58 protein-coding genes (2 of these 58 only partly in view) are annotated in these 56,401 nt (G+C 61.8%); 20 read left to right on the top strand and 38 right to left on the bottom strand.

Features of this window, described 5'->3' with window-relative positions:
• From EEB12_RS18230 to EEB12_RS18215, 4 genes are all read right to left on the bottom strand, one after another.
• Positions 1 to 532, bottom strand: the 5' end (the start) of a protein-coding gene (locus EEB12_RS18230) for an alkane 1-monooxygenase (protein ID WP_141488264.1). It extends 635 nt beyond the left edge of the window; 532 of the gene's 1,167 nt are visible here — the first part of the coding sequence; its start codon is at positions 530 to 532; its stop codon lies off the left edge, out of view.
• Positions 533 to 952: 420 nt separating this feature from the next.
• A complete protein-coding gene (locus EEB12_RS18225; protein ID WP_141488263.1) occupies positions 953 to 1,936 on the bottom strand; it encodes an ABC transporter substrate-binding protein in 984 nt (327 codons plus the stop codon).
• Between the two features lie 95 nt (positions 1,937 to 2,031).
• Positions 2,032 to 2,889 (bottom strand): helix-turn-helix transcriptional regulator, encoded by an 858-nt coding sequence (locus EEB12_RS18220; protein ID WP_019745673.1) that lies wholly within the window; start codon positions 2,887 to 2,889, stop codon positions 2,032 to 2,034.
• Positions 2,886 to 3,830, bottom strand: a complete 945-nt coding sequence (locus tag EEB12_RS18215; RefSeq protein ID WP_141488262.1) for a D-cysteine desulfhydrase family protein — start codon at positions 3,828 to 3,830, stop codon at positions 2,886 to 2,888. Before EEB12_RS18215 ends, EEB12_RS18220 begins: the two co-directional genes overlap by 4 nt.
• 73 nt (positions 3,831 to 3,903) lie before the next feature.
• Between EEB12_RS18215 and EEB12_RS18210 the strand changes: the two genes are divergently transcribed.
• Entirely contained in the window at positions 3,904 to 4,590 is a 687-nt protein-coding gene (locus tag EEB12_RS18210; protein WP_069145454.1) for a dienelactone hydrolase family protein, read from the top strand.
• Between the two features lie 13 nt (positions 4,591 to 4,603).
• Here the strand turns inward: EEB12_RS18210 and EEB12_RS18205 are convergent, their stop codons facing one another.
• The 3 genes from EEB12_RS18205 to kynB are packed head-to-tail and all read right to left on the bottom strand — an operon-like array spanning position 4,604 to position 8,083.
• Positions 4,604 to 6,037: an amino acid permease gene (locus EEB12_RS18205; RefSeq protein ID WP_047889015.1), complete on the bottom strand. Its 1,434-nt coding sequence runs from the start codon at positions 6,035 to 6,037 to the stop codon at positions 4,604 to 4,606.
• A 52-nt stretch (positions 6,038 to 6,089) separates the two neighbouring features.
• Positions 6,090 to 7,355 carry a kynureninase gene (gene kynU / locus EEB12_RS18200; protein ID WP_141488261.1) on the bottom strand — a complete coding sequence of 422 codons (1,266 nt, stop codon included), beginning with the start codon at positions 7,353 to 7,355 and terminating at the stop codon, positions 6,090 to 6,092.
• Positions 7,352 to 8,083 (bottom strand): arylformamidase, encoded by a 732-nt coding sequence (gene kynB / locus EEB12_RS18195; RefSeq protein WP_141488260.1) that lies wholly within the window; start codon positions 8,081 to 8,083, stop codon positions 7,352 to 7,354. The genes kynU and kynB overlap by 4 nt, the downstream gene beginning before the upstream one ends.
• Positions 8,084 to 8,220: 137 nt before the next feature.
• Between kynB and EEB12_RS18190 the strand changes: the two genes are divergently transcribed.
• From EEB12_RS18190 to EEB12_RS18180, 3 genes are all read left to right on the top strand, one after another.
• Positions 8,221 to 8,712, top strand: a complete 492-nt coding sequence (locus tag EEB12_RS18190; protein WP_007730865.1) for an Lrp/AsnC family transcriptional regulator — start codon at positions 8,221 to 8,223, stop codon at positions 8,710 to 8,712.
• 183 nt (positions 8,713 to 8,895) lie between these two features.
• Complete coding sequence (locus EEB12_RS18185; protein WP_139120551.1) at positions 8,896 to 9,210, top strand: hypothetical protein; 315 nt, start codon at positions 8,896 to 8,898, stop codon at positions 9,208 to 9,210.
• 34 nt (positions 9,211 to 9,244) lie between these two features.
• Complete coding sequence (locus EEB12_RS18180) at positions 9,245 to 10,237, top strand: phosphotransferase enzyme family protein (protein WP_141488259.1); 993 nt, start codon at positions 9,245 to 9,247, stop codon at positions 10,235 to 10,237.
• Positions 10,238 to 10,287: 50 nt separating this feature from the next.
• On the opposite strand, the gene EEB12_RS18175 is transcribed toward EEB12_RS18180, so the two are convergent.
• The 5 genes from EEB12_RS18175 to EEB12_RS18155 form a co-directional block, all read right to left on the bottom strand.
• Positions 10,288 to 10,914: an MBL fold metallo-hydrolase gene (locus EEB12_RS18175; protein WP_007730862.1), complete on the bottom strand. Its 627-nt coding sequence runs from the start codon at positions 10,912 to 10,914 to the stop codon at positions 10,288 to 10,290.
• Positions 10,911 to 11,999, bottom strand: a complete 1,089-nt coding sequence (locus EEB12_RS18170) for an S-(hydroxymethyl)mycothiol dehydrogenase (RefSeq protein ID WP_007730860.1) — start codon at positions 11,997 to 11,999, stop codon at positions 10,911 to 10,913. Before EEB12_RS18170 ends, EEB12_RS18175 begins: the two co-directional genes overlap by 4 nt.
• Positions 12,000 to 12,147: 148 nt before the next feature.
• A complete protein-coding gene (locus EEB12_RS18165; RefSeq protein ID WP_019745685.1) occupies positions 12,148 to 13,410 on the bottom strand; it encodes a response regulator transcription factor family protein in 1,263 nt (420 codons plus the stop codon).
• Between the two features lie 22 nt (positions 13,411 to 13,432).
• On the bottom strand, positions 13,433 to 14,602 hold the full coding sequence (locus EEB12_RS18160) for a DUF4185 domain-containing protein (RefSeq protein WP_019745686.1): 1,170 nt from the start codon (positions 14,600 to 14,602) through the stop codon (positions 13,433 to 13,435).
• Positions 14,603 to 14,721: 119 nt separating this feature from the next.
• Positions 14,722 to 15,426, bottom strand: a complete 705-nt coding sequence (locus EEB12_RS18155) for a type 1 glutamine amidotransferase (protein WP_258537266.1) — start codon at positions 15,424 to 15,426, stop codon at positions 14,722 to 14,724.
• 131 nt (positions 15,427 to 15,557) lie between these two features.
• Here EEB12_RS18155 and EEB12_RS18150 point away from each other — a divergent pair, with 131 nt between their 5' ends.
• The 6 genes from EEB12_RS18150 to EEB12_RS18125 all read left to right on the top strand — a co-directional run bounded on the left by EEB12_RS18150 (position 15,558) and on the right by EEB12_RS18125 (position 20,893).
• Positions 15,558 to 16,061 (top strand): PASTA domain-containing protein, encoded by a 504-nt coding sequence (locus tag EEB12_RS18150; RefSeq protein WP_141488258.1) that lies wholly within the window; start codon positions 15,558 to 15,560, stop codon positions 16,059 to 16,061.
• Positions 16,062 to 16,190: 129 nt separating this feature from the next.
• The gene (locus EEB12_RS18145) at positions 16,191 to 16,967 is read left to right on the top strand and encodes an aspartate/glutamate racemase family protein (RefSeq protein WP_020971074.1); all 777 of its coding nucleotides are present in this window, start codon (positions 16,191 to 16,193) and stop codon (positions 16,965 to 16,967) included.
• A gap of 36 nt (positions 16,968 to 17,003) precedes the next feature.
• Entirely contained in the window at positions 17,004 to 17,687 is a 684-nt protein-coding gene (locus EEB12_RS18140) for a GntR family transcriptional regulator (protein WP_019745689.1), read from the top strand.
• Between the two features lie 62 nt (positions 17,688 to 17,749).
• A complete protein-coding gene (locus tag EEB12_RS18135) occupies positions 17,750 to 18,127 on the top strand; it encodes an ArsR/SmtB family transcription factor (RefSeq protein WP_019745690.1) in 378 nt (125 codons plus the stop codon).
• The gene (locus tag EEB12_RS18130) at positions 18,124 to 18,720 is read left to right on the top strand and encodes an SRPBCC domain-containing protein (protein WP_020909424.1); all 597 of its coding nucleotides are present in this window, start codon (positions 18,124 to 18,126) and stop codon (positions 18,718 to 18,720) included. Before EEB12_RS18135 ends, EEB12_RS18130 begins: the two co-directional genes overlap by 4 nt.
• A 133-nt stretch (positions 18,721 to 18,853) precedes the next feature.
• The gene (locus EEB12_RS18125) at positions 18,854 to 20,893 is read left to right on the top strand and encodes a YhgE/Pip domain-containing protein (RefSeq protein WP_037133531.1); all 2,040 of its coding nucleotides are present in this window, start codon (positions 18,854 to 18,856) and stop codon (positions 20,891 to 20,893) included.
• Positions 20,894 to 20,931: 38 nt separating this feature from the next.
• Here EEB12_RS18125 and EEB12_RS18120 read toward each other — a convergent pair whose 3' ends face one another.
• The 12 genes from EEB12_RS18120 to EEB12_RS18065 all read right to left on the bottom strand — a co-directional run bounded on the left by EEB12_RS18120 (position 20,932) and on the right by EEB12_RS18065 (position 33,147).
• On the bottom strand, positions 20,932 to 22,131 hold the full coding sequence (locus EEB12_RS18120; protein WP_141488257.1) for a DUF4185 domain-containing protein: 1,200 nt from the start codon (positions 22,129 to 22,131) through the stop codon (positions 20,932 to 20,934).
• A 173-nt stretch (positions 22,132 to 22,304) separates the two neighbouring features.
• Positions 22,305 to 23,090 (bottom strand): RhlG family 3-oxoacyl-ACP reductase, encoded by a 786-nt coding sequence (locus tag EEB12_RS18115; RefSeq protein WP_141488256.1) that lies wholly within the window; start codon positions 23,088 to 23,090, stop codon positions 22,305 to 22,307.
• Entirely contained in the window at positions 23,087 to 24,286 is a 1,200-nt protein-coding gene (locus EEB12_RS18110; RefSeq protein ID WP_080909818.1) for an acetyl-CoA C-acyltransferase, read from the bottom strand. The genes EEB12_RS18115 and EEB12_RS18110 overlap by 4 nt, the downstream gene beginning before the upstream one ends.
• Positions 24,287 to 24,365: 79 nt before the next feature.
• A complete protein-coding gene (locus EEB12_RS18105) occupies positions 24,366 to 25,349 on the bottom strand; it encodes an NADPH:quinone oxidoreductase family protein (RefSeq protein WP_003943088.1) in 984 nt (327 codons plus the stop codon).
• A gap of 31 nt (positions 25,350 to 25,380) precedes the next feature.
• The gene (locus EEB12_RS18100; protein WP_021345810.1) at positions 25,381 to 26,478 is read right to left on the bottom strand and encodes an acyl-CoA dehydrogenase family protein; all 1,098 of its coding nucleotides are present in this window, start codon (positions 26,476 to 26,478) and stop codon (positions 25,381 to 25,383) included.
• Complete coding sequence (locus tag EEB12_RS18095) at positions 26,475 to 27,668, bottom strand: acyl-CoA dehydrogenase family protein (protein WP_084325477.1); 1,194 nt, start codon at positions 27,666 to 27,668, stop codon at positions 26,475 to 26,477. The genes EEB12_RS18100 and EEB12_RS18095 overlap by 4 nt, the downstream gene beginning before the upstream one ends.
• Before the next feature lie 34 nt (positions 27,669 to 27,702).
• Entirely contained in the window at positions 27,703 to 28,461 is a 759-nt protein-coding gene (fabG, locus tag EEB12_RS18090; RefSeq protein WP_020909429.1) for a 3-oxoacyl-ACP reductase FabG, read from the bottom strand.
• Positions 28,462 to 28,507: 46 nt separating this feature from the next.
• Complete coding sequence (locus tag EEB12_RS18085; RefSeq protein ID WP_141488255.1) at positions 28,508 to 29,542, bottom strand: phosphotransferase family protein; 1,035 nt, start codon at positions 29,540 to 29,542, stop codon at positions 28,508 to 28,510.
• On the bottom strand, positions 29,535 to 30,317 hold the full coding sequence (locus EEB12_RS18080; protein ID WP_019745700.1) for an SDR family oxidoreductase: 783 nt from the start codon (positions 30,315 to 30,317) through the stop codon (positions 29,535 to 29,537). Before EEB12_RS18080 ends, EEB12_RS18085 begins: the two co-directional genes overlap by 8 nt.
• 1 nt (position 30,318) lies before the next feature.
• The gene (locus tag EEB12_RS18075) at positions 30,319 to 31,539 is read right to left on the bottom strand and encodes an acyl-CoA dehydrogenase family protein (RefSeq protein ID WP_019745701.1); all 1,221 of its coding nucleotides are present in this window, start codon (positions 31,537 to 31,539) and stop codon (positions 30,319 to 30,321) included.
• Positions 31,526 to 32,329 carry an enoyl-CoA hydratase-related protein gene (locus tag EEB12_RS18070; protein ID WP_141488254.1) on the bottom strand — a complete coding sequence of 268 codons (804 nt, stop codon included), beginning with the start codon at positions 32,327 to 32,329 and terminating at the stop codon, positions 31,526 to 31,528. Before EEB12_RS18070 ends, EEB12_RS18075 begins: the two co-directional genes overlap by 14 nt.
• On the bottom strand, positions 32,326 to 33,147 hold the full coding sequence (locus EEB12_RS18065) for an SDR family oxidoreductase (RefSeq protein ID WP_141488253.1): 822 nt from the start codon (positions 33,145 to 33,147) through the stop codon (positions 32,326 to 32,328). The genes EEB12_RS18070 and EEB12_RS18065 overlap by 4 nt, the downstream gene beginning before the upstream one ends.
• Positions 33,148 to 33,305: 158 nt before the next feature.
• On the opposite strand from EEB12_RS18065, the gene EEB12_RS18060 reads away from it, so the two are divergent.
• On the top strand, positions 33,306 to 33,782 hold the full coding sequence (locus tag EEB12_RS18060) for a MaoC family dehydratase (protein ID WP_003942878.1): 477 nt from the start codon (positions 33,306 to 33,308) through the stop codon (positions 33,780 to 33,782).
• Positions 33,783 to 33,872: 90 nt separating this feature from the next.
• Here EEB12_RS18060 and EEB12_RS18055 read toward each other — a convergent pair whose 3' ends face one another.
• A complete protein-coding gene (locus tag EEB12_RS18055) occupies positions 33,873 to 34,586 on the bottom strand; it encodes a TetR/AcrR family transcriptional regulator (RefSeq protein ID WP_019745704.1) in 714 nt (237 codons plus the stop codon).
• Between the two features lie 104 nt (positions 34,587 to 34,690).
• Here EEB12_RS18055 and EEB12_RS18050 point away from each other — a divergent pair, with 104 nt between their 5' ends.
• Positions 34,691 to 36,211, top strand: a complete 1,521-nt coding sequence (locus EEB12_RS18050) for an AMP-binding protein (RefSeq protein WP_141488252.1) — start codon at positions 34,691 to 34,693, stop codon at positions 36,209 to 36,211.
• Positions 36,212 to 36,263: 52 nt separating this feature from the next.
• On the opposite strand, the gene EEB12_RS18045 is transcribed toward EEB12_RS18050, so the two are convergent.
• The 6 genes from EEB12_RS18045 to EEB12_RS18020 form a co-directional block, all read right to left on the bottom strand.
• Positions 36,264 to 36,551 carry a putative quinol monooxygenase gene (locus EEB12_RS18045; protein ID WP_019745706.1) on the bottom strand — a complete coding sequence of 96 codons (288 nt, stop codon included), beginning with the start codon at positions 36,549 to 36,551 and terminating at the stop codon, positions 36,264 to 36,266.
• A 56-nt stretch (positions 36,552 to 36,607) separates the two neighbouring features.
• The gene (locus EEB12_RS18040) at positions 36,608 to 37,240 is read right to left on the bottom strand and encodes an HAD family hydrolase (RefSeq protein ID WP_029256475.1); all 633 of its coding nucleotides are present in this window, start codon (positions 37,238 to 37,240) and stop codon (positions 36,608 to 36,610) included.
• Between the two features lie 38 nt (positions 37,241 to 37,278).
• Positions 37,279 to 37,953, bottom strand: coding sequence for a TetR/AcrR family transcriptional regulator (locus EEB12_RS18035; RefSeq protein WP_019745708.1), 675 nt, complete (start codon positions 37,951 to 37,953; stop codon positions 37,279 to 37,281).
• A gap of 68 nt (positions 37,954 to 38,021) precedes the next feature.
• The gene (locus EEB12_RS18030; RefSeq protein ID WP_020971085.1) at positions 38,022 to 39,413 is read right to left on the bottom strand and encodes an MFS transporter; all 1,392 of its coding nucleotides are present in this window, start codon (positions 39,411 to 39,413) and stop codon (positions 38,022 to 38,024) included.
• Between the two features lie 250 nt (positions 39,414 to 39,663).
• The gene (locus EEB12_RS18025; RefSeq protein ID WP_141488251.1) at positions 39,664 to 41,319 is read right to left on the bottom strand and encodes an AMP-binding protein; all 1,656 of its coding nucleotides are present in this window, start codon (positions 41,317 to 41,319) and stop codon (positions 39,664 to 39,666) included.
• Between the two features lie 3 nt (positions 41,320 to 41,322).
• Entirely contained in the window at positions 41,323 to 42,294 is a 972-nt protein-coding gene (locus EEB12_RS18020; protein WP_019745711.1) for a phosphotriesterase, read from the bottom strand.
• Positions 42,295 to 42,452: 158 nt separating this feature from the next.
• On the opposite strand from EEB12_RS18020, the gene EEB12_RS18015 reads away from it, so the two are divergent.
• The 3 genes from EEB12_RS18015 (at position 42,453) to EEB12_RS18005 (ending at position 44,641) form a co-directional block, all read left to right on the top strand.
• A complete protein-coding gene (locus EEB12_RS18015) occupies positions 42,453 to 43,013 on the top strand; it encodes a QsdR family transcriptional regulator (RefSeq protein ID WP_003943195.1) in 561 nt (186 codons plus the stop codon).
• Between the two features lie 101 nt (positions 43,014 to 43,114).
• Complete coding sequence (locus EEB12_RS18010; RefSeq protein WP_124568106.1) at positions 43,115 to 43,819, top strand: FadR/GntR family transcriptional regulator; 705 nt, start codon at positions 43,115 to 43,117, stop codon at positions 43,817 to 43,819.
• A gap of 15 nt (positions 43,820 to 43,834) precedes the next feature.
• The gene (locus EEB12_RS18005) at positions 43,835 to 44,641 is read left to right on the top strand and encodes an ABC transporter ATP-binding protein (protein WP_046379453.1); all 807 of its coding nucleotides are present in this window, start codon (positions 43,835 to 43,837) and stop codon (positions 44,639 to 44,641) included.
• Between the two features lie 12 nt (positions 44,642 to 44,653).
• On the opposite strand, the gene soxR is transcribed toward EEB12_RS18005, so the two are convergent.
• The gene (gene soxR / locus EEB12_RS18000) at positions 44,654 to 45,094 is read right to left on the bottom strand and encodes a redox-sensitive transcriptional activator SoxR (RefSeq protein ID WP_020909439.1); all 441 of its coding nucleotides are present in this window, start codon (positions 45,092 to 45,094) and stop codon (positions 44,654 to 44,656) included.
• Positions 45,095 to 45,157: 63 nt separating this feature from the next.
• Here soxR and EEB12_RS17995 point away from each other — a divergent pair, with 63 nt between their 5' ends.
• On the top strand, positions 45,158 to 46,588 hold the full coding sequence (locus EEB12_RS17995; protein ID WP_070795540.1) for an MFS transporter: 1,431 nt from the start codon (positions 45,158 to 45,160) through the stop codon (positions 46,586 to 46,588).
• 32 nt (positions 46,589 to 46,620) lie between these two features.
• Positions 46,621 to 46,833, top strand: coding sequence for a hypothetical protein (locus EEB12_RS17990; protein ID WP_020971089.1), 213 nt, complete (start codon positions 46,621 to 46,623; stop codon positions 46,831 to 46,833).
• 9 nt (positions 46,834 to 46,842) lie between these two features.
• On the opposite strand, the gene EEB12_RS17985 is transcribed toward EEB12_RS17990, so the two are convergent.
• From EEB12_RS17985 to EEB12_RS17975, 3 genes are all read right to left on the bottom strand, one after another.
• Positions 46,843 to 47,937, bottom strand: coding sequence for a GGDEF domain-containing protein (locus EEB12_RS17985; RefSeq protein WP_042953148.1), 1,095 nt, complete (start codon positions 47,935 to 47,937; stop codon positions 46,843 to 46,845).
• Between the two features lie 237 nt (positions 47,938 to 48,174).
• Positions 48,175 to 49,314, bottom strand: a complete 1,140-nt coding sequence (locus tag EEB12_RS17980) for a serine hydrolase domain-containing protein (RefSeq protein ID WP_047888998.1) — start codon at positions 49,312 to 49,314, stop codon at positions 48,175 to 48,177.
• A gap of 104 nt (positions 49,315 to 49,418) precedes the next feature.
• Complete coding sequence (locus EEB12_RS17975) at positions 49,419 to 50,288, bottom strand: oxygenase MpaB family protein (RefSeq protein ID WP_141488698.1); 870 nt, start codon at positions 50,286 to 50,288, stop codon at positions 49,419 to 49,421.
• Positions 50,289 to 50,404: 116 nt separating this feature from the next.
• On the opposite strand from EEB12_RS17975, the gene EEB12_RS17970 reads away from it, so the two are divergent.
• Positions 50,405 to 51,025 carry a TetR/AcrR family transcriptional regulator gene (locus EEB12_RS17970; protein WP_019745721.1) on the top strand — a complete coding sequence of 207 codons (621 nt, stop codon included), beginning with the start codon at positions 50,405 to 50,407 and terminating at the stop codon, positions 51,023 to 51,025.
• A gap of 9 nt (positions 51,026 to 51,034) precedes the next feature.
• On the opposite strand, the gene EEB12_RS17965 is transcribed toward EEB12_RS17970, so the two are convergent.
• Complete coding sequence (locus tag EEB12_RS17965; RefSeq protein ID WP_019745722.1) at positions 51,035 to 51,727, bottom strand: GntR family transcriptional regulator; 693 nt, start codon at positions 51,725 to 51,727, stop codon at positions 51,035 to 51,037.
• A 9-nt stretch (positions 51,728 to 51,736) separates the two neighbouring features.
• Complete coding sequence (locus EEB12_RS17960) at positions 51,737 to 52,879, bottom strand: acyl-CoA dehydrogenase family protein (protein ID WP_007730792.1); 1,143 nt, start codon at positions 52,877 to 52,879, stop codon at positions 51,737 to 51,739.
• 127 nt (positions 52,880 to 53,006) lie between these two features.
• On the opposite strand from EEB12_RS17960, the gene EEB12_RS17955 reads away from it, so the two are divergent.
• Complete coding sequence (locus tag EEB12_RS17955) at positions 53,007 to 54,533, top strand: aldehyde dehydrogenase family protein (protein ID WP_181447544.1); 1,527 nt, start codon at positions 53,007 to 53,009, stop codon at positions 54,531 to 54,533.
• 12 nt (positions 54,534 to 54,545) lie between these two features.
• Here the strand turns inward: EEB12_RS17955 and sfnG are convergent, their stop codons facing one another.
• The gene (gene sfnG, locus EEB12_RS17950; RefSeq protein ID WP_024487492.1) at positions 54,546 to 55,670 is read right to left on the bottom strand and encodes a dimethylsulfone monooxygenase SfnG; all 1,125 of its coding nucleotides are present in this window, start codon (positions 55,668 to 55,670) and stop codon (positions 54,546 to 54,548) included.
• Between the two features lie 97 nt (positions 55,671 to 55,767).
• Here sfnG and EEB12_RS17945 point away from each other — a divergent pair, with 97 nt between their 5' ends.
• Positions 55,768 to 56,401, top strand: partial view of an SfnB family sulfur acquisition oxidoreductase gene (locus tag EEB12_RS17945; protein WP_141488250.1) — the 5' portion only. The gene runs 587 nt beyond the window's last position; only the first 634 of its 1,221 coding nucleotides appear in the window; it begins with the start codon at positions 55,768 to 55,770; the stop codon falls past the right edge of the window.

The following is a 56,401-nucleotide window of genomic DNA, read 5'->3' as shown; positions in this document are numbered from 1 at the left end:
AGTGCCCGTAGAGAGATTGCGCAAGCGCCACTTTCGCGAGCCACTGTTCGCTCTTCTCGCTCTTGTGGCCGAGCTCGTGGGCCGCGTTGATACCGACGCCGGCGACGACGCCCACCGTGAACGACATCGCGATCTTCTCCGCGATTCCCATCGGAGCGTTGATCCAGCACCAGCAGGCGAAGACCAGACCGGCGTATTGCAAGGGGAGGAACGCGTAAGTGCACCAGCGGTAGTAGCGGTCCTTCTGCAGTCGTGGGATCGCATCGTCCGGCGGACTTTCGCCGTCTTCACCAGCCAACATGTCGATGATCGGGATGACGATGACCAGGAGCCACGCGCCGGTCGCCCAGAACAATCCGAGACGAAGGTTGTCGACGAGAAACCAGGAGATGAACGGGCTGAGTGGAATCAGCAATCCGAGCGGCCACAGGTACCTTTTGCGGTCGCGCCAGCGCGGGTTTTCGCCAGACGGCGAGTCGGTGTTCTGGACAGCCTTCGATTCGGTATGCCGTGCGTCGGAAGTCGCTGTCATTCGCCGATCTCGCCTTTCGTCCCCTCGAACGATTCGCCCCACGCACCGTTCACGCTCAGCAAACCAGAACTAATGTCCGGACGGGTATGGTCCCGAAATCCAGAGCGCCCTGCTCGAAAGACGGCACGAGCGCTTGTACTCACCAAAAACTCCCCCGCACATCACTGCTCACCCCGACAGTAGATACGGACAAAATACCCCACGGATCTGCGGGGATGGCGACCACCTCCCCACGTCGCCGAGGATCGATGTTCCCTGGCAAGGCAAGGTCGAACCGCGTCGCTCTCGTCGAAGTAACGGTAACCGGCAGTGACAGAAATCATAAGCAGAGGACAGGATTTCCGCTCGTAGTGGCGACCAAAAAGACTGCGCGCCCTCAACTGGTCAGTTGCGGGCACGCAGTGAAAAGGTGAGCAAGCGTCAGAGCGTTGCAAACACCTTCGTTTTCACTTCGTTCAGCCAACCGTTCGCGGTCACGAAGTCTGTGACGCTCGACTGCAATCCGAAGACGTGCCCGGCCTGCGCCGCCGGCAGCCTCGTGAAGAGGTTGTCGTCGAGGACCGCTTGAACCGCCGCATCGGTCGATCCGTCCGCATTCAGGGGATACAGCACGACCGTCACACCGTTCATGATGTCGGCCAACTGCTCCATCGGGTAGGACTCGTATCCGGCATCGGTGTAATTGGTCGGAACACCGGGCCCGTACGCCAATCCGAGTTCGTTGACCACCAAATTGCCGATCGCACCGGTGGGCTGCTGAACCGAGAAAGCGCCGGGCGCGTCTCCGAGTGAAATGTGAATCCACTTGTTGGTCGCGATCACGTCGGCGTACTCGCCACGGACACGTTCGAGATTCTCTTCGTAAGCAGTGCGCGTCGACTCGAGCACGTCCGTCTTGCCGATCGCCTCGGCGATCTCCGTGGTGATCGTCTTCCAGTCGCCTCGACTCTCGCCCTTGACGATGACGGTGGGCGCAATGCCAGACAGACGGTCGAACGCCGCTTGGTCCACCTCGTCGGCGTCGCCGACGATGATGTCGGGATCTGCCGCAGCGATCGCTTCGAAGTTCATTTCCCCGTAGGGCCCGATGGTCGGGAGCCCGTCGACGAAGGCCTGCTGCTCCGGCGTGAATTCACTGATCCACTTGCCGTAGTCCTGCACAGCAGCCGGTTTCACTCCGAGGGACATGAGCTGCCAAGGAGTGTCGTACGACGCGGCGACGACGCGCTCCGGCGAGGCGGGAACCTCGATGTCCCCGTATGCCGAGGCAACCGTCCGGACGTCCGTCGGCTCGGAGTCGGCCGATGACGAGGAACAGCCAGTCACCACCATCGCACCGACAACGACAACTGCCGCCGCTGCGATGACTCTGGAACCGAAAGAAAATGATCGAATTGCGCGCACGCAGAACTCCTACAGAGGTGATTGTTTAGCCAACCCTAAGTTCATTCTGTGGCACGACACAAGTCCGATCGAGGCGCTTTGAGTCGCTGTTCGGACTAGTCCTGTAGCCAATCGGTCATTGGCGCGCGCGGATGATCGATCAGGCTTGCGAACTCCCCCGGGGTCACACCCATCGTCCGACGAAAAGCCGCACCGAACGCGCTTTCGGAACGGAAACCCGTCTTCCTCGATACAAACGAGATGCTTCGACCAAGTGCCAGAAGTTGCATCGCATGATGAGCCCGCAGTCGCATACGCCATTCCGAGAAGGTCAATCCGGTTTCGGCCGGGAACCTTCGTGTGAGGGTCCTCGTACTGACCTTCGCGTCGGTGGCCCACTCCTCGACCGATCGGGTGTCGGCCGGGCTGGCAACCAACTGATCTGCGATCTGCCGAAGCCACGGCGTCGTCGGCAGCGGCACATCGAAAATCAGTCGCGGTACGGGTTCGACGAGGTCGATGGCAAACGCCTCGGCTCGTCGACGAGCCGCGTCGGTCAAGTCGTCTCGGGTGAGGTGATCGAGTACTTGTTCGAGCAGCGGAGGGGTGGACAAGGCCACCACACGATCCAACCCGGTCACATCGGATGCCACCAACCACGTGCACGACAATTCTGTGCCGCTACGCGCCGTCACCTCGTGCGGAACAAAGGACGGGATCCACAGACTGACCCCGCTCGGCACCGTGTACACAGTCTCCGGAGTACGGACCTCGAGAACACCGTCGATCGCCCACAGCAATTCGTGATCGCTGTGGCGGTGCATCTCCCACGTGTAGTCCGAATCGACTGACAGCCGATTGGTCGCCAAACGCAGATACCCGTCGGCACTGACGCGCAGCGGTCGCACGACGCGTTGCCACTCGGACAACTCGTCGAGCGGGCTGCTGAGCGGGTAGTCGATCTGCTCGCTCACCGCAGCGTCGACAGTTCGGGATGTCCGAACAGGCCAGGTAACCCACCGGTGTGCAGGAAGACCGTTTTTGATCCCGCCGTGATGGCTTTGTCCTTCACTAGTTGGATCAATCCCGCAAAGGCTCGGCCGGTGTACGTCGGGTCGAGGAAGATGCCCTCCGTACGAGCCAAACATCGGATCGCGCCGGCTGATGCTTCCGTGAGCGTCGAATATCCTTGTCCAACTTGGTTTCGCAGGATCTGAAGATCCGCGGCTCGCACGGTCGGACCAGGCATCTCGTCCAATAACCCAGCGAGGGTCGACACTGGATCGGCAACAGCCCCGACATCGACGCCGACAACTCTGTCGACGCCCAGATGCGCGACAAGTCCAGCCATCGTTCCGCCCGATCCGAGTGCAACCACGACGCGTTCCACTCCGGGGAGTTGCTGCTCTATCTCGCGTGCGCAGTCGACGTAACCCTGCGCGGCCACCGCGCTGGTACCACCGAAGGGAATGACAAAAGGAACTCCGCCCGAGTCAGCGACGGCCTGCACCGCGGCGTCGACCGCGGATGCCCTGTCCCCACCGGCCCAGACGATCTCAGCGCCCGCGAGTGCATCCAGAACGAGATTTCCCTGCGCGGATTCCGGCTCGGCACCACCGAGCACCAGCACACAACGCAATCCCGAACGGGCTGCTGCGGATGCAGTCAACCGAGCGTGATTGCTTTGCGGTGCACCGGTAGTGATCAAAGTCGTCGCGCCGACGGCCAAAGCCTGAGCGCAGGTGTACTGCAGCTTTCGGATCTTGTTGCCGCCACCGCCTAGTCCGGTGACATCGTCACGTTTGATCCACAGGTCTTCCGGCCCCAATCCGAGTGCCTTCGCGCAACGCGCCAAAGGTTCGACGGGCGTCGGCCAACTGCCCAGGCTGATCGGCGGAACGTCGGAACTGAACATTCGACGAGTCTAGTTCGACCGTGCACCCACAGTCCGTACTCGAATACAGTCCGTACTCGCATACAGTCGGGACATGGGAACTTTCACGACGACCACACGTGACGTACCGCTGACCGTCAGCCGACCGGATTCGCCGAGTGAACCGAGACATGCGGTAGTAGTTCTCCAAGAAGCGTGGGGCGTGAACCAACACATCGAGAGCATCCTCGAACGCCTCGCCGACGCCGGCTACCTTGCCGTCGCCCCGCATCTCTACCACCGCGGCGCACAGACCTCCTTCACCGACTTCCCGTCCGCGAAGGATGCGCTCATGGCACTCGACAGCACAAGCATCGGCCACGACGTACGTGCCGCCGTCGACTACAGCCGATCCGAGGGAGCAGACAGAGTCGGCTCCCTCGGATTCTGCATGGGCGGCACCGCGTCACTGTGGTGTGCCGCGGTACCCCTCGTCGATTCCGCTGTCACGTACTACGGCGGCGGTGTCGCCGAGGCCCGATGGGACGGAATCGCGGCAGGCACCGAACTTGCAGCGCAACTGCAGGTCCCGTGGCTCGGTCACTACGGCGACCTCGATCCGAGTATCCCGCCGGAGAGCGTCGAGCAATTGCGCGCAACCGCGTCCGATCTCGCCCGGGTGTACCGCTATGCCGACGCCGGCCACGCGTTCAACAACGACACTTCGACCAGCCACTACGCCCCGGATTCTGCTGCCCTCGCGTGGACCCGCACTATGGAGTTCTTCGCCGAAACCCTGTGATTCCCAATGCGAGTCAGGGCACCCGCTTGACCACCGTGCCGGTGATCTCGTCCTGAACCTGTTCAGCCGTTACCGCTCGACTCTGCGCCCGACGTGATCGGGTGAAGTAGTAGATGCCGATCACGGCAAGAACAAACGGAACTCCGAACACCAGCGTCATCTTGAAATCGTCGACCCACAACGTGGTGATCAGAATCGCGACCATGAGGACTCCGCCGAGGATTGTTCCCACCGGAAAGAACGGAATCGTAAAGGAAAGTTTGGTTCCGTCCTCCTTCATCCGCTTGCGAAAGAACCAGTGCGTCACGAAGATCAGCAGCCACGTCGCCATCGCTCCGAACATCGACAACGAGATCATCAACGTGAATGCCTGCTCGGGAAAAAGCACGTAGACGATTGTGGCGACGGCGATACCCGACGTCGACAGTAACAGGGCGTTGACCGGCGAGCCGTTGGCCCTGACCCTGCCGAGAATGGCCGGCGCGTCACCAGCACGGGAGAGCGAGAACATCATTCGCGAAGACACGTACAGCTGACTGTTCATCGCGGACAGCGCGGCGATGATCACCACGAAGTTCAGCACACTGTCTGCGCCCGGAATCTTCACAACCTGCATCACCGTGACGAAAGGGCTTCCGCCGCTCAAGATCTTGTCCATCGGAGCAATTGCCAGAATCAAAGCAAGGGTTGCGATGTAGAAGACGAACAGCCGGACGATCGTCACACGGAACGCCTTCTTCACCGCCACCGCCGGGTTCTCCGCCTCACCGGCCGCAATGGCGATCATCTCGATGCTCAAGTAGCTGAAGATCGATACGATCACGGCAAACCACATGCCGGACAAACCATTCGGAAAGAATCCGCCACCCGCCGTGTAATTGTGAAATCCGTAGTCCGGGTTCCCGCTACCGAACACGACGTACGCTGCCATCACGATGAACGCCACGATCGCGAAGACCTTGATCGTCGAGAACCAGTACTCCATCGTTCCGAAGGCCTTGACGTTGAACATGTTCACGCCGATCAGCACTCCGGAGAACAACACGATCCACAGCCACGACGGTACGTCGGCGAACCAGAACTGCATGTATTCACCGATCGCGGTGACCTCGGTACCGACCGCGAGGACGATACAAGACCAGTAGAGATAGCGAACGAGGAAGCCGATCAACGGTCCGACGTAGAACTCTGCGTACGCACCGAACGAACCTGATGTCGCATGTGCGACGGTCATTTCGGCGAGGGCACCCATCAGCAGCAGGGCGATCAACCCGCCGATCGCGTAACTGATGATGACGCTCGGGCCGGCAAATCCGATGGCGAACTTACTGCCGAGGAAGAGTCCGGTGCCGATTGCACCGCCGAGCGCGATCATGCTCATCTGCTTGGGGCCGAGTTCGCGTTTGAGACCTGATTCTCGCTGCTGAATGTTTTTGAAATCACTCATGAAAGCTCCTTGCGAAAGGCGGTACCTCCCGGTCCGCGGAAACTTGGAAGAATCAGGTGACTGCGTCGCGCTCGCGGAATTCGGGGCGATCCCAGGACTTGTTCTCGAGGATGTCTCGCAACACGTCGACGGCGTTCCACACGTCGGCGTATCCGAGATAGAGCGGAGTGATACCGAACCTCAGCACTCCTGGTTCGCGGTAGTCGCCGATGACGCCCCGCGCGATGAGAGCCTTCATGATGGAATAGCCCTCGGGATGAACAAAACTCACGTGCGAGCCACGACGCTCGTGCTCGCGCGGCGTTATCAACTCCAAACCGTAGGCAGCGCAACGCTCCTCGACGAGGTTGATGAAGAGATCGGCCAGCGCGAGCGACTTGCTGCGGATGTCGGCCATGTCAGCTTTGAGCATGACGTCGAGACCACACTCGACGAGTGACAACGACGTGATGGGTTGAGTACCACTCAGAAACCGTCGTATTCCTGCGCCCGGTTCGTAGGCCGACTCCATCGCGAACGGTCGCGCGTGCCCCCACCACCCGGACAGCGGCTGGATTCCGGTGTTCTGATGGCGACGGTTGACCCAGATGAATGCAGGTGAACCTGGACCACCATTGAGGTACTTGTACGTACACCCGACCGCGAAGTCGGCGTCGGCGCCGCTCAGATCGACAGTGACGGCGCCGGCCGAGTGTGCGAGATCCCAGATCATGAGGGCGCCATGTTCCTGCACTGCTGCAGTGACTTCCGTCATCGCATACAGGTTTCCGGTGCGGTAATTGACGTGCGACAACATCACTACGGCGGTGTCTGGTCCTACTGCTTCGGCGAGGTCGCCCGGTTGGTCGATCAGGCGTAGTTCGTATCCCTGATCGAGCAGCGAGATGATGCCCTCCGCAATGTAGAGGTCAGTGGGGAAATTGTCGCGCTCGGAGACGATCACCTTCCGGCTGGGATCCTGAGCAGCCGCGATGGACAGTGCGGAGGCCAATGCCTTGAACAGGTTGATCGACGTCGAATCCGTCACTACCACTTCGCCTTCACCTGCTCCCAGCAACGGGGCAAGTTTGTCACCGAGGCGGACCGGGAGGTCGAACCATCCAGCCTCGTTCCAACTGCGAACCAAGCCGTTGCCCCACTCGTCGCCGATCACTCTCGCGGCGCATTCCTGTGCGGCAATGGGACGCGCGCCGAGCGAGTTTCCGTCGAAGTAGAGAACGCCCTCCGGAATCGCGAACTCGCGGCGGAACTCCCTCAGGGGATCCACTGCGTCGGCCTTGACGCAGTCTTCCAACGAAAGGGTGGTTGTCGATGTCATGACGATTCTTCTCCTGCATGTGTCGGCGTTGAAAGTGATGAAGGCAGAGTCCGGAGCACGGCGCGTACCGGGCTGGCATCGAGGTCGAGGAACTTCAGCGGCAGTGCGATCAACTCGTAGTAGCCTTCGTCGACCTCGTCGAGGCACAGTCCTTCGAGGATCGCGACGCCACGATCGCTTGCCGCGTGGTGCCCGTCCATGGTCTTGCTGTCCATCGGATCGAACGAGGCGCCGTCGATTCCGATCAGAACTCCACCGCGGTCGGCGAACCAGTGGGTCAGCTCCGGAGAAACACCGGCGAAGTCGTTGTCCCACTCGCGCGGGTACTTCGGGTAAGTCCTCAGAATCAGCCGCTGCGGCAGATGTCCGCCGAGTCGCTCCACCGTCTCTTCGACGGGCCTGATGCATGCGGCACCGTCGACCCCCGTCATGTCGACCACCAGTGCTTCGCCGAGATAGGGCTCGAGGGGAACGGAACCAATGGTCGCGCCGTCGATGCGAGTGTGCGCCGGCGCATCGGCGTGAGCACCGATATGCGGAGTGGTGGTGATTCGGCTGATGGTGACGGCGTCACTGCCGCCGAGGTCGGACGTGACAGCGCGGGTGAAGGCGGTATCGCCTGGCCACACGGGCGTCGATTCGGAGATAGGCGGGCTGATGTCGATCAACCGTGCCACCCAGTCGCCCGTGTGTCCGTCGCCCGCGTGTCGGCCGATCCTCGGAAACATCCAGCCCCCTTCGTCGCAACAGTCGACTGTGTCGATCTCGACCGTTTGATAATTCGATGTGTTTGGCAAAAGCTAGAATCATCGACGGGCGCGGTCAATAGTTGCTGAATATTTTCGCGACGGCAGGGAGAAATCGGATGATAAATGCGATCGAACGGGCAGCTGCCGCGGCTCGGCCGAATCATGTTCGGCTCGACGACGTCGATACGGCGATTCTCCGCGAACTCGTCCGGGATGCACGCATCCCCAACAATGCACTCGCCGAGAAGGTCGGGATAGCGCCGTCGACCGCTCTGGCGCGGATGCGCGCTCTACGCGAATCGGGCGTCATCAAGGGGTTTCATGCAGACATCGACCTCGAGCTACTCGGCCTCGAGATCTCGGCGATGGTGTCGATTCTGATTCACTCCCACGCCAGGAGCCGGATGACGGAAATTGCCGAGCACCTGAGCGGATTGGATTCCGTTCAGCGAGTGTTCCTGATGAGTGGGGACCGTGATCTCCTGGTACACGTGTCGTGTGAATCCCCCACCAGGCTTCGCGATTTCGTCAGCGCACACCTCAACGATCCGGCTATCGCCAATACACAGACCAACCTGATCTTCAGCGAACTGAGTCAAGGCGGCTGAACTGCAGCTGTCGCCAAGGCCGATTCGGTGTACTCTCGTAACCTTCGTCTCCGGACGGAGTACGCGGAGCGCTGATCAATGTCGGAACACAAGCAAATGCAACCCCCGGATTACCACCGATGCCTCGAAACGGTGTTCTCCTCACCCGCCGCATGCCGCGAGATACTGGAAAGACTGTCCAAGATGACGGAGGCAGAAGTCCAATCGCGATGGTCGCCGTGGGTTGACCAGGAACCCCCACCCTTCGGTTCGCATGTCAAGGATCAAGTACCCGCAGAGGTGCAGTTGGCGGCGCTACAAGTCACATACGATTCCCATCGAAAGTCGACTATGGCGCTGTGGCGCCAGTTGTCGGACATCATGGGCATCCCCGTCATGCAGGAAAGCCTCGTCGAACTCATCTGGAGTGTGCGTATGACGATCGAGCGGCTCAACAACCGAATCGAGATGCTCGAAAACGCAGCTACACAATCGGGCAAACCTGCTCCTGACGCATGAGATGACTGTGTTCATCCCACTAAAGTCGGACAGCATGTTGCCACTCGGGTTGTCCATGCTCTGGGAGTCGGTGGAGCCGGAAGCCGCTCTGGAGGAGCGATTCGGATTCAACAGCTTTGGCGCAGCCACCCATTGGGTCTCGGCGGTACTCGAGCAGACTTGGGGATTGACGGCCCTCGAGTGCTCGCGAATGGCGATCAGTGACCAGAACGCGATTGTGTGGGTTGCGAGCGACCGAGGTGGGCTGGTGGTGAAGTGGTCGCGCGCCACAGAGCGCTTCGAGAACCTGGAGGCGTCGACGCGCCTGCTGAGCGCACTCGCCGCGCAGGGCGTGCCCGTTCCGTCGCCGATCACGTCCCTGAACGGATTGGACCGGGAAACACTGCTGGTCCGGGAAACACTGCTGGCCTGGGAAACACTGGAAGGTCCTTCGTGCGCAGTGTCGTTCACCGTACTGCCGGAGTTGGCGGGAGATTGGTTGGACGTGCAGGACCACGCGGCGGTCCGTTCGGCAGGAGCATGTCTGGCAGAAATACACCGAACGCTCGGCGCCACCCATGTCGACGGATCGGTTTTCTCGTCGCGCAGCACCGGGTTGAAGGAGCGCATCGGTGGTTGGCTCGAGAATTTCGACCGCGGGTTCGCGCCTGAGGCAACGCGTAGGCTCGTGGACCTCCTTGCGCGGGTGCCCGAGTTCGATGACCAAACACAACTGGTACACAACGACTTCCGTGCAGCCAACATCTTGACTCGAAACTCTCAGACCACCGGAGTACTCGACTTCGACGACGTGGTGATCGACCACCGGGTGAGCGACCTGGCCAAGGCAAGCGTCTATCTGGGCACCCTGTTCACCGATTGGCGACCGACACCGATCGCGGTACGGCAGAGCCTGCGCGCCGGCTACGAATCTGTACGTCCCCTCAGCCGATCCGAGACAGAATGGTTCGAGATCCTCGAACTGTGGCACGGCCTGATGGCAATCCCGGGTGAGAACGACACCGCCGGTTGGGCATCAGCGTTGTGACAAAAAGTGGGGACGCCGGTACCGGCGTCCCCACTTCACTTCTGATCACATCAGGATCCGGCGCGGATCCATTCTTCGAGATGCGGCGCCTCGGTGCCGATCGTCGTGCCGTCACCGTGACCGGTGTGAACCTTGGTCTCGGCAGGTAAGGCAAACAGCTTGTCGCGGATCGATCCGATGATGGTCGGGAAATCGGAGTACGAGCGCCCCGTTGCGCCGGGTCCACCGGAGAACAAGGTGTCGCCGCTGAACAGTTCGCCGGCCTCCGGCAGGTAGAGGCACGTCGACCCCGGGGAATGGCCGGGTGTGTGGATGGCCAGAATATCCGTGCCCGCCACAGCAATACGCTGATCATCTTCCAAGCTCAGATGCTTCACCCCGGGGTGAGTCATCTCCCAGAGCACATCGTCGGCCGGGTTCAGGTAGATCGGAGCGTCGAGCTTCTCGGCCAGCTCCGGCGCAACCGTGACGTGATCGTTGTGACCGTGGGTGCAGACGATTCCGATCACCTTGCGTCCGCCGACAGCGTCGATGATCGGCTGCGCGGTGTGAGCTGCGTCGACGATTACCACTTCGTTGTCGTCACCGATCAGCCAGATGTTGTTGTCGACGTCCCATGTTCCGCCGTCGAGGCTGAACGTGCCCGAGGTGACGACGCGATCGACACGCAATGTCACAGGACCACCACCGAACGGAGGACCTCGCCGCGGTGCATCGTCTCGAAGGCCTTCTCCACCTCGTCGAGCTTGATGCGCTCACTGACGAACTTCTCGAGCGGCAGACGCCCCTGCTGGTACAGGTCGACCAGAACGGGGAAGTCACGCTCGGGCAGGCAATCGCCGTACCACGACGACTTGAGGGCTCCGCCGCGCGAGAAGAAGTCCACCAGCGGCATTTCCAGCTTCATGTCCGGCGTCGGAACACCCACCAGCACTACAGTTCCCGCGAGGTCGCGGGCGTAGAACGCCTGCTTCCAGGTCTCCGGGCGACCGACTGCGTCGACAACCACGTCGGCACCGAAACCTCCGGTCAGCTCCTGGACTGCCTCGACGACGTCGTCGACCTCGGTGGCATTGATCGTGTGTGTGGCACCAAGTTCCGTGGCCCACTCCAGCTTTCGCGGATCCCGGTCGATGGCGATGATGGTATTGGCGCCGGCCAGGCGTGAACCCATGATCGCTGCGTCGCCGACACCACCACACCCGATCACGGCCACTGAATCACCGCGTCCGACGTTGCCGGTGTTCATCGCGGCACCCATGCCGGCCATGACACCGCAACCGAGCAGTCCGACCACAGCCGGATCGGCCGAGGCGTCGACCTTGGTGCACTGGCCTTCGTGAACCAGCGTCTTGTCTGCGAATGCGCCGATACCGAGTGCCGGCGTCAGTTCGGTGCCGTCTTCGAGCGTCATCTTCTGCTCGGCGTTGAACGTGTCGAAGCAGTACTGCGGGCGGCCACGCTTACACGCACGACACTGCCCGCAGACTGCACGCCAGTTGAGGACGACGAAGTCGCCCACCTCGACGTGAGTGACACCGGGGCCGACGCTCTCGACGATGCCCGACGCCTCGTGCCCGAGCAGGAACGGGTACTCGTCGTTGATTCCGCCGTCGCGGTAGGTCAGGTCGGTGTGGCACACACCGCACGCTGCAATGGCGACCACTACCTCGTTGGCACCGGGGTCGGGAATCGTGATGGGGACGATTTCGACGGGGGCACCCTTGGATCGGGCGATGACGCCGCGTACCTGCTGTGGCATGGCTTTGCTCCTGGCTTCGTGCGATTGAGGACGTGTCGTCACATGGCGCCGTGTTTTCACATTGCGATATGTGCACTCGTTGAAAGGTTAGCCCGAAGCAGGTGCCCGCAACCCTGGTCGAACTGACTGACCGACCTGGCCGAAAGGACTAGGGTGCAGGCTTCACGCCGGCCTCCGCGCCCGCGGCGGCCGCCGCACCCCGACTCTCGACGCCCAATTTCCGCAGGACCCCGGCAACATGAAACTTGACTGTGCTCTCGCTGACGCCGAGGCGCTCCGAGATCGCCTTGTTGCGCCGTCCGGCCACCAGATGCTCGAGTACCTCGAACTCCCGCGGAGCCAGTTCGGTGAGGACGTCGCGGTTCGGTAGGGCGACGGGGGCGTCGAGCGGGATGGTTGCGCTGATCCGGTTCCCCCACCCGGGCGTCGACTCGGATTCGACGGTTCCACCCAAAGTCTCTACCCTCGAACGCAATTGGCGTTCAACGTCAACCACGTCGGCTTCGCCGCCGCCGTCGTCGCGAATGTCGATCGAGAGTGAAGCCGCGTCGAGCGTCCAGGCCACCCGGATACGCGAGAGCATCTGCTGATCCGACAAGGCCAAGACCGCGCCGCGGACGACCGCGCGGGCGCCGTGCGCCACTTCACCTGGTAACCCACGCCCGTCGACGGGTGGCTCCACCAACTCCAACGCGATTTCCCGATGCTTGAGCAGCGAACGCAATTCCCCACGCATCCGTGCAAAAGCCGTGGTGGTCGACTCTTCGGCCAACTCGCGGTGCACGTCGACGGCTGAACGCAGGCCGATCAGAGCCGAGGCCGCAGTCTCCCTGGCCGAGGTTCGCGCACGTGTGTCGTCGAGATCCGCCGAGCGCAGCGTCGCCAGCATCGTCTCGAGGGTGGCCGCATGCACCTCCGTCATCTCCGCCACGGTGCGTGCACGCTCCGACGACGCTGCCCGTGACTCGGCGAGATATGCCGGGCTCGCGTTCCGGACCTGGAGCTGAATTCCGGTTGCAGTCACTGCGAACAGTGCCTGGATCAATTCGAGGGATGCTGTCTTCACCGGTACGGGGTGCGGTGTCAAAACGAGAAGCGTATCGGTTCGATCAAGCATCGCAAGCACTTCACGGTCCCGGCCGGCGACAGCGCATTTTCCCCGAAAGATCTGTCCGACAGTGAGATCCGTACGGATACGGTCGAGTTCGGCGATGGTCACACGATCGACGACGGCTGGATCCCCGGCGACCTTGCGCGGCCTACCGGTGCATTCACGGGTGAAGATCACCAGGGAAGTGTGCGGCGCCATGTCCGCGATCAACGTCGAAAATCGTCGGCCGATTTCGGGTAGTGGTCCCACCAACACGTCTCGAAGGGCGGTGATCAGTAGCGCATTGTCGGTGGTGCTCACCGTTCAACGATAACCATCCGGTTCACTGGTGCAGCGTGGTCTTCATGAGCATCACGTTGTAGTCGGACCAGGTGGTGGCGAGAAAGTAGAGGTCCTGCCCCTGTGACCAGGGGTGCATGTACGCGCCGTAGAGTCCCGGAACCTCGTCGGTGCCGATCACTACGTCGGGCGCACTCCACGGGCCGGTCAGGTCCGACGCCGTCCGCAGCACCAGCGCTCCCCACTCGTTGGAGTACATCGCGACGAACTTGCCGAGATAGTCGTTGTACTGCACCGACAGTTCGCTGACATCCCCGTCGAGAACTACTGCAGCGGCAGCGGGATTGTTGGGGACCCATGCTTTTCCGTCCCAGTATTCGTACGCCGCGACGTCCGCGATGGAGGCTTCCTTGACCCGCGAGAGGCGCCCCTCGCCGAAACGTCCCGCGGGGGTACCGAAGTTGTAGACGTAACCACCGTCTTTGACGAAGGAACCCATCTGGAAGTTGTCGTTACCCGTCAACGGCAGATTGGGCCGGGACGAGGCCGGTTCGACCTGCCAGGTCTCACCGTTGTCGTGCGAGGACGCGATCTGCGAGAAGTTGGTGACCCACTCGCCCGACCCTCCCCACGAACGAATCGACATGTAGTTGACGTACTGAACGCCGCCAACCGAGATACCCGTCGTCGGAATGCTGCTGGTTTCGACGCCGGTGACTTTCAGACTTCCGATGATCTCGCGTGAGTGATTCGGCCGGTCGGTCGGTGAGGAGTCGATGTTCATGCCGTCGGACAGATTTCCGTCCGAGCTACGGAACAGGACGTTGCTGCGCCAGTCACCGACCACCCCGGAACACAGGGGGTCAGATCCGATGCCGACGGTGTCGCCGAAGGCTGTCAGGACCTGACCTGCGCCGTTGTCCCACATGATGCCGAGATCCGTGCCGAGAACGTTGAAACGCTCGACGGTTTGGTTGGGGCTGAGCGCGCCGGTGATGTACTCGACCGCCGAGGTGCGGCCCTGCAATTCCGGAAGTTTCCCGTCCGTTCCGTTGAGCCAGGGAATCGGATTGGTCGGCCCACCTGATTGATCCAAGCTGCCGGTGACGTTGCAATCCCACGGGGATGCATGAGCCTGGGTCGCCCCCAAGACCGCGGTCGACGCGAGTACACACGTCACTGCAGCTGTCGATATCTTCCGTATCCGGCGCATCGCTCCCCTTTCGCGGGGGAGATCCGGACTCTACGAGGTGTCTTGCTCGACCGGATCGGTTCATCCACCCACGACAACACAAGGTAACAGGTAAATCAGTCAATCAGGACAAAACGGCCTTATTCAACAGAGATCGATTTCAACCACTTCTCCATCACCGCTGCGGCAATCTCGAGCCCCTGAGACTCGGCAGCACTCAACTGATGCATGAAGATGCGCGGACCGTCCGCTCCCAGTGAAGCATGCAGCGAGTCGCGGTACTCGGCCAGTTCCATCCATTCGCGCGCCACCTCGGAGGACGCTTCGAGGTGAAACTGAACGGCGTAACTCTGCTTGTATCGGAAGAGTTGATTCGGATACTTGGCAGAACCAGCGAGCCGCACCGCGCCGTTCGGAATGTCGAAGGTATCCGAATGCCATTGCATTGCAGGAAATGTGGAGGGCAGATCTCCCCACACGGGATCTTGCCGGCCCTCGACAGTCAAGGTGATCTCCTCAACTCCGACTTCGGGCACAGCGCCCGTGTAGACGCGAGCACCCAGCGCCGCGGCGAGCAACTGCGAACCCAGACACACTCCCCACACCGGGACGTCGTTCTCGACCAGATCGCGAATGTATTCGATCTCGGATGCCAACCACTCGACCTCGCCCTGATCGCCGACGCCCATCGGCCCGCCCATCACGATCACGGCGTCGAACCGTCGATGGGCGGGAAGCCGGTCGGTACCCAGAAGAACGGTCTGCACATCTCCGTAGCTCTCCAGGACAGGCGAATACGCCGCTGGGGGTTCACACTGCGCGTGTCGTAGTTCCAGAAAATGCATGTAGGCAATTCCTCTCGAATCCGGTGCCGAAAGCCTATGGTTCTATTCGACATAAGGCACATCGACGGCGTCGGATGTGCTCTGCGCTCGAATCTCCCCTTTCATCGCCCCTTTACCGACAAGGAACGTCTGTGCGCGCACCACACCTCTTTTCGACATCGATTCGCCCGTCCTCAACTGCCGTTCGCATCGCACTCAGCGCATTCGCCTTGGCGTCACTTGCCGCATGCTCAGGAACAAGCACCGACAGCGAGGCCGAATCAACATCCACCGCGACCACCACTGCAACCTCGACAACTCAACCCACGACGACTCAGGCTCCATTGACCACCTCGGTGGCCAGTCCGACGAATACTCCACTGGCCACCACCCCAGTCACCGCAGAAGTGACGCCCCCTGCAACTCCTGCGATCATGCCCAACGTCGTGTGCATGAATCTTCAAGACGCGCAGGACACCATTCAGTCGGCCGGAGTCTTCTTCTCCAGAAGTGCTGACGCGACTGGCGCGGGTCGACGCCAACTGGTCGATTCCAACTGGATTGTTGTCGATCAGACACCTTCTGCCGGAAGCCCTTTCGGGGAAATCGAAGCCGTACTCTCAGCCGTCAAGATCGGCGAACCCAACCCCTGTTGATCGAGCGAGATCTCGAACTTCGCAATTCTGGGAACGCCGCGCCCTACTTGACAACTACCTTCAACCTCCTTCACTGTAGTCAACATTACGAGTATCCAATATATTGGATGCGAAAGGTTGGATTGCAACATGAAGGTGCAACGAATACGGCAGAGCGCCAACTCTCCGGCGGGCATGAGCGAACCCGTCATCGGAATACTCGGAGGCATGGGGCCGGCCGCTACTGCGGACTTCTACTCCAAACTCGTTGCCCTGACGCCAGGTTCGACGGATCAGGAGCACCCCAAAGTTGTCATCTGGGCCGATCCCACGGTTCCCGACCGGACATTGGCACTCACCGAGGACGGCCCGGACCCCACCCCCTGGCTGCTCCGAGGCGCGCGCGTCCTCCGAGAGTCGGGCGCAACGACGCTCGCCATCCCATGCAATACCGCCCACGCCTTCCTGCCCGCCATCTCATCCCAACTGGGACTTCCCGTCGTCCACATGATCGACGAAGTTGCTCGGCACATCCGGACGCTCTCACCCGCCGTCACATCCGTCGGACTGTTGGCCACCACGGGGACGGTCCGCACCGGGTTGTATCAACAATGGCTGTCGGAATACTCGATTGACGTCCTGGTGCCAGGACCTGCGATCCAGGACGAACTGGTGATGCCGGCGATCCGAGCAATCAAGAGTGGCAACGTCGGAGACGAGACCACCGACAAACTCGTCAGGGCCGCTGATCTTCTCGTCGAATCGGGCGCGCAGGTCGTCGTGGCCGGATGCACCGAGATTCCGCTCGGACTGCCCGCCGACGCCACAACCTGTCAGATCATCGATCCGGCAACAATTCTCGCCCGCGCGCTGCTCCTACGCGTTGCGGATGCCCGGAAACACGCGTCGTTGGCCGACCTGGGCTGACCTGCGACAAGCAACGTGCAGAGTACGATATCCAGTATGTTGCGTGGCGGTAAACCGGTTGAGCGAGCACGAATGAGCGACATCGCTCTCGAACGCATTCGCGAAGCGATCGTCACCGGTGAACTGGCGCCGGGCTCGAAGATCAAGGACAGCGAACTCGCCGAGTATCTGGGATTGAGCAGAACTCCGGTCCGCGAAGCGCTCGCAAGGCTGGTCGACACCGGACTCGTGGAAGCGAAGCCCGGTGCGTACACGCGCATCACCACCCTCGACCGCGGCGACGTCGAGGCAACACTCGCAGTCATCGAAGCTCTCGACCAACTGGCCGTCGTCACCGCTGTACCGAACCTCACCGACGAGATGATCGGGGCGATGCGCTCCGCCAACAAAGACTTCGCCGCTGCCGTCAAGCGAAACGACATAGGCCGAGCGCTGACCGCGGACGATCGCCTACACAGCGTCATCATCGACGCTGCGGCAAATCCGCTGTTGAAGAAGCTGATTCACCAGGTTCACCCACAAATTCACCGCATCTACTACCGCAAGTTCTCGAGCCTTCTCGGCAGCCAGGACTCCGTCGACCATCACAACAAGCTGATCGAGCTGTGCGCAGACCACGATGCCGAGGCGGCAGCGACACTGTCGGCCGAACATCGACGCCATCTCGGCGGGCTGATCGGTGAACTCTTCGACGCCGACGAGTTCGCGCTCTCGGACTGACCGACGCCCGAATACAAGTTTCGGCGCTTGCCTATATTGGCCATTACCGATATAAATGACTGGTGCATGCGTTCGACGTTCTCGGAGACCCAGTTCGGCGAAGAATCATGGAAATCCTGTCCAGCGGCGAGCGCTCGGCGGGTCAGATCGCCGAAGTCGTGGCAGCGGAGTTCGGAATCTCGCAACCGACCGCGTCCGGGCACCTGCGAGTGCTCCGAGAAAACGGATTCGCCACAGTCCGCAGCGAAGGCACCAGGCGTCTCTATGCCGTCGAGCCCGCGCCATTGCAAGAAGTGGACCAATGGCTCGACGGATTCCGGCAGTTCTGGAGCGGTCCTCTCGACGCATTGGCCACAGAACTCGCACGAGGGAAACGACGCGGCTCCGAGCGGAGCAGATCTTCACAATCGAATTCTTCCGACGAAGGAGACTCACAATGACCGAGATCGCGAACCAGGACACCAGCCTCACCGCGGTAGAGCGGAGCATGGGCAACCGCGACATCGCAGAAGGTGCGGCTCGAACTGCCGTACTCAAGCGCCGCTACAACGCGTCGGTCGACGACGTCTGGGACGCCATCACGACCCCTGACCGCATCAACCGTTTCTTCCTTCCGGTGAGCGGAGACTTCCAGGTGGGCGGCTCGTACGCCTTCGAAGGCCAGGCAAGTGGCGAGATCCTGGCCTGCGACGCCCCACACCTGCTGCGACTGCAGTGGACGCCGCCCGGCGATCGCGGATACAGCGATCAGGTCGAGATCCGGCTGACTGCAGACGGCCCCGACGCCACCTGGCTCGAGTTGGAGCACGCCTCCGTCGCCGATGTCTTCCGCAACGACCCGGACACCGGCTGCTACGGCGTCGGAACCGGCTGGGAAGGCCCACTTCACTACCTGGGCGAATACTTGCGCGGCACTCTCCCTGATGCGCCGAGCACCGAGTGGTACACCTTCGACGAAGCAGAGGAGCTTCGTCTGGCCAACTTCCGCGGGTGGGAGTGGGCAAAGATCGAGGCAGAGCACGGCGGCCGATAACGCCCAATTCTTCGAAAACGGTCACAGGATGGCCGTTTGCTTTGTATCGTGACCGAGCTGGACGTATGTCCAGCAGTTTTGGTGGCTTTCTTTCGTGCCACAACTGCTTCGGTCCACGAGAAGAGAGCTCCACATGGCGCCACAACCCGTAGTCGACAACGCGGCCACGACGCGACGCACGCACATCATCCGGACAGTTCTCGCTGTCCTCGTCATCGCACCGCTGTCGATTGCGGCGTTCTACATGTGGGCACTGTGGGATCCGGGCGACACGGTCAACCGCTTGCCCGTCGCCATCGTCAACGCCGATGCCGGCACAGAACTCGACGGAACACGTCTGCAAGCCGGCGATGAAGTTGTTGCCGCGCTCGTCGAGAGCGGAGACGTTGCATGGAAGGTCGTCTCGGAACAGGAAGCCGCCGACGGCGTCAACGACGGCACCTACTACTTCTCGGTCGTCATTCCCAAGACTTTCAGCGCAGACGTGGCCAGTGCCGCATCGGGTTCGGGCCGCAAGGCCGAACTCGACGTCTTGTACAACGATTACAACAGTCTGGTCGCCGGCCCGGTCGGTGAAAGCATCATCGCTCAGGTGCGCTCGGCGGTCTCCGAGTCGATCGGCGAGCAGTCCATCGACCAGGTGCTGGTCGGGTTGGGTGAACTCGGAACAGGATTCGGTGAAGCAGCCGCTGGCGCGCAACAACTCTCCGACGGATCCTCCGAAGCACTCGCCGGAACCAACGAGCTCTACGCGGGAAGCAAGGAACTCGCCACCGGCATGGGTGAAGCGAATCAAGGCGGCAAGGAGCTGGCCGCCGGAGCCGGCGAGCTGGCTGCTGGAGCGAACGAAGCTGCTGCAGGCTCGGGCGAGCTGAGCAGCGGACTCAACCAGTTGGTCGGGGGAACCGACGAACTCGGCGCAGGAGCCCTTCAGATCAGCGAAGTGGTCGACATGGTCACCACCCCGGTACTCGACCTCGCGGGGTCCTCGGACGCCGTCGTCGGTCAGATCGACGCCCTCACGTCGATGCTTCGAAACTCGGCTGATCCGGTCTCCGCCGGACTCGTCGAAGCCCTGGGTGGACTGCGGGCTTCCCTGGCTGCACAACCGTCGGACGACGACGTGATCGGTCAGCTCGGCCAGCTTCGCGACGGTGCGCGGGAGATCTCGCGCCAACTCACTGATCCGAGCAGCGACTACCGTGGCGGGCTTCTTGCCGCGGCGGCCGGTGCAGGTGAACTCAACACGGGACTAGGCCAACTGTCCGACGGCGCAGGCCAACTCGCTACCGGCGCACAGGAACTCTCCACCGGCCTCGGGCAGTTGGACACCGGAAGTATTGCGCTCCGTGACGGTCTCGGGCAGCTATCGGCCGGCGTCGGCGAGCTCGACGCGGGCAGCGCAGAACTCGCCACCGGTTTGTCCGACGGCGCCGCCCAGGTGCCGCAGTTCTCGGACGACGAACGCGCCACCACAGCCAATCTGCTCTCGTCCCCGGTTGCCGTCGACGCGCGGAACAACTATCCCGCAGCCGGTTTCGGACCGGGAGCCGTCCCTGCCGTGATCTCGGTGGCACTGTTCCTGTGCGGAATTCTCACGTGGTTCGTCGTCCGTCCACGACGCGGACGTTCACTGAACTCGCACACCAGCGTGGTGCGTGAGGGGCTGCGCCGCTACCGCATTCCCGCCCTGGTCACCTTGGTCGCGGCGCTCGTGTTGTCGGTGGTGTCACTGACCGTGGCAAACGTCGAACCACCTAGTGTTCTGGCGATGATCGCAGTGATGATCCTGGTGGGTGCCGCCGCGGTCAGCTCGGGCAGGCTCTTCACCGTTGTGTTCGGAGCCGTCAACGGAACCTTCATCGCTTTGGGCGCCTTGATGATTCAGATCTTCGCCTTCGGCGCGGTGTACCCCATCGAACAGATGCCGACGGTTCTGCAGTGGCTGCACGCCCTGATGCCACTCACGTGGGCGCGCAACGCCATGCGTATGGTCCTTGTCGGATACTACGGCCCGAAATTCTGGGTGGCGGTAATCGCTCTGGCTGCCTTGGTGATCGGAGCCGTCCTGTTCACCATCTGGTGGCGCCGCCGACAAGAACCGCCGACCGACGCCGATGACGACGCGCCGATCACCGAGGAGATCGTGTACCTCCAACCAACGCAAATGTAACTCGGCGCAAACCTGAGTCAGCGCAAACGTGAGTCGGATCAGCGAACGAGCGTCGTACGCATCAACATGACGTTGTAGTCGGCCCACGTGGTGGCAAGGAAGTACAGATCCGAACCACTGGACCACGGGTGGATGTATGCAGCGTAGATACCGGGAACCTCGACCAGATTGACCAATGTTTCCGGTGCCGTCCACGGACCGACCGGACTGGGAGCGGTTCGCATCACGATCGAACTGAACGCGTCGGCGTACATCGCCACGAACTTGCCGAGGAACTCGTTGTACTGAACGGAGATCTCCCCGATGCGGCCGTCCATGACGGGTACGGCCGCAGCGGGATCAGCTCGGATCCAGCCGTTTCCGTTCCAGTACTCGTAGGCGGAAAGATCGAGGATCGCCCCCTCGGGCACGCGAGAAAGTCGAACCTCGCCGGATCGTCCCGCGGGGGTTCCGTAGTTGTAGACGAACCCGCCGTCCTTCACCATCGAGCTCATCTGAAAGTTCTCGCTACCGGCGACGGGGGCGACACCCGCGGGAAGAACCCCACCGATGTTGGGGCGCAGCGTCTCCGGACGCATGGTCCACGTCTCGCCGTTGTCCGAGGAGGTGGCAATCTGTGAGTAGTTTGTACTCCACTGCCCGGCCTCGCCCCAGTTGCGCACCGACATGTAGCTCAGATACTGCACACCGTTCACTGCTATGCCGCTCGTGGGGATACTGGAAGCCTCGACGCCCGGAATCTTCAGACCGGAGATGATCTCACGCGCCTGACCGGTACCGTCCTTCGGCGCGCTGTCGATGCGCATCCCGTCGGCGAGTACCCGATCCGAGCTGCGGAAGAGCACATTACTTCGCCACTCGCCCACCAAACCGTCGCAGGTGGGGTTACGACTGAGCCCGGTGGTATCGCCGAAAGCGGTCAGAATCTGCCCCGCACCGTTGTCCCACATGATGCCCAGGTCGGTTCCCAGGACATTGAAGCGATCAACCGTCTTGTTGGGACTGTATGTGCCGGTGATCTTTTCGATCGCGGTAGTACGACCGGACAGACCTGGCAACCCTCCGGTGTTGCCGTTGAGCCACGGCGCCGCATTGGCCGGACCTCCACTACTACCGACGCCACTGACTCCGACGCATCCCGGCGCAGCCATCGCCGGCGAAGCCACCGCCGTGACGGCAGCAGCTGCCAGAGCAGCAACTACCCCGAACACCCCCAACGATCTCCCCGCGCGAAACATGACTCCCCCATGGCCGGGATTGTTGGTGTTGTCGTCGTCGTTCCCCCCGAACCTCGGACAATCTAGCAACTGCAGTCACAGATAACCCAATCAGACAAAGACGCGAAAAGGCCTGAAAGTCATAGTAGTTCAGACTTTCAGGCCTTTTCGGACAGAGAAGATCAGTCAGTAGGTCAGCGCGATCCGCTCGCACCGCCGTCGAGTGGAATCACCGCGCCGGTCAGATAAGCCCCGGCACGTGAAGCCAGGAAAATGGCAAGACCTGCAGCATCCTGGGGAGTTCCGACCCTGCCCAACGGGACCGAGTCCGCCACAGCCTTTGCACTTTGCTCGTCCTCGAGGAGGAATGCCATCATCTTCGACGGGAACGGGCCCGGCGCAATGGCATTGACCGTGATCTGTTCCCCCGCAAGCGTTGCCGCGAGCTTGCGCGTCAACATGTGCACCGCAGCCTTACTGGCTCCGTACGAGAAGTTCTCCGAACCCGACACCACGAGTCCGTCGATCGATCCGATATTGATCACGCGCGCGGGATCTTCCGCAGTGGCCGCAGAACGCAGCTGCGGCAACAGCTTCTGCGTCAAGAGGAAGATTGCCTTGACATTGATGTCGAAAATCTTGTCGAAGCCGGCAGCCGGAAAATCGTCGACGGGAGCTCCCCACGTGGCACCGGCGTTGTTGACCAGTACGTCGAGCGTCGGCGAAATCTCGGCGACCTTCGCAGCGAGGCTCTCGATCCCCTCGTCCGTGGACAGATCGGCCGGATGCGAGATGCAGGTGCCGAACTCCGAAAGCTCTCGCGCGGCTTCGTCACAGGCTTCGGCTTTTCGGGCCGAAATGACGACCGTCGCTCCGCCTTCGACAAATCCGCGAGCGATCATGTATCCGATGCCGCGTGATCCACCGGTGACCACAACGGTCTTGCCACTGACGTCGAACAGTCCCTCGATCAAGCTCATGCGACCTCGAAAAGCCCGGCAGCACCCATGCCGCCGCCGATGCACATGGTCACCACCACGAGCTTGGCTCCGCGCCGTTTTCCTTCCAGAAGAGCATGGCCGACCAGACGAGCACCCGTCATTCCGTACGGATGGCCGACGGAGATACCGCCGCCGTCGACGTTGTACTTCTCGGGATCGATCCCGAGCTTGTCGCGGCAGTACAGGGCCTGAGAGGCGAAGGCCTCGTTGAGTTCCCAGAGATCGATGTCGTCGACCTTCAGTCCGTGAAGATCCAGCAGACGCGGAATCGCGAACACCGGTCCGATGCCCATCTCGTCGGGAGCACAACCCGCGACAGCCATCCCACGGTAGATACCGAGAGGAGCCAACCCGCGGCGTTCCGCCTCGCCCGCCTCCATCAGCACCGAAGCGGAGGCACCGTCCGAGAGCTGAGACGAGTTGCCCGCAGTGATGGAGGAATGCGCACTGACAGTCCCGTCGGCCAGAACCGGTCGCAAACTCGACAGCCCTTCCAATGTGGTGGAAGCGCGGTTGCCTTCGTCCCGGGTCAGCGTCACGGACTCGCTGCGGATCTCACCCGTCTCCTTGTCCTGCACCTGCTTGATCGAGGGCAGCGGGACGATCTCGAGATCGAACCGACCTGCGTTCTGAGCTGCTGCGGTCCGCTGCTGCGAGACGAGCGCGAACTCGTCCTGCTGCTCGCGGGTCACTCCGTAGCGCTCGGCGACGATCTCGGCCGTGTGCAGCATCGGCATGTAGATCGACGGCTTGTTTTCCTTCAGCCACGGATCAGCCGCGCGGAAGTTGTTCATATGATCGTTCTGGACCAACGAGATCGATTCGACTCCGCCGCCGACCGCGATCTGCATTCCGTCGTCCACGATCTGCTTTGCTGCGGTCGCGATGGCCATGAGCCCGGACGAGCACTGACGATCGATCGTCATTCCGGAAACCGAATCCGGAAGCCCGGCCCGCAGCACCGCTTGCCGTGCGACGTTGCCGCCGGAAGATCCCTGCTGCAGCGCAGCGCCGAGGATGACGTCCTCGACCTCGCCGCCCTCGAGGCCCGCGCGCTGAACTGCATTCGAAATGGCATGTGCAGCAAGCTCTTGAGCCTGAGTGTTGTTGAACGCGCCGCGGTACGCCTTACCGATCGGGGTACGGGCGGTGGAAACGATGACAGCTTGCCTCATCGGGGAAACCTTTCGTCGAACACGAAGTGCTGTGCGCCTTTATTAACCGCCGGGGGTTAATAAAGGCGCACAGCAAGAATCAGGGCTGGAACACGACGCGACCGACAGTGGTGCCGTCGCCGAGGCGACCGATACCGTCGGCAACGTCCGTCAACGACAGCCGCTCACTGATCAGTGGTTTGACCAAGCCGGCATCGGCGAGCCTGGTGAGCTCGACGTGGCAGTCGTCGATGGCCTGCTGGTTGTAGGCCTTGTACAGCCCCCAGTGCAGTCCGATGATCGAATAGTTCTTGATGAGAGCGTGATTGAGTGCCGGCTGCGGGATCGTGCCACCGGCGAAGCCGATGATGACGATCCGTCCCTCGAAGGCGATGCACTTGGTGGACTTCGCGTAGGCGTCGCCGCCGACCGGATCGAAGACCACGTCGGCGCCCTTGCCGCCGGTGAACTCCTTGACCGCTGCCACGAAGTCCTCACTGTGACGGTCTACGACGAGGTCGGCGCCGAGCTTGCGCGCGTACTCGGCCTTGTCCGGGCCGCCGACGACACCGATGACCTTGGCGCCCGCCGCCTTGCCGAGTTGCACTGCCGCACTACCGACACCACCCGCAGCAGCGTGGACCAACAACGTCTCACCCTCGAGCAGTTGGGTGCGGCGATGCAGAGCGAACCACGCTGTCTGATAGCCGATGCTCAGAGCGGATGCTTCCGCGTCGTCGAGAGCCGACGGCGCCGGGAACGTGTTGTTCTGATCCAGTACCGAGTACTCGGCGAATCCGCCGGACGGCAGACTCGGATTACCGATCACCCGATCCCCCACTGCGAACTTGGTCACCGATTCACCGACCGAGACCACTTCACCACACAGTTCGACACCGGGTGTGAAGGGCAGCGGCGGCTTGATCTGGTACTCACCCCGGCACATGAGGACGTCGGGGAAGTTGGCCGGAGCCGCCAGCACCTTGACCAACATCTCCGTCGCATTCGGGGTGGGATCCGCGGTCTCCTCCAACGCGAGCACATCGCGGGGTTGACCGAGTTCGTTGACGCGCCAAGCCTTCACAGCAATTCTCCAGACAGATAGTGGGTGAGTTTCAGGACGAGATCGGGAGGTCGACCAACTCGGCGAGGCGTGCCCGATGCTGATACGCGGTTCCCAGCGACAGCTGATCGCTCTTCGCCCGTTTGAGGTACAGGTGCGCCGGATACTCCCACGTCATTCCGATACCACCATGAAGTTGGACGCATTCCTCCGCAGCATGAACCGCGACGCCGCTGCAGAATGCCTGGGCCACCGTCGCTGCGATCGCCGCATCGGCGTCGCCGCGTGCATAGGTGTCCGCCGCATATCGTGCTGCCGCTCCCGAAGAGCTGACTTCGAGCCAGAGATCGGCGAGGCGGTGCTTGATCGCCTGGTACGAACCGATCGCCCGGCCGAACTGCTTGCGCTCCTTCACATACGCGAGAGTCGTTTCGAGGCACCACTGAGCTACAGCGAACTGTTCGGACGCCAGAAGTGCGCTTCCGCAGAGCAATGCTTCCTCAACCGCTTGCGCCGCATTGCCGCTGTCGACACGGACCGACGACGACCCCGAGAACTCGACGTCCGCCAATCGGCGCGTCATGTCCAGGGACAGAACCGGCGTGACGGTAGCGTCGGCGATCCGAACTGTATGCAGCTCCAGGCCGCTCTCACCGGCAACCGGAACAACAAGAACATCGGACTCGGCGACGCCGGCAACTGTCGTGACGCTGCCGACGAGTCCACTCGCCGTTACCTTGACAGTAGGTGTGAAAGTTCCTGGTGCAGTGGACAACGGGACGACCAGAGCAGCCGTCGAATCCCCCGCTGCCAATTGACCGAGCACCTCGGTCTCGCCGGCCTTCAGCAACGCCGTCGTCGCCAGCACCGCGCTGGTGAAGAACGGAACGGGAGCGACCGCACGTCCGATCTCCTCCATCACGACCGCCGCCTCACGCGTCGACGCACCTGCCCCGCCCAGTTCCTCGGGTACCAGCAGTCCCGCCAAACCGAGTTCCGACGCCAGCGACTTCCACAGCCCGGTGAAGTCGGCGGACACGTCGTCGTACGCCGTGACCACGGTGTCGGCGCCGGCCCGCTCGCTCAGCAGTCGTCTGACGCTGGCTCGCAGATCTTGTTCGGTCTCGGAGTACAGCAGATCGGCGCTCATCGGGGTAGGTCCTTCCAGGCGATGTCCTTGTCGACGCGATGCTCGGGCGGCAACCCGAGTACACGTTCTGCGATGACGTTGCGCAGGATCTCCGACGTTCCGCCCTCGATCGAATTGCCCTTGGCTCGCAGGTACCGGTATCCGGGTTCACGCCCGGTGAAGTCGACGGAATCCGGTCGACGCAGCGTCCAGTCGTCGTAGCGCAGACCGTCCTCGCCGTGCAGCTCGAGGTCGAAACCCGAAATCTGCTGAGCCAAACCGGCAAACGCGAGCTTCATTCCCGAGCCTTCGGGGCCGGGCTGGCCGGCGGCGAGCTGCTGGCGCAGTCGCTCACCGGTCAGACGCGCAACTTCGGATTCGGTCCAGAGCCGCATCAACTCGTCGTGCATCGCCGGATTACGCAGCTCGGGCTCGTCACGCCAGGCCTGAGCGACCTTTCCGATCATGCCTCCCTCACGCGGTGCGCCCGAACCGATGGCAACACGCTCGTTGTTCAGGGTGGTGGTCGCAACCTTCCAACCCTGGCCTTCGGCTCCGAGGCGATTGGCGTCCGGAATCCTGACGTCCGTGAGGAATACCTCGTTGAATTCGGCCTCGCCGGTGATCTGACGCAGCGGCCGGACATCGACGCCCGGGTCGGTCATGTCGCAGATGAAGTAGCTCAGACCCGCATGCTTGGAACGTGACGGATCGGTCCTGGCCACGAGAATCGCCAGCTGCGCATTCTGCGCGCCCGACGTCCATACCTTCTGCCCGTTGACTATCCAGTCGTCGCCGTCGCGGACGGCGCGGGTAGCGACGGCCGCGAGGTCCGACCCTGCGCCCGGTTCACTGAACAGCTGGCAGTAGACCGTCTCCGCAGTCCACAACGGGCGCAGGAGCTTCTGCTTCTGCTCCTCGGTGCCGAAGGCGGCGATGGTCGGTGCCGCCATGCCGAGTCCGATGCCGTTCTTGCCGGTGGCCGGGCCGGGTGCGCCGGCGGCCTCCAGCTGAGCGTTCACCTGACGCTGAAAGCTCTGCGGTACACCGAGTCCCCCATGACCTTCGGGGAAATGAACCCACGCCAGTCCGGCGTCGAATCGTGCGCCGAGGAAATCCGACACCGACACACGGTTCGGATCGTTCTCCGCGAGAAGCGTGTTCACCTTTTCGGTGAGATCACGCGATACTGCCTCTTCGTCGAAAGCCATGCCCATTCCTTCGGTTCGAGCGGTGAGCGGACGGTCAGTCCTTGGGTCCACCGGCGACGTAGACGACCTGACCGGAAACGAAGCCCGCGCCTTCACTGACGAAGAACGACGCGGTGTGCGCGATGTCCTCGGGCTGACCGACGCGGTTGACCGGAATCTGCGAAGCGGCAGCGGTCTTGAAGTCCTCGAAGCCGACTCCCATGCGCTCTGCCGTTGCGGCGGTCATCTCGGTTTCGATGAATCCGGGGGCAATGGCGTTGGCGGTGACGCCGAACTTGCCCAATTCGAAGGCCAATGTCTTGGTGAATCCCTGCATGCCGGCCTTGGCTGCGGAGTAGTTGACCTGTCCGCGGTTGCCGAGAGCCGACGTGCTCGAGAGGTTCACGATGCGGCCGAACTTCGCTTCCACCATGTACTTCTGCACCGCACGCGACATGAGGAACGCTCCGCGCAGATGGACGTTCATCACCGAATCCCACTCGGCGACGCTCATCTTGAACAGAAGGTTGTCGCGAGTGATGCCGGCATTGTTGATCAGCACGGTAGGTGCACCGAGTTCTGCGGCCACACGATCCACCGCTGCAGCAACCGAAGCCTCGTCGGAGACGTCAGCGCCGACGGCCAATGCCTGGCCGCCTGCGGCCTTGATCGCGTCGACGGTTCCGGCACACGCTGCTTCGTCGAGGTCCAGCACGGCAACGGCAAAGCCGTCTTCCGACAGTCGCTTGGCCACTGCCGCACCGATTCCGCGTGCTGCACCCGTGACAATTGCGGTTCTACGTTCCTGGCTCACTGGCCCTCCATAATTTTCGTGATTCGACGGACACCGGACGATCTCGTCAGATCCCGGCCTGATCTGCAATTTCCCTGGCTTTGGCTACCAAGGCGTCAATACGTTCCACGGTGGGAGTTCCGCTCTCCGCGGCATTCTGCGGTTCGTCGCGGGCGCGACGCATCACGCCCTCGGCGATCACGGCGATCTTCCACAGCCCCAAGGTGTGCCAGAACTTCAGCGCAGCCGGATCCCGTCCGGTGGCCTCGAGATAGATCCGGGAGATCTCCTCTCGCGAAGGGAATCCCGGGAGCGCTGACGCCGGGAAATCGCCACCAGTGTCCTCCCCGGCCGCCGGCCAGTACGCCAACAAGCTTCCGACATCGGCCAACGGATCACCGAGTGTGCAGAGTTCCCAGTCGAGGGCCGCGACAACTTCGCCGTTCTCAGCGGAGGTGATCACGTTGCGTAGGTGAAAGTCGCCGTGCACCAACGTGGTTTCGGCGTGCGCCGGCTGAGCTGCAATGAGACGTCGGGTGAGATCGTCCAGGTCAGGGCATTCCCGCGTCTTCGACTGTTCCCACTGTCCGCCCCAGCGCTTCAGCTGCCGTGCAGCGTAAGGCTTGTGGCTTGCCAGGTCGTCGAGACCGGCCTGCTCGAGGTCGACGGCGTGTATCTTCGCCAGCGTCTGAGCGAGCGAGATTCCGATTGCCCGGCGACGATCTTCCGACAACGCCTCCGCAAGAGGCATTCGGTCCACCACTTCGCCGTCCACGAATTCCATGAGGAGCAGCGGAACTTCGGTGACGGCTGGATCCTCGGTCAACCCGAATACTCGCGGCGAAGGCACGTCGGTGGATTCGAGAGCGCTCAGGATTCGTGCTTCGCGCGCCACGTCGTGAGCCGAGGCCAGCAGGTGCCCCAGAGGTGGGCGTCGTAGCACCCAGCGATTGCCGGCCTGATCGCGAACCAGGTACGTGAGATTCGACTGCCCCAGGCCGATTCGATCGAAGGACAACGGCCCGGTGAAGTCGATCCCCAGGCCTGCTATCCACCCGGTGACCGCTTCGGTATCGAGTCCCACTACTCCGACGCTAGCCACCGACGGACGCTCCCTGCCGGAACGGGAGTGCGTCACCCAACAACTGGCCACCGTCGATGGTCATGATCTCGCCGGTGATCCACTGGGCTGCATCCGAAACCAGGAAGGCGATGGCAGCGGCCACGTCCTCGGGTTCACCGATGCGTCCGAGAGCGGTCGACGCGGACACCGCTTCTTCATGTTCTTTCCACAGAGCTTCGGCGAGTTTGGTTCTCACCACTCCCGGAGCAACGGCGTTGACACGAATCTTCGGTGACAACTCGAGCGCCAACTGCTTGGTGATGTGGATCAGAGCAGCCTTCGACGCGTTGTACGTACCGATCCCGGCCTCGAACGCCATGCCGCCGATCGAGGCGGTGTTGACCACGGAACCACCGTGCTCGCCCATCCAGGCCCGCGCTGCCAGGCCGGTCCACAGGACTGGAGCCCACACGTTGACGTCGAAGGTCTTGGCGAAGCGCGAGTGATCCTGGTTGATGATCGGCCCGAACGACGGGTTGGTGCCCGCGTTGTTCACCAAGATGTCGAGACTGCCGAAACGCTCGATCGTCTGCTCGACGCACTTGCTGGCAGCATCCTCGTCCGTCGCGTGAGCGCCGACGCCGATCGCGTTGCCGTTCACCTGCGCGGCAGCCGCATCTGCGGATTCCTGTGAGCGCGAAGTCAGTACGACGTTTCCGCCCGCCGCCGCAATCGCCTGCGCGGTCGCGAGGCCGATGCCCCGCGATGCGCCTGTGACGATTGCCGTCTTACCGGTGAGATCCAGTCCTGCCATGTCAGTTCGCCTTGACTTCGCGGTACTTGCGCAGTTCCTGCTTGGCGATGGCGCGCTTGTGCACCTCGTCCGGGCCGTCAGCCAGGCGAAGGGTGCGCATGTGGGCGTAAGCCATCGCGAGCGGGAAGTCGTCCGTGACGCCGCCGCCGCCGTGAACCTGGATGGCGCGGTCGATGATCTTGAGCGCGATGTTCGGCGCTGCAACCTTGATGGCTGCGATCTCGGTGCGCGCTTCCTTGTTGCCCACCGTGTCCATCATGTGAGCGGCCTTGAGCGTGAGGAGTCGAACCATCTCGATGTCGATACGAGCCTCGGCGATCCAGTCCTGGATATTCGCGTTGTCACTGACAGGCTTTCCGAAGGTGATGCGGGTGGATGCGCGCTTGCACATCAGTTCCAGTGCGCGCTCGGCCATTCCGATTGCACGCATGCAGTGGTGGATGCGGCCGGGGCCGAGGCGGGCCTGGCTGATCGCGAATCCTTCGCCCTCGCCGGCGAGAATGTCCTTGGCCGGGACGCGCACGTCCTCGAAAGTGATCTCGCCGTGTCCTTCGCGGTCCTGGTAGCCGAAGACCGGCAGGTTGCGCAGGATCGTGACGCCGGGAGCATCGATCGGAACGACCATCATCGACTGCTGACGGTGGGTGGCGGCATTGAAGTCGGTCTTGCCCATGACGATCAGAACCTTGCAGTTCTGGTGCAAGGCGTTGGAAGCGAACCACTTACGGCCGTTCAGTACGTACTCGTCGCCGTCACGGTCCATACGAAGCTGGATGTTGGTGGCGTCGGAACTGGCAACCTCGGGCTCGGTCATCGCGAAAGCAGAACGGATTTCGCCTTCGAGAAGCGGCTTAAGGTACTTCTCCTTGTGCTCGTCGGTGCCGAAGAGCGTGAGCACCTCCATGTTTCCCGTGTCCGGAGCGGCGCAGTTGGTGGCCTCGGAAGCCAGGTGGCTGCGGCCCATGATCTCCGCGAGCGGTGCGTATTCCAGGTTGGTCAGGCCGGGGCCCCATTCGGGATGCGGGTGAAAGAGGTTCCACAGCCCGCGTGCCTTGGCTTCCTTCTTCAAGTCGTCGATGATCGGCGGCTGGAAGTGCGGGTTACCGGACTCACGCATCTGCTCTTCGTAGACCGCTTCGGCCGGGTAAACGTGCTTGTCCATGAAATCGAGCAGTTCGGCCTGGTACTTCTTGGTGCGATCCGAGAACTCAAACACTGACATGTGAACTCCTGACAGAGAGGGAAGGAAAATTGGGGGCTCGATGTTCGAGATGGCTGTTGACGCCCTCGACGACATCCGGGCCGTGAAATGCATTCAGCATCAGTGATTCCGCACGCCTGGCGGAATCGGTGAAGGTCGAGTGCGCGTCGGCACTCATCTGAGACTTGATGACGGAGAGGGACGTCGGCGAGCAGTTGGCCGCGATGTCCTCGGCGTAAGCAATCGCCGCATCCAGAACGTCACCGCCGCTGACCAGGTGGTCGATCAAACCGATACGGTACGCCTCGTCGGCATCCACCATCCGGCTGGAAAGCAGAAGATCGACTGCTCGACTGTGACCGACCAAGCGGGGCAACATCCAGGAGATGCCGTACTCCGCAATCAGGCCTCGACGCGCGAATGCGGTAGTGAATCGCGTTGCGCTCGAACCGAAACGAACGTCACAGTACAGAGCCTCGACCATTCCGAGCCCTGCGGCGACGCCGTTGACGGCAGCGATCAGCGGCTTGCGAACGGTGGTCGGGAAATCACGGTCCCGTGGTCGGACAAGATCACTTTCGGAGACGTCGCCGACGTTCTTCAAATTGCCGAGGTCAGCCCCCGAGCAGAATCCTCGACCGGAGCCGGTGACAACAATTGCTCGGACACTGGGATCATCGTCTGCTGCGGCCAAAAGGTCGTAGTACTGATCTTCGAGCTCGTTGGTCCACGCGTTGAGAACGCGGGGCCGATTGAATGTCAGGACCAGCACCGCTCCTCTCTGCTCGGAGAGGACGAGTTCCTCGGTCATCGCGTTCCCGCGAGCAGCGACGCCTGGTACCGGCGCATCCCGCGCAGCCAACGGTCGTAGTCGGCGCCCTTCTGCCGGTACATGTCCAGAACGTTCTTGTGCGGAAGGATGAGGAATTCCTCGGCATCTACTGCGGCAAGAACGATTTCGGCACATTCAGCAGGCTCGAGAACATTGCCTGCCGCAAGCACAGCCCCGGTTGCGGCCTTGCCGACCGGATCGCCGGAGTTCTCACCTTCGTAGAGAAGCTTGGTGTTGACACCCATCGGACACAGGCAACTGACGCGAACGCCCCGATCTCCGTAGGTGATCGAGAGCCACTCGGCAAACGCGACCGCGGCATGTTTGGTCACCGAGTACGCGGCGGACCCGACCTGACTGAGCAAGCCGGCAGCAGAGGCAGTGCTGATGAAGTAGCCTTCCCCGCGCTCGGTCCAACCAGGGACGAGGAGCCTGGCGGCACGAATGTGGGCGCGAACGTTGACGTCGATCGTCGTGTCCCAGACGTCCTCACTGATGTCGAGGCCCATGCCTCCGGTGACGCCGGCATTGGCGAAGTAGAGGTCGACCGGGCCGAATTCCTTTTCCGCCTGCGCGATGAGGCCCGCAATGACCGTCTCGTCGGAGACGTCGCCACCCGCAGACACTGCTGCGCCGGGATGCTCCATGTTGATCGCCTCTGCCACTGCCGAAGCTGCCGCCCCGTCGAGGTCGGCTACTACGACGCGAGCGCCCTCTGCGGCCAGTCGCTGCGCCAACGCACCGCCGATCCCCCCGCCGCCACCGGTGACAATTGCTACCTTCTGGGCAACCTTCATGAGCGATTCCTCTCGCTTGCGTCATACCTACGCGCTGACAGTGATCCACGTCTCCCCTCATGTATAGTTGAATCCGGCGTCAGTTTCAACCGTCGAATCGCGACGGTCACCCGAACGGCCCGTTCCGTCCTCCTGAACTGCGAGTAAAGGGATCAACGATGACTGAAAACCAATTGCCCGTCCGCCCGTCCACCTTCGCCGAGCTCGAGAAGCTCATCGGCCAGGAACTTGGCCCGACGGAGTGGTACGACATCACCCAGGAGCGCATCAACGCGTTCGCCGAAGCCACAAACGATCATCAGTGGATTCACGTCGACCCGGAACGAGCCGCATCGAGCCCGCTCGGCAGCACGATCGCGCACGGACTCTTCAGCCTCTCGCTGGGCCCACAGTTCTCCTACCAACTCATCCACTTCGACGGCTTCGCCCACAGCCTCAATTACGGCTACGACAAGGTTCGCTTCCCCGCTCCCGTTCCCGTGGGATCCCGGGTCCGCATGCGTGCAACCGTTGTGTCCGCGGAGCAGTTGCCCGGCGGAATCCAGGTGAAGATGAGCCAGGTGGTTGAGCGCGAAGGTTCCGACAAGCCAGTCGTCGTGGCCGAATCCGTCGCTCGCGTCGTCGAGAAAAGCTGAACAGAGAAAAGCTGAACAGAGAAAAGCTGAAACAAGACTCGGCACGTCCCGGCCGCTCGAACGTCGATACGGCCGGGGCGACCTGCCGCTTCAGGATCGGTCAGGGAACTTCAGCGCGTTAGCCCACAGGTCTGTCACCGTGGCGACAATCTGATCGAACTCCGGCGAACGCCCGTCCACCTCACCCTCATGGAGGGTGAACAGACTGTAGGCGAGCCGACTCACCATGCCGGACAGAGCAATTGACGCTGTCATTGGATCCAGCGTCGTGTCCGCGATACCACGACTCTGCAGATCTGCAATCCCGCGGGCATTACGGCGTATGAACGCATTGGCACGCTCGCTGCGGAACTTTCGGAACTCCGGGTCGATGTGAGCAACCTGCTCCATGAGCCCCATCAATTTCGCATTGCGTTGATACGCCGCCAGATACGCTCGATTACTTGCTTCGAGCACGGCGTACGGATCGTCTGCGCCCGCAACGCGTCCCATGCCCGGGTGCATCATGTCGTCTCGCGCGACCTCGAGGACGGCGGCGAAGACCTCTTCCTTGTTCGCGAAGTAGGTGTAGAACGATCCCGTCGCGCAGCCGGCTTCTTTGGCGATGTCGATCAGACGGGCATCGAGATAGCCACTACGCTCGAATACCGTCCGGGCAGCGGCAATCAGCGCTGCGCGCGTGCGGGTTCCCCGCTCGGTAGTCGGCCGATCTCGGAGCAGCGCAGGCGGAGCCACCGGCAGGGCGGCAATTCGCGATTCGTCATCGAGCACGGTGCGCTCCCCATCCTTCCGAGCCAACATCATTTCGGGACAATCCCAGCAGACTCGATGTTGACGCCGGATTCAAGTGTACGCTCTGGTGAGACCCAGGACACACAATCGGTCGATTCCTCCCGAAAGGCAGAACCATGGTTAGCGTTCTCGACCCGGTGACCCGTCACGCGGAAGTCACACCGGACAACATCGCAATTCGAAACAGCATTGCGATCCGCGGCACGGATGAACACTGGACTTACCGGCAGCTCCACGACGCATCCCTGGCGTTCGCCGGCCGCATTCGCGACGCCGGGTTGAGCGTAGGCGATCGGGTTCTCCTAGCGGCACCGTCGGTAGCGGAATTCGTCGTGGCGTACATGGGAATTCAGGCCGCAGGTTGTGTCGTGGTACCGATCAACACGATGTCGGCGCAACCCGAAGTCGAGTACGTTCTGGACGACGCGGAGATTTCCCTGGCCATCGCGTGGCATCAGCTCGGTCCCGCAGTCCAGGATGCAGGGAGCGCGCGCGGCGTCCCGGTGTGGACACTCACCGAAGAGTCGGCGAAGGCCGATCATGCACCCGCAACTGTGGTCGACCGTGAAGCAACAGACACCACGGCGATTCTCTATACCTCCGGCACCACCGGACGCCCGAAGGGCGCTCAGCTGACCGTCGGGAATTTGTTGTCCGCCGGTGAGATCGGCGCCGAGAGCAGCCGCGGAAACCCCTCGGACCGCACCGGAACCGGACTGCCGCTCTTTCACATCTTCGGCCAGGGTTCGGTCATGATGGCAACCTTCACCGGCGGCGGATCACTGTCCCTGCTCGCCCGGTTCGACCCCGCTGCCATGCTCGACCTGGTCCGCCGGGACAAGCTCACCATCATGGCCGGTGTCCCCACCATGTGGAATGCCATGCTGCACGCCGCCGCCGATGTGGACAGCTCCGACTTCGAACAACTCAGGATCGCAATCTCCGGTGGCGCATCACTTCCCGGTGAAGTCGCTCGTGCCTTCGAAGCACGGTTCAACTGCACGATTCTCGAGGGCTACGGTCTCACCGAGACGAGCGCCTTCGGGACTTTCAACAACATCGACCGCGTCGCAAAGATCGGATACACCGGCCGCGCCGTACCGCGCACCGAGGTCGAGGTGCGTGATCACGACGGAAATGTCTGCGAGGCAGGCACAGTGGGCGAGGTGTTCATCAAAGGACCGACGGTCATGAAGGGTTACTGGAAGCGCCCTGACGACACCGCCGCCGTTCTTTCCGACGACGGATGGTTCCGCACCGGAGACCTCGGTGAGACCGATCCCGACGGGGACCTTCGCATCGTCGACCGAGTGAAGGACCTCATCATCCGTGGTGGATACAACGTCTATCCGGGCGAGGTCGAAGAGGTGCTCTACCAGCACCCCGACATCATCGAAGCCGCAGTGATCGGCATACCCGACGACTACTACGGGGAGGAAGTTGCCGCAGTGGTGGCCGTGCGTCCAGGCTCCGACCTCGAAGCAGACGCCGTCACTTCGTGGGCTCGGGAACGTCTCTCCGCCTACAAGATTCCCCGAGTCGTCCAGTTCATCGACGCACTCCCGAAGGGTTCGACAGGAAAGATCCTCAAGCGATCGATCGACCGAACCGAACTCCTCGCCCAGAAGCAGAACTGAAAACACAGGTGAGCCCCGGCGAGATTTCGCCGGGGCTCACCTGTTCACTCACTCAGAGAGCGTCGAAGTACTCGATCTGCGGGGCGCCGGCGAGGAAGGGTGCCATCGCCTTTCCTGCAGCCTGGAAATGCTCGGACGTTCCGTGAGCCTTGATGGCAGCACCGTCCTGATACAGCTCCATGAACTTGTAGGAATTCGCATCCGTTTTCGATCGGATCAGTTGATACAGAACCGTTCCGGGCTCCTCCGTGCGCACCTTCTCCGCAAGTTCGGCGATTACGGCTTCGAACTGCTCGCCGCTTCCGTCCTTGACGGTGATATCCGCGATGACAGCAATCATTCGTTCCTCCAAAAGTGTTCCAGCAGTATTCGAGTGTTACCGAGAAACCTACAGTTTCACTGCGTGGGCAGTAGTCCGAACGTCGATGCCAATTGTCTGCGAGTGCTTTCCGCGTCGGTGTGGAGAATGCCGGCGATCCCCAATCGTGCCGCACCGTCGAGATTCTGTTGCAGATCGTCGATCATCACGGCATCTTCGGGCGCGACGCCCAGGCGCTCACACGCGATGGTATAGATCTGACGAGAGGGCTTACGAATCCCGACTTCCGAGGAGATCACCACTTCGTCGGCCAGGTCCTCGAGGACAAATCCCGCATAACAATCACGCCCGAAAGCATTGGAGACGAGCGCAACAGGGTGTCCCACCGCCCGCACGTCTGCGAGCAGACGCACCATCTCCTCGTCTCGAATCAGCCCGGCTTGCATACGGTCGACCAATCCAACGCTGTCGACGACTGCGCCGTGCGCTCGTAGACGTTCTCCGAATCCGGCCTCGAAGGCCTCCTGGTCGATCTTTCCGGATTCGTGATCGGAGAGCAGCCTCTTCGAGACGTCGTCGCGGGAGAGCAGGGTCAACGGAAGTCGTGGGTCGCCCCCAAGCGAGGCCCCGAAATCTTCGAAGGCCTGAAGAACACTGGAGGTGAGAACTCCACCGAAATCGACGAGCACTGCCGTACGCGTAGGTGTCATTGCTCCATCAGACACCAAACATGAACCCGGCGTCAACATCAGTTTTGGCGCAGCGAGAATTGTAAAGTGTTGATCCACAACCGGTTGACCGTATCGAGCAGACCATCGAAGGTCACTCCGGCGGCGCCGTCCTCGCCGCCGCGGGATACGAAGTACCCGAACGCAAGTCGACTGATCATCCCGGAGAGTGCCCGAGACGTCAGTAGCGGATCCAGGTTCGCGTCCGCCAGACCGGCTTTCTGCAGCTTCTCGATACTGCGCGCGTTGCGTCGAACAAACGCGTCAGCACGCTCGAGGCGGAGAACCCGGAACTCCGGATCGATACTTGCGACCTGCTCGAGCAATCCCATCAGCTTCGCGTTCCGTCGGTACGCCTCGAGGTACGCGCGGTTGCTCGCCGCGATGACCTCAGCGGGATCCGCGCCTTTCGGAGTGTGCGGCATTCCCGGATGCATCATGTCTTCGCGCGCCAGCTCCATCACAGCCGCGAAGATCTCCTCCTTGCTTGCGAAGTAGGTGTAGAAGGTACCGGCCGAGCACTGCGCCTCCACCGTGATGTCGATCAAACGCGAGTCCAGATAACCGGTCCGTTCGAAGACGGTGCGAGCCGCATCGATCAACGCTCGACGCGTACGCAAACCACGCTGAGTGGAGGGGAGTTCCCGTGACACTGTCGACGAAGCATCTTCGGAGCCTGTGCGTGCTGCAGCCATGCTCCAGTTATACGTCAGACGCCCGCTACCGGTGACCGATAGCGGGCGTCTGTTCGAGACCGAAGGTATTACCTGGCGTAGAGGTGCGCGCCCGGAATTGCGTTCGGATCGTCCCGAACTTCCTTCGGGTTGGTCTCTTTCAGCACCCAAGCGCTGAAGAAGGTCACCAAGCCCATGAGTGCCACGAACACGGCAACCCATGTCGTGGTTCCGGTCTTCGCGATAAGTGCTGTCATGATGAACGGGGTGCCGCCGCTGACCGTGATCGCAGCCAACTGGTAGGCCAACGATGCTGCCGAGTAGCGCACGTTGGGTGCGAACAGTTCACCCATGTATGCCGCGATAGGCCCGTAGGTCATCGACTGGAACACGCTGCCGACCGTGACTGCGATGAAGAACAGCGGCAGGGACTTGGTGTTGATCAACCAGAAGTACGGGAATGCCCAGACCACGATCGCCGCGGCGCCGATCAGGATCATCGGACGACGACCGATCTTGTCGGACATCTTCCCGGACCACAGCACCACGCCGACTGTCAGCAACGCGCTCAGGAGCGAGATGATGAGCAGTGAGTTCCGCTTCAACCCCAGTTCGGTTGTGCCGTAGCTGAGTACGCCGGCAATGCTGATGTAGAACAGTGCATTGGTGGCGGCCAGAAGTCCGCAGCCAAGCAGGATCTTGCGCCAGTGATCCTTGAGCGCCTGCGCCAGTGGAGCCTGAACGACGACGTCCTTTTGGTTCTTCTTGGCGTCTTCCTGCAACTCGAGGAATTCCGGCGTGTCCTCGACCTTCGTCTGGATGTACAGAACCACAGGGAAGAGCAGCGCGCTGGCGAAGAACGGAACCCGCCAACCCCAGCTCAGGAATGCTTCGTTGGAAATGGTCGCGGTCGCGACGAGGAAGACCAGGTTGCCCAGCACTACACCGAACGAGACACCCATCTGACCGAAAGTGCCTGAGAATCCGCGCTTCTTGGGACTCGCGGATTCAGTGAGGAGAAGGACGATTCCGCCCCACTGGCCACCGCAGGCGAGACCTTGGATGAATCGCAGTGTCACCAGAAGAATCGGAGCGACGACGCCGATTGCCGACGCACTAGGGATCGCGCCGATCAGGAACGTCGCGACGGCCATCAGCAACAGGCAGGTGACGACGGCGGGCTTGCGTCCGTACTTGTCGCCGAAGTGTCCGGCGACCAAACCGCCGATGGGGCGGGCAACGAAGCCGGCCCAGAACGTACTGAACGAGAGCAATGTGCCCATCAGTGCGGATGAATCGGGGAAGAAAACATGCGGAAAGACCAGTGCCGCAGCCGTTCCGTACAAGAAGAAGTCGTACCACTCGATGGAACTGCCGAGCAGTCCCGCGCCGAGAAGTTTGCGGTGCGCTTTCTTCTTCTTCCGTTCCTGATCGGACAGGCCCCCTGCCTGCGTGCTCGAATCCACTGCCGATCTCGTCATGGGTTACTCCTCGATGGGTCGGACGCTCGTCGCGCCGGGAGTTGAGAAGTGAAACCGGGCCAGAAGTAGAAACTGACACCAACTTCAACTCTGTGGCGTTGCGATCAGTCTGCGATACAAAAAGAGTGATGTCAATCACTGAAATGCATTGCCGCATAAGGGACTAAATCCCCTATCGATGCTCGCCGATCACCACGACGAATGGCCGGCTCACCTTGTCGGCGGCCGGCAATTCGTTTGTCAGGCAGATCTAGTTCGGTACCCGCAGTTCACGACGAAGAATCTTGCCGCTCACTGTTTTCGGCAGGTCATTCATGACCTCGACGATGCGTGGATACTTGTATGCTGCAAGCCTTTCCTTGCAGAACTCGACCAGATCCTCGGTGGTCGCCTCGGCACCGTCCTTGAAAGACACGAAGGCCTTCACGGTTTCGCCGCGATACGGATCCATGACACCGACGACGGCAGCCTCTCGTACGGCAGGGTGTTCGTAGAGAACATCTTCCACTTCGCGTGGCCACACTTTGAAGCCCGAGGCATTTATCTGATCCTTCATCCGGTCGACGATGTAAAACCAACCGTCGCCGTCCATGAATCCGATGTCGCCGGTGTGAAAACGCCCGTCCGGCATCGCATGTGCGGTCTCGCCCGGCTTGTTCCAGTATCCGAGTGCAACCTGGGGACCGGAGACCACGATCTCGCCGTACTCCCCGATCTGTACCGGCCTGTCGTTCTCGTCCACCACCTCGGCGTACGTATTCGATACCGGAACGCCGACAGCAACGGCCCCCGACGCCGGATCTACCGGCGCTTCACGCGAATTCGGCACCACGATCGCCGGGCTGTTCGTCTCGGTCAGCCCGTAGCCGTTGTGAATGTAGTGACCGAACTTCGCCCGGAACGCTTCCAACGCCGCGTGCGGGATCGGCGCGCCACCTGAATACACCGACTCGAGAGAGCTCAACGATTCCTTCGAGACTGCGGCGCTGTCCGTCCACGCGATGAATACGGTGATCGCTCCGATGATCGCGGTAGCCCGATGCTCCGAAATCGACTCCGCTGCAACGATGGGATGGAATCGGCAGGTCAGAATCGTGGGCGCGCCGGCCAGGAGTGGAGCCGCGACGTGCCCGATCAACCCGGTGATATGGAACAGTGGCGCCACCGCGAACATCGCGCCGCCGGGGCGCAGCCCCAACCAGTCCCGATAGATCTGCGCTGCGAACACGACATTTGCGTGCGTGTTCATCGACCCCTTCGGCGGGCCGGTCGTCCCCGACGTATAAGGAAGGTAGGCAAGGTCTTCCGGGGACAGATCGACCTTCTCGGGCTTCTGTCCTCGATGAGCCTCGATCAGTTCCAATAGGTCCGGAAATCCATCATGACGAATCCTGGACGCCGAACCGAAGATCCGTTCATCGTCGCGCGACTGAAAATCCTGTTCCGACGTGGTGATGACCCGTCGCACTTCGGTGCCCTCGGACGCAGCCGCCACGGTCTCGGCCGAGGACTCGAGACAGATGACTGCTACCGCGCCGCTGTCCGCGAGTACGGTGGACAGCTCACGGTCCCGGTACATCGGATTGACCGGAACGACGACAGCGCCGAGTTTCCAGACTGCGACCGTCGCGATGACGAACTGCGGAACATTCTGCAGGACAAAGGAAACTCTGTCGCCGAACCCGATTCCGTCCACGGCGAGGGCTACGGCAAGCGCGTCCGACATCTCGTCGAGCTCGGCAAAGCTGACAGTCCTGTCGAAGTACCTGATGATCGGGGCGGTGCGATCGCGCTCCAGCGACGCACGGAACATCGCGAGGGCGTTGGCATGCTCGATGTCCACGTTCGGTGGAGTGTCGGCGTCGTAATTGGCGAGCCATGGCTTGCTCTCGTACACGTTGGTCATAACTCAGCTCTCGAAGTACCGACGCGGATTATCCACCAGCATGGTGTTGATCTGATCTTCGGTGACGCCACGTTCGAGTAGCGTGGGAATGACCTGATCGCTGATGTGGGTGAAATTCCAGTTCGGCACTGCGGCTGCCTTGGCCTCACTCGAGAACCAGTCGATGAAGCACGAGGCATCATGTGCCAGAACCATTTTCTCGGCATAGCCTCGGCGGGCCAATTCCACGACGGTGTTCACCCGCTCTTCGAACGGGAGCAGAACATCGAGACCGAAACGGTCCATCCCGAGTAGCGAACCCGCATCGGCAAGTGCACACAGGTAGTCCAGGTCGGTCGAATCACCCGAGTGCCCGATGACGACCTTGCTCAGATCTGCACCTTCCTCGGCCAGAACCTTCTGCGCAACGAGGCCCGATTCCGTGTGCGGGTTCGTGTGAACCGTGATCGGTACCCCGGTTTCGACCTGCGCCTGACCGACCGCTCGCATCACACGCTCGACGCCGGGAGTCAGACCAGGTTCTTCGATGGCGCACTTGAGGAACGACGCGCGGATGTCTGTGCCGGCAATGCCGTCCTTGATGTCCTTCACAAAGAGATCAACCATCGGCTCGCGCACGTCGAACAGCAAACCTGGACCGGTGTAATGGAATTGGAACGGAATGTCGTTGTACGTGTAGACGCCGGTGGCGACGATGATGTTGAGATCGACCTGCTCGTTGATCCGCGCAATACGCGGGATGTAGCGACCGAGTCCGATGACCGTGGGATCGACGATCGTGCTGATCCCTCGCGACTTCAGTTCGGACAGCTTGGTCACCGCATCGGCTACTCGAGCCTCCTCGTCCCAAGGCTCCGGGTAGTCGGGATAGTTCTGACGCATCTCCTCCCCCAGAACGAAGACATGCTCGTGCATCAACACCTTTCCCAGATCGGCTGTGTCCACCGGCCCACGAACGGTTTGTACTGAACTCATCGATCGAACCCCTGACTGTGATCGCCATCACTAACATGAGACAATGAGCTAGTGTGTCTCACGTCGCTTGGTTCGTCAATAGGTTCGATCCACCCGAAGCCCACCTCTGTTCGACCGCCGAAATTGTGCAGTACCGGACAACCGGAGAGAATGTCCCGATGCCTACCGACCTCGAACGCCGACGCGCGATCGACACCGCCGCGAGCATGTACCTCGCGGAGGAACCACTCGACATGTCACTGCTCGCCGAACGTCTCGGAGTAGGCCGCGCGACGCTCTACCGCTGGGTCGGCAATCGCGACGAACTGCTCGGAACAGTGCTGGCCGAGGCCACCGAACGGACATACCGGAAGGCGATGTCACAGGCGTCGGGGCAAGGTCCGGAGTACATCCTCGACGTCTTCGGACGCGTCATGCGGTCGGTGGAATCGTCGACCGAACTGCGAGCGCTGACCAAACGCGAACCGATGGTGTTCATCAAACTCGCGATGATGCCCGGCTCCATCGAATCGATCTCCGCCTCCATCACCGCCGAAATCTTGCAGTCCCAGGTCGACGCCGGCCAACTGACGATCACGCTTTCGCCGCAAGTGCTGGGCGAAGCTCTCGTTCGCATCTGCGACGTACACCTCTACGCCCCTCTACTCGGGCGGGAAAAGGCGGAGATCGAGACGGCCCTCGACCTGATCGCACTGCTCCTCGGCGTCACCCGTAACTGACGGTATCGACTGCGTGAGCGCTGCTGCGACACACCGTCAACCCGAGTCCTCAGACGTCTGACGAGTTGCTACCCTGTCGGTACCCCCACGAGAGGCAAGCCGTGTCCGACGACCACACAGGATTCACCCTTCGCAGTGGTCCGCTGGTACCGCAACTCGAACAGTTGCTGCGCGGGCGAATCATGCAAGGAACGTGGGCGCCGTCCGAGCGCATACCGAGCGAGGCGGCCCTCGCCGTCGAACTCGGCGTCGGGCGTTCCTCGATTCGCGAGGCCATCCGCCTCCTCGCTCGCGACGGACTACTCGAAGTCCGACACGGCGTCGGAACCTTCGTGGCTGCCGCGTCCGAACTCGAGCACGTCGACGAATTCACCAAACTTCTTCGACGCTCGCGGATCCTCGAGGTCTTCGAAGTGCGGCGCGCACTCGAGATCGAGGCCGCCAGGCTGGCCGCGGAGCGGGTACAACCCGAGGATCTCGACGGCCTACGGCGGCGACTGACCATGCGACACAGTCATTTCGAGGGTGATGTCGAGAAGTTCGTCGACGTCGACCTCGACTTCCACACCGAAGTCGTTCGGTTGTCCGGAAACGCGGTTCTGCTCTCGCTGTTCACGTCGGTGCGTCCACTCCTTCGTGAATCCCTCGTCGAGATGATGGCCCACGAGGCCGGCGTCCCCGACACCTCACATGCCCATGATCAGTTGGTCGAGGCCCTTCAAGACGCCGACCCAGAAGCCGCGGTAGCGGCAACCCGAGCAAATATCGACACCGTCTTACGGCGGTTGCGTGTGCTCGACGCCTAAGAGAGGTTAGTTCTCGTGCAACACCCCAATGGCACAGTTCTGTCGACCGAACACGTGGATCTCGTCCGCGACGGCCGATACTTGTTGAAAGACATCAACATTTCGATCGAACCCGGGCAACACTGGGTACTCCTCGGCGCGAACGGTGCAGGCAAGAGCACCCTCCTGAGCCTGCTCGGAGCAACCGCCCACCCCACTCGCGGTTCCGTCTACGTCCTCGGGCACAAGCTGGGCCGAGTCGACATGAGGGAACTGCGGATGGACATCGGGCACGTGAACCCGCGTCACACGATCGGGATTCCGATCACCGTCCGCAACGTCGTGATCACCGGCCTCACCAACACCACCGAGGTAATGCCGCGGTGGTCACCGACGCCGGAGCAAGAGGCTCATGCCGACGCACTGATCGATCTACTCGGGATGAGTCCGCGTTCGGACGCACTGTGGCCCAACTTGTCCCAGGGCGAACGGGGGCGAGCCCTGATCGCCCGTGCACTCATGGTGGAACCACGCCTGCTCCTGCTCGACGAACCGGCGACCGGGCTCGATCTTGCTGCGCGCGAACAGCTCTTGACGGCTCTGGACGATCTCCGCGATCAGAACCCGTCACTTGCCAGCATCCTCGTGACGCATCACATCGAAGAGATTCCGAGCACCACCACACATGCTCTCCTGATCAAGGACGGCGTCGTGACCGCCAGCGGCCTCGCCGAGAATGTGATCACCACCCAGAACATCAGCGAGTGCTTCTCGCATCCCATCGAGATCGAGCGTCGTGGTGGTCGGTGGAATGCTCAGTCGCGGCCACGCGAAAGAGTGTGACCAACAGTAGTTTCAGAGACGTCTGGCGCCGGGCCCCTCCCGGCCCAGTTCGTCTCCAGGGTTGAGCAGGTTGCATGTCTTGAGTGACAGACACCCACAGCCGATACAGCCCGTCAGTTCGTCCTGCATCCGACTGATGGCCTGCTTGCGATCCTCGAGGCGCTGATTCCACTCCGTCGAAATCTTGCGCCAGTCCTTCTTCGTCGGAGTTCGTCCCTGCGGCAACGACCCGAATACTTCGGCAACTTCTGCCAGAGGTATCCCGAACCTGACTGCCAACTGGATGAGCGACACCCGCCGGATCGAGTGCCGCGGGAACTTCCTCATATTTCCTGCCGTCCGCTCTGCAGGAACCAGACCGAGTGTTTCGTAGTAGCGCACCGCCGACACGGCGACGCCGGTGCGCGCCGATACCTCACCGATCGAGAGAAGTTCGTCACTCTTACGGATCATTCTGCCTCCCAATGGCTGCGCGACATTGACCTGAAGCGCACTTGAGATTCTACCTTCGACACCATGCACTCCCCCACCGATGCTCCCGCCGGAACCTGGCGGCAGCTCCTGAGCGGTCGATACCTCGGCACCGCTACCGTCCTCGCAGGCGGCGTCGCGCTGTACGCGACCAACGTCTACCTGACGACCAGCCTGCTTCCGACTGCCATCGACGACATCGGCGGTCAGCAGTACTACGCCTGGACCGCGACGGTCTTCCTCATCGCTTCCGTCATCTCCTCGATGTTGGTCACCAACGTCCTCGCCGCCAGGGGACCGCGCGGGGCCTACCTGATCGGCCTCGCGATCTTCGCGCTCGGCACCGTCGTCTGTGCGGTCAGCCCGACCATGGAATTGCTGTTGGTCGGCCGCACGATCCAGGGTTCGGGAGGTGGCCTGCTGGCTGGTCTCGGTTACGCCGTCATCAATGCCGCGCTCCCCAGACATCTGTGGACCCGCGGGGCCGCGCTGGTTTCGGCAATGTGGGGAGTCGGCACCTTCGCCGGCCCTGCAATCGGCGGCGTCTTTGCTCAATTCGGAGCCTGGCGATGGGCTTTCGGCGTTCTGGTCATCGCGACGATCGCAGTCGCAGCTCTCGTCCCCAGCGCGCTACCGGCACATGAACCGGGCAGCACCACCAGTAGCCCGGTGCCGGTCCTCTCACTGGCATTGCTGACTGCGGCAGCTTTGCTGGTCAGCGTTGCCGGAATTCTGTCCAACCTCGCAGTGACCGCAGCAATGGTTCTCGCCGCTGTGCTGCTACTGATCGCCTTTGTCGCCGCTGACCGTCGCTCGCGCCACGGCGTACTACCGCCGTCGACGTTCAACGCGTCGTCGCTCAAGTGGGTGTACCTGACCATCGTCGTCCTCGCTGTTGCGTCGACCGTCGAGACGTTCATTCCACTCTTCGGCCAACGACTTGCCGGACTGGCACCGCTCGCGGCCGGATTCCTCGGGGCCGCACTCGCTCTCGGCTGGACTCTCGGCGAAATCCCGAGCGCCTCGGCGACTACCCCTCGTATCGTGCGACGAATCGTTGTCAGCGGGCCGATCCTCGTCGCGATCGGGTTGGGCATCATGGCAGCATTTCTCACCGAACACGCCGGCGCCGGTGCGATGGTCGCGTGGGTGATCGGACTGCTGGTCGCCGGCGTCGGAATCGGCATCGCCTGGCCCCATCTTGCAGTCGGTGCGATGACCTCGGTTACCGATCCCGGAGAAGGTGCGCGTGCCTCCGCTGCCATCAACACCGTTCAGCTGATCGCCAATGCCTTCGGCGCAGCCCTGGCCGGAGTGCTGGTGAACATCGGCGAACCGTCGACGCTTCGTTCTGCGCAATTGCTTCTCTTCACCTTCGCCGCTATCGCGATCATCGGCATTGCCGTGGCAGCTCGCGCACTTCCGCGAACGCCCGACAAAATCGACAGCCCCGAAATCGTTCACGACGCTCGCTAAACTGTGGAAAACCCACACGGAGGAGTTGACCAGTGACAGAACCGGATCCGGGCACAGTGGAAACCGACTTCCCGAAAACGGGAGCTCCCGCACAGCGCGCGCTGATCGGAGCGGGCTACACCCATCTCGCGCAATTGACGTCCGTGTCCGAGAAGGAACTCGGCGCTCTGCACGGGATGGGACCGAAGGCTCTGAGGATTCTGCGTGAAGCACTCGCCGAACGCGGCCTGAGCTTCGCCGACTGAGCTCTCACATCAGACCAGGCTCGCCCGAACCTGGTTGCCACCTTCGCGCTTCGCTTCGTACATCACCGTGTCCGCGACGCGGAAGAGTTCGGCAAAGACTTCGTCGACGGACTCACCCGGATGCCGGGGCGCGGTGCGGACCGCCATTCCGATGCTCGCGCTCGTCGGTGGATCATCGGTCGCCCCGTCCATTGCCGAGCGGATCTGTCCTTCCAGCCTCGCTATCACGCTGACCGGCACCCGCTCGACCACGACGAACTCGTCACCGCCCACGCGGGCGGTCAGTGCAGCTTTGGTTGTCCACAGGCGAATGCGCAGCGCCGTTCGCAGGATCGTGCTGTCCCCAACGTCGTGGCCGTAAACGTCGTTGATCGTCTTGAATCGGTCGAGATCGATCACCACTACGAGAACCGCGTCGGCCTCGGTCACCGGAGGCCCCATCAGATCCTTCACCCGACGCGAAAGTCCGCGACGGTTGAGCAGACCGGTCAACGGGTCGATGTCGGAAGTAGTGGCGTCGGATCCCAGAACTGCCAGAACCATTTGGGACACCACGGGAATCACAATGATGGTGGCCATCACGACCGCGATTTTCGCCAACCCCAAGCCGACGTCCGCTGCTGGTCCGAACAACAAAGTCCACCCCGAAAGCACCGTGACAATCGAGGCGAAGACCAAGTGACCGACTTGGAGTTTCGGATTGTGGAAGAACGCAATATAGCCGCCGATCGACGCAAACACGACGCACGCGATGAGCCGTCCCATCGGTTCCGAGTCGGTTGCGGCGGCCGCCGCAATCGCAACGTCGGAACCCACGACAAAGGTGTACGACCACAGCGGCGTCGGCGGAAACAACCACCAGATCAGGGCCGCGCCGACGCACAGGACGATGACCATGAGATTGACCGCTCGCCAGAACGTACCTTGCGGACCGACGTCACTGAATCGCGCCGACAGCAACACCAACCCCATCCAGAGTGCCGTTCCGCCGACCAGCGCCCGGCAGGAAGTCAAGAACCCGCGGTCTTCGAGGTACCTGCTGAAACTATGGAACTGGTCCGGCAACTGCCACCAGCGCATGACAACTTCGACGAAACCCTTCATCGCCGGTCAGCCGATGCAGGTCTGCAACTTTCGGGCACACTTCGACGTAGCGGACAAGCTGATTTCCCCCCGGAGCGCACTGGCATATCCGGCAGCATAGTCAGCTGCAGCAGACAAACCAACCGTTCCGCCGGATTAGCGATCGGGCCTACACCCAGCCCCCTCGGCTACTACTCAGCAAGGATTTGAGTAGCGCTTCGCCCTCCCTGTCATATCGATCAAACGCAGTCACATCGATCAGCTCAGTGCGTCGTAGGCAGCCGATACGTACTGCGCCGATCTCTCGGAACCGAGCAGGCCCGGCCCCATCTTGTTCATCACGTACGAGAAGGTCATGCGCTTCTCGGTGTCGATGATGATCTGCGAGCCACCCCAACCTCCCCAGAAGCAGATTCGCCCCTCCGGAATGAACGGGACGGACTCCGGCGTCGGCAATCCGAATCCGACGCCGAAGCGGACCGGCACACCGAGGACGAGGTCGACCCCGTACGACTGCTCCTCGAAGATCTTGTCGATCGTTTCCTCCGACAGCAGGCGAACGTCACCGACCTTGCCACCGCACGCGATCACCGATTGGATCCTTGCGAGTGCCCTCGCATTCGAATGACCGTTGGCCGCACCGATCTCGGCGGCTCGCCACCCGTCGGTCCACGAACCTGTCGCGTCGGCCGGCGGCGCGGTGAAGGTCTTCACCATGATGTTGTCCATCCCGAGTGCCGCGATGTCTATCGGCAACGGCGGTGGCGCAATCACATTCGAGACTCGCCCGTATTCCGACTTCGGCAAGCCCAGGCGGAAATCAGCATCGAGCGGACCGGCTATTTCCTCGTCGATGAAGCGGCCGAGGGTTCGACCGTCGATGCGCCTGACGACCTCGCCGATCAGGTGGCCGTAGTTGAGGGCGTGATATCCGGATGCGGTACCCGGCTCCCACCACGGGGCCTGCGTCGCCAACCGGGCTGTGGCGTATTCGTCGTCGCAAATGTTCTCCAAGGTGAACGGTTGATCCCACCCCGAAACGCCTGATGTGTGCGACAGCAGTTGCCGGACCTGAATACGGTCCTTGCCCGCTGCTGCGAACTCGGGCCAGTACTGCGCGACCGGGGCATCGAGATCCAGCAACCCGCGGTCGACGAGCATGAGCGCGGCCAGTGCGGTCACGGTCTTACTGCAGGACCAGACGTTGGTGACGGTGTCGCGGGCCCAAGGAGCAGTGTGCTCGACGTCGACCCAACCGCCCCACATGTCGACGACGGATTCGCCGTCGATCGTCAGTGCGATCGCTGCCCCGACGTCCTCGCCGGAATCGAGATTGCGTGCCAGCGCCTCCTTCAAGCCAGAGAATCGCTGGTCACATACGCCTTCGATGTTCGCCACTGACAGCCTCCACAGGAAAGTTAAAACTTGACGTCAACTTCAACTATGTTGAGTATGTGTCCGATTCACCTGTGGTGTCAATCACTTCAAGTGTCAGAGTCGGCTCAGACCAACGGGATTCCCTTGGCGATGCGCCGACGCAGATCCCAGAGATAGAAGTTGTAGGGGAACATCCGCAGAATCTTCGGGCTGAACCGATTGACCAGCGCGGCGACGCGCATGGATCGGTCGAAGTTGCGCTGCTGACGCGCTGACCACGGGAGCCGCATTTCGTCACGAAAGGCCTGGGGCAGGAACCCTGTGGTGACAAATCGGTTGAGCGGACCGACCACGGGATGCAACAACTTCGGCGCGAAGGTCGCCGACGCGATCCCGTAGAGATGCTCACGAATCGTCTCGTCGATCGCCACCTTGTCGAGGTTCTCGTTCCAGTAGACCTCGAACGCATCCCGGTTCGCCGGCCACATGTCGCGTCGCATCTGAAGGGTTGTACCGAACGTGGCGCTTCGCTGATAGAACGCATCCTGGGTGACCGGATCGAGATCCCCGTACAAGATTTTGTAGACGTCCTCGAAGCCTCGGTACAGGCAGGCGGCTACCCACAACTGCAGCTCGGGATCGAACGCGTTGTATTCGACCGCGCTGTTCTCATCGGAGCGAACGTGCTTGTGAGAGCCGTTGACTGCGCGTCGGTACAGCTTCTTTTCTTCGTCCGTCGCCAGGCTCGCGACGGCGAGATACGTCAGCGTCGTCCGGGTTCGCTTCACCGGATGCCGATCCAACCGACCCGTCTCGACCTTGCTCTCATACACGCCGTACCCCACCGCCGGGCGCGCCAACTGCATGATGACGTTGGCGCCTGCGGCCAACAGTCCGAGCCCGGACATCGCCTTTTCGACCTCGGCGTCGATGTCGACCGCCTGGACGCCGACCGCTCCGATGCCGCCCGTCACCGCTTCCTTGCGCCCGTCCATCGAATCCCTACTCACCGTCATGGCAGAACCCCTTCGAGTCGATATCTGCGAACGCATGTTCTCAGATGAGTGAAACGCCGAAATGCCGAGATGTCAAGCAATCTCGGGATGCAAAGATGGTCTTCATGAATGACCAACCGCGTTCGTACGGTGGCGTCGACGGCGCGCTCCGCGTAGCCCAACGACGAGAGACGCTGATCGAGGCCGGTCTGGAACTCATGGGCTCCGCCGAGCCCGAACTCACGGTCCGCGGAGTGTGCAAGAAGGCCGGTGTCGCGGCGCGGTACTTCTACGAGAGCTTCACCGATCGTGATGCTCTGATGTCGGCCGTCTACGACACCGTCATCACGGACATCGCCGTTTCAACCCAGGCCGCGGTGGACGCCGCCGAGACCGAACGAGGCAAGGCGCTCGCCGGAATCGCGAACATCGTCCGCACGATCGCGCAGGATCCCCGTCGCGGACGTCTACTGTTCTCCAGCGCCCTGACGAGCCCTGTCCTGGCCGAGAAACGACGAGCGTCGACGACGATATTCATCGGTCTCCTGGCCGCCAACGCCAAGACCTTCTACCGATTGAACGACAGCGGCCACTTGACGCTGACGGCAACCTTCCTGGTCGGCGGCCTGGCGCAGACCCTCAGTGCATGGCTGGACGGATACATCGACGTGACGGAAGAAGAACTGGTCGCCGAATGTGCAGCGATCCTGCTCGCTCCCGCCCTACCTCCGTCTTGAGCTCCTGATTCAGTCCCAGATCCCGATGTTGTCGAGGTGAGCGAGAAGTCGAGCAGCGCCGTCGGAGAACTGCAGACTCATCTGCGCGTCCACCTGTTCTCGATCGTGCTTCTCGAACGCCTCGATCAAAGCGTCGTGGCTCGATACCGCAAGCTCACCCCAGCCTGGATCCGTCGCGTAGAGACGAGCAGGGGTGTACCGAATCGCGCCGAACAGGAACCATGCCAGCTTCGCACCACCCGCAGCGCGATTGATCAAGCGGTGGAATTCGAATTCGCACTGCTCGATCGCAGCTGCATCCGAGGCGTCCACCGCCGCTCGCAAATCGGCGTTGAGTTCCGTGAGTTCCACCAGTTGATCAGCTGTGATGGTGTCCATCGCCCGCAAAGCCAGCTTGACTGCGATCTGCCCCTGCAACCAGAAGATGTCTTCGATGTCTTGGCGACTGAGGGGCGAGACGAGATAGCCGCGATGCGGAACCAACTCGACCATTCCCTCGCCGCGCAATGCGACGAGGGCTTCTCGCACCGGCGTCACGCTGACACCGAGGTCGGCTGCGGTTTCGTCCAATCTGACGAACTCGCCCGGACGCACAGCGCCGGACATGATCAGGTTACGAACGTGGTTGGCCACGTCCTCCGACAACTGTGGCCGTCTCCTCAGCTCAGATGTCGCCCTCCGAGTGCGTGCAGACGTTGCCACAACCGATCCTCACAGTCCGTACGTTTTGCCGATGATGTCTCGCTGAATCTCGTTGGTACCACCATAAATGGAGGACACAAGAGTCTTTCGCACATGGTGCTCCATGTCGAACTCAGTCGCGTAACCGTACCCACCCATCATCTGCATCCCCTCGAGCGCGACCTTCTTGGCGGTCTCGGTCAGCTTCAGCTTGGCCATCGACGCTTCCCGCGGGAACATCTTGGTCGGGTTGGCGTCGACCATTCGGGCAACGCTGTAGACCAGCAGACGGCCGCATTCGATCTCCGTGGCGAGATCCGCGATCCGGTGGCGAAGCGCCTGAAACGATCCGACCGGACGGCCGAACTGCTTACGTGTGGTGACGAATTCGAGGGTGTCGTCGAAAGCGCGCTGCGCGGTCCCGAGCATCATCGCCGCGAGGATGAGGCGTTCGATGTTGAGTCCGGCCATGAGTTGACGCCAGCCGTTGCCGACTTCCCCAACCACCGCGTCCTCGGGCAGGAATGTGTCGGTGAAGTAGAGATCGTTGACCTCCTTGCCGCCCATGGTGTCGATTCCACTGATCTTCAATCCGGAGATGTCGGCCGGGACATGGAACATCGTCAGGCCCTCATGCTTGCCTTCACCTCGGGATGTGCGAGCCACCAGAAGGATGTTCTCGGCGAAGTGCGCGTTGGAACACCACGTCTTCTGGCCGTTGATCAGCCACCCACCGTCGACCTTCTCGGCGCGGCAACTCAAATTTCCCACGTCGGAGCCTGCTTCGGGTTCGGACATCGAGATCGACTGCGACGCGCCACGGACGATCCCGCCGAGCACTGCCTCCTTCTGGGCCGGACTGCCGAACTTCTCGTATGCAGCCCCGGTGATGACGGTCGGGCCCAGTCCACCGATCGGCGCCATGCCCTTGGCTGCTTCCTCCAGGAAGATGCACAGGTCGACCGTACTTCCGGCAGATCCGCCGTATTCCTCCGGGACAGTCAGCCCGAGCCAACCCAATTCCGCCATCTTCTCGTAGAACGCCTGGTTGTGGTTATGGGCGCCATGATCGGTCAGCAGGTCTCGCTGCTCACGGGTACCACTTTCCTTCTTGCAGAACGACGCTACCGACTTGGCGAAATCAGACTGCTCCTGCGTGAAATCCATGTACATCGAAAACTCCCGAGTGAGATGAGGCTGGAGGCTTGTCGGAGCTCGGTCCGACGCATATTGTGACTACCAGCACAGTAAATCACATCACATATATGTGATGCACCGACATGTGGAGGATCTGAAGAACATGACAGAACAGCTCGGCCGCCAGAGCACGTCCACTTCGACAGATCCGAAATCGGACGATCACACCTTCGCGAGCCTCGACCCTCGCAACGATTCCGTGGTCGCGCAGCACCCCATTGCAGATCAGCAAGAGATCGAGAAAGCGGTCGCCTCAGCACGCACGGCGTCGAAGTGGTGGGATCAACTCGGATTCCAAGGCCGCCGGAAGGTGCTCGGTAATTTCCGCGCCGCGATCGCCACTCACGTCGAATCGATGGCGGCGATCATTTCCGCCGAGACCGGAAAACCCAGCGACGACGCCCTTCTCGAAGTCATGCTGGCCGTCGAACATCTCGACTGGGCGGCACGCAACGCACAGAAAGTGTTGCGCCGCAGACGCGTCGGTGCAGGACTGATCAGCGCCAACCAGTCTGCATCCGTCGGCTACCGGCCGATGGGCGTCGTCGGTGTGATCGGCCCCTGGAACTATCCGCTGTACACACCGATGGGGTCGATCGGCTACGCATTGGCCGCCGGCAACGCCGTCGTCTTCAAACCGAGCGAACTCTCACCAGGCGTCGGCGTCGAATTGGCCCGGCTGTGGAACATCGCCGCACCCGGACACCCTGTCCTGCAGACCATTACCGGTGACGGAAAAACCGGTGCACTTCTGTGTTCGTCCGGTGTCGACAAGATCGCATTCACCGGCTCGACGGCTACCGCAAAGCGCGTGATGGCCGCCTGCGCGGACACCCTCACTCCCCTGGTCGCCGAATGCGGCGGCAAGGACGCCATGCTGGTGGACTCCGACGCCAACCTCGATGCGGCCGTGAGCTTCGCTGCATTCGGGGCAGTGGGCAACGGCGGACAAACCTGTGCCGGCGTCGAACGAATCTACGTCGCAGCGCCCGTGTACGACGCCTTCTTGTCCAAGCTCACCGCCGCGCTTCAGGACGCCCACGCCGGCGCCACCGACAGCTCGACCTACGGGCCGATGACGCTGGGAAAGCAGACTGCGATAGTCCGAGGCCAGATCGAAGACGCTCTCGGTCGCGGCGCGAAAGCTGTACTCGGCGGACTTGATTCGTTCAACGGTCCGTTCATCGATCCGATCATCCTGACGGATGTTCCGGAGGATTCCACGGCGATCACCGAGGAAACGTTCGGCCCGAGCGTCGTGGTGAACAAGGTCGCCGACATGAACGAGGGGATCGAGCGTGCCAATGCGTCGAAGTACGGCTTGGGCGCCTCGGTGTTCACCAAGAGTTCGTCGAAGGGTCGAGCGATTGCCGAGAAGCTCGAATGCGGTGTCGTCACGGTCAATTCGGTTCTCGGATTCGCCGGAATCGCCGCCCTGCCGTTCGGCGGGGTCGGCGATTCCGGGTTCGGGCGTATCCACGGAGCCGATGGGCTGCGTGAGTTCAGCAGTGTGAAATCACTGGCCGTTCAGAAATTCAGCGCTCCGTTGGACCTGCTGACCATCGAACGAAAAGCTCGGGACATGAAGATCTCTCGTTGGATGCTGGCGAAGCGCCACGCAAAGTCCTGAGAGGCCAGGCGATCAGCCGGCGGTGACGAGCACCTGCTCGTCACTGTCGGCTGCTTCGAGTTCACGAACCAGCGGGAGCACCTTGGCCCCGAAGTACTCGATCTCTTCCTGGAAGTGCAGGAATCCGCCGAGAATCAGATCGACACCGCGACGGCGATATTCGACGATCCGATGGGCGATCTGTTCCGGCGTGCCGATCAGTTGTGAGCGGAAGCCGTCGTTGTACTGAACCAAGTCCTCGAATGTCGAATCTGCCCACATCCCGTCCTTGGACGAGGTCGACGCGCCGGCTTGTTGGACTGCATTCTTGAAACCCTCGACTGCGGGACGGTTCGCCTTGGCGATGATCTCGCGCAGCGTGTCTTTTGCTTCGGCCTCGGTGTCGCGGGCGATGATGAACCCGTTGAGTCCGAACTTCACCTCCCGATCGTTCTCGCGAGCAACACGGCGGACGTCGACCAACTGTTCCGTGACGCCGTCGTAGTCCTTGCCGTTACTGAAGTACCAATCCGAATAGCGACCGGCGTTCTCACGGGCTGCCGCCGAGTTACCGCCTTGGAACAGTTCGGGATTGGGGCGCTCCGGGGTGTTCAGAGGCTTAGGCTTTAACGTGAAGTCGTGAATGCGATAGAAGTCGCCGCGGAAATCGACGTCGTCCTCGGTCCAGATCTTCCGAAGAACCTGAAGGAACTCGGCGCTACGCCGATAGCGCTCGTCGTGCTCGAGCCACGGCTCGCCCAGATGAGTGAACTCGTCCTTGAACCAACCACTGACGACGTTGACGGCGAATCGACCGTTCGACAGGTGGTCAGCGGTAGCGCCCAATTTTGCCAACACTGCCGGCTGCCAGAGTCCGGGATGCACGGCGGCGATGACCTTGAGCTTCTCGGTGGCCAAGAGAAGCGCAAGGCTGAAGCTCGTGGATTCGTGTTGGAACTCGGCACCGTAGCTCGCCTCGTAACGAACCTGACTCAGGGCGTACTCGAAGCCGTTGTTCTCGGCGGTCTGCGCCAACTTCTTGTTGTACTCGTAGTCCCAGCTGGTCCGCTGCTCGATGTCGGAGGTGACCAGACCACCACTGACATTGGGCACCCAGTAGGCGAACTTGATCTCGTCGGCGATACGTTCAGTAGACATGAATCCAGCAAACATGCAGTTCCCGGGGGTTTCCAGGGTAGCGATCACACAGGTTGTAAGTGTTGGGTGGGTGCTGCGACTGTGAAACGGTGGCAGCATGACTGCTGTGGACATTCAGGAGATCGCGCACCGCATCACCAGTGAAGACGAGGCGCTCTCGGTAGCGTCACAGCTGTCCGACGAGTTCGCGGCAGGTGCCGGCGTCCGCGATGCGCAGCGCCTCCTTCCCCACGACGAGGTTCGCACCCTGGCGCAGTCCGGTCTGCTGGGGCTCCCGGTGCCGAAGGAGTTCGGTGGCATCGACGCGAGCACCGAGACGTTGGCCGAGGTCTTCCGCCTACTCGCCGAGGGCGATCCCAGCATCGCGCAGATTCCGCACAGCCACTTCACTTTCCTGGAAGCGCTCCGGTACCAGGGGTCTAACGAGCAGAAGCAGTTCTTCTACGCCGAGGCGTTGTCGGGTAAGCAGTTCGCCAACGCCCAGAGCGAGCGCGGCAACAAGACCATCGACATCGACGGCACCACTCTCACCCCCGACGGGGAAGACTTTGTGCTCGAAGGTCGAAAATTCTATTGCACAGGAGCGCTTTTCGCAGATTGGATCGTGGTGCGTGCCGCCAATGCGGATCAGTTCACCGAGACCGGGGCACAGGTGAAATCCGCGGTCTACCTACCCCGGAATACTCCCGGACTGTCCATCGTCGACGACTGGGACGGTATGGGGCAGAAGA

Origin of the sequence: Rhodococcus sp. WS1, assembly GCF_003797745.1 — a bacterium.
Classification (GTDB): Bacteria; Actinomycetota; Actinomycetes; order Mycobacteriales; family Mycobacteriaceae; genus Rhodococcus_F; species Rhodococcus_F erythropolis.
The sequence above is the reverse complement of the archived record's forward strand: the minus strand, read 5'-3'. Positions and strand labels throughout refer to the sequence as shown.

What these genes read in the sequence shown, in the direction of transcription:
- EEB12_RS18215 (WP_141488262.1), bottom strand. Translation starts at nt 3,830, where the DNA reads ATGTTCAGTTCCGACGTTCCGCCGATCAGCCTGGGCAGTTGGCCGACG.
- EEB12_RS18210 (WP_069145454.1), top strand. Translation starts at nt 3,904, where the DNA reads ATGGGAACTTTCACGACGACCACACGTGACGTACCGCTGACCGTCAGC.
- EEB12_RS18205 (WP_047889015.1), bottom strand. Translation starts at nt 6,037, where the DNA reads ATGAGTGATTTCAAAAACATTCAGCAGCGAGAATCAGGTCTCAAACGC.
- kynU (WP_141488261.1), bottom strand. Translation starts at nt 7,355, where the DNA reads ATGACATCGACAACCACCCTTTCGTTGGAAGACTGCGTCAAGGCCGAC.
- kynB (WP_141488260.1), bottom strand. Translation starts at nt 8,083, where the DNA reads ATGTTTCCGAGGATCGGCCGACACGCGGGCGACGGACACACGGGCGAC.
- EEB12_RS18190 (WP_007730865.1), top strand. Translation starts at nt 8,221, where the DNA reads ATGATAAATGCGATCGAACGGGCAGCTGCCGCGGCTCGGCCGAATCAT.
- EEB12_RS18185 (WP_139120551.1), top strand. Translation starts at nt 8,896, where the DNA reads ATGACGGAGGCAGAAGTCCAATCGCGATGGTCGCCGTGGGTTGACCAG.
- EEB12_RS18180 (WP_141488259.1), top strand. Translation starts at nt 9,245, where the DNA reads ATGTTGCCACTCGGGTTGTCCATGCTCTGGGAGTCGGTGGAGCCGGAA.
- EEB12_RS18170 (WP_007730860.1), bottom strand. Translation starts at nt 11,999, where the DNA reads ATGCCACAGCAGGTACGCGGCGTCATCGCCCGATCCAAGGGTGCCCCC.
- EEB12_RS18160 (WP_019745686.1), bottom strand. Translation starts at nt 14,602, where the DNA reads ATGCGCCGGATACGGAAGATATCGACAGCTGCAGTGACGTGTGTACTC.
- EEB12_RS18155 (WP_258537266.1), bottom strand. Translation starts at nt 15,426, where the DNA reads ATGCATTTTCTGGAACTACGACACGCGCAGTGTGAACCCCCAGCGGCG.
- EEB12_RS18145 (WP_020971074.1), top strand. Translation starts at nt 16,191, where the DNA reads ATGAAGGTGCAACGAATACGGCAGAGCGCCAACTCTCCGGCGGGCATG.
- EEB12_RS18140 (WP_019745689.1), top strand. Translation starts at nt 17,004, where the DNA reads ATGTTGCGTGGCGGTAAACCGGTTGAGCGAGCACGAATGAGCGACATC.
- EEB12_RS18130 (WP_020909424.1), top strand. Translation starts at nt 18,124, where the DNA reads ATGACCGAGATCGCGAACCAGGACACCAGCCTCACCGCGGTAGAGCGG.
- EEB12_RS18125 (WP_037133531.1), top strand. Translation starts at nt 18,854, where the DNA reads ATGGCGCCACAACCCGTAGTCGACAACGCGGCCACGACGCGACGCACG.
- EEB12_RS18120 (WP_141488257.1), bottom strand. Translation starts at nt 22,131, where the DNA reads ATGTTTCGCGCGGGGAGATCGTTGGGGGTGTTCGGGGTAGTTGCTGCT.
- EEB12_RS18115 (WP_141488256.1), bottom strand. Translation starts at nt 23,090, where the DNA reads ATGAGCTTGATCGAGGGACTGTTCGACGTCAGTGGCAAGACCGTTGTG.
- EEB12_RS18110 (WP_080909818.1), bottom strand. Translation starts at nt 24,286, where the DNA reads ATGAGGCAAGCTGTCATCGTTTCCACCGCCCGTACCCCGATCGGTAAG.
- EEB12_RS18100 (WP_021345810.1), bottom strand. Translation starts at nt 26,478, where the DNA reads ATGAGCGCCGATCTGCTGTACTCCGAGACCGAACAAGATCTGCGAGCC.
- EEB12_RS18095 (WP_084325477.1), bottom strand. Translation starts at nt 27,668, where the DNA reads ATGGCTTTCGACGAAGAGGCAGTATCGCGTGATCTCACCGAAAAGGTG.
- EEB12_RS18080 (WP_019745700.1), bottom strand. Translation starts at nt 30,317, where the DNA reads ATGGCAGGACTGGATCTCACCGGTAAGACGGCAATCGTCACAGGCGCA.
- EEB12_RS18075 (WP_019745701.1), bottom strand. Translation starts at nt 31,539, where the DNA reads ATGTCAGTGTTTGAGTTCTCGGATCGCACCAAGAAGTACCAGGCCGAA.
- EEB12_RS18070 (WP_141488254.1), bottom strand. Translation starts at nt 32,329, where the DNA reads ATGACCGAGGAACTCGTCCTCTCCGAGCAGAGAGGAGCGGTGCTGGTC.
- EEB12_RS18065 (WP_141488253.1), bottom strand. Translation starts at nt 33,147, where the DNA reads ATGAAGGTTGCCCAGAAGGTAGCAATTGTCACCGGTGGCGGCGGGGGG.
- EEB12_RS18060 (WP_003942878.1), top strand. Translation starts at nt 33,306, where the DNA reads ATGACTGAAAACCAATTGCCCGTCCGCCCGTCCACCTTCGCCGAGCTC.
- EEB12_RS18055 (WP_019745704.1), bottom strand. Translation starts at nt 34,586, where the DNA reads ATGATGTTGGCTCGGAAGGATGGGGAGCGCACCGTGCTCGATGACGAA.
- EEB12_RS18050 (WP_141488252.1), top strand. Translation starts at nt 34,691, where the DNA reads ATGGTTAGCGTTCTCGACCCGGTGACCCGTCACGCGGAAGTCACACCG.
- EEB12_RS18045 (WP_019745706.1), bottom strand. Translation starts at nt 36,551, where the DNA reads ATGATTGCTGTCATCGCGGATATCACCGTCAAGGACGGAAGCGGCGAG.
- EEB12_RS18040 (WP_029256475.1), bottom strand. Translation starts at nt 37,240, where the DNA reads ATGACACCTACGCGTACGGCAGTGCTCGTCGATTTCGGTGGAGTTCTC.
- EEB12_RS18035 (WP_019745708.1), bottom strand. Translation starts at nt 37,953, where the DNA reads ATGGCTGCAGCACGCACAGGCTCCGAAGATGCTTCGTCGACAGTGTCA.
- EEB12_RS18030 (WP_020971085.1), bottom strand. Translation starts at nt 39,413, where the DNA reads ATGACGAGATCGGCAGTGGATTCGAGCACGCAGGCAGGGGGCCTGTCC.
- EEB12_RS18025 (WP_141488251.1), bottom strand. Translation starts at nt 41,319, where the DNA reads ATGACCAACGTGTACGAGAGCAAGCCATGGCTCGCCAATTACGACGCC.
- EEB12_RS18020 (WP_019745711.1), bottom strand. Translation starts at nt 42,294, where the DNA reads ATGAGTTCAGTACAAACCGTTCGTGGGCCGGTGGACACAGCCGATCTG.
- EEB12_RS18015 (WP_003943195.1), top strand. Translation starts at nt 42,453, where the DNA reads ATGCCTACCGACCTCGAACGCCGACGCGCGATCGACACCGCCGCGAGC.
- soxR (WP_020909439.1), bottom strand. Translation starts at nt 45,094, where the DNA reads ATGATCCGTAAGAGTGACGAACTTCTCTCGATCGGTGAGGTATCGGCG.
- EEB12_RS17995 (WP_070795540.1), top strand. Translation starts at nt 45,158, where the DNA reads ATGCACTCCCCCACCGATGCTCCCGCCGGAACCTGGCGGCAGCTCCTG.
- EEB12_RS17985 (WP_042953148.1), bottom strand. Translation starts at nt 47,937, where the DNA reads ATGAAGGGTTTCGTCGAAGTTGTCATGCGCTGGTGGCAGTTGCCGGAC.
- EEB12_RS17975 (WP_141488698.1), bottom strand. Translation starts at nt 50,288, where the DNA reads ATGGACGGGCGCAAGGAAGCGGTGACGGGCGGCATCGGAGCGGTCGGC.
- EEB12_RS17970 (WP_019745721.1), top strand. Translation starts at nt 50,405, where the DNA reads ATGGTCTTCATGAATGACCAACCGCGTTCGTACGGTGGCGTCGACGGC.
- EEB12_RS17960 (WP_007730792.1), bottom strand. Translation starts at nt 52,879, where the DNA reads ATGTACATGGATTTCACGCAGGAGCAGTCTGATTTCGCCAAGTCGGTA.
- EEB12_RS17955 (WP_181447544.1), top strand. Translation starts at nt 53,007, where the DNA reads ATGACAGAACAGCTCGGCCGCCAGAGCACGTCCACTTCGACAGATCCG.
- sfnG (WP_024487492.1), bottom strand. Translation starts at nt 55,670, where the DNA reads ATGTCTACTGAACGTATCGCCGACGAGATCAAGTTCGCCTACTGGGTG.